The following is a 57671-nucleotide window of genomic DNA, read 5'->3' as shown; positions in this document are numbered from 1 at the left end:
CGGCATCAGCGCCGCCGCCGCGCGGGGCATCAGCCTGTTCGTGGAGATCGGGCCGCGTCCGGTTCTGTGCGCGCTGGGCCGCGAGACGCTGGATGGGGCGCCGGATGCCGACGGGCGGCAGTGGCTGGCGAGCCTGCGCCGGCCCGGCACCGACTGGCGCACCCTGCTCGACAGTCTCGGCCGGCTTTATGTGGCCGGCGTGGAGATCGACTGGGCCGGGTTCGACGCGGACTATGCGCGTCGCCGGGTGCGGCTGCCGGGCTATGCCTTCCAGCGCCGCAGCTTCTGGGCGGCGCCCCGCGCGGGCGCTCCCGGCGGCAAGGTGCGCGGCGTCGCCACCGGCACTGAGCATCCGCTGCTGGGCCAAAGGCTGCGGCAGGCCGGCACCCGCGAGGTGCGCTTCGAGGCGGCGCTGAACGCCACCGAGCCGGCCTTCCTCACCGACCACCGGGTGTTCGATGCGGTGGTGCTGCCGGCCACCGGCTATCTGGAGATGGCGCTGGCCGGCGGCGCCCACCTGTTCGCCACCGACGAACTGACGCTGGAGGACATTTCCTTCAAGCAGGTGATGACCCTGCCCGACGCGGGCGAGCGCATCGTTCAGGCGGTATTCGTGCCCGCCGCGCCGAAATCCTATGCCTTCGAGATCTTCAGCGGCGATGCGGCGGGGGACGAGTGGACGCTCCACTGCGCCGGCACCGTGAAGCCGGCAGAGGACGACAGCGACTTGCCCGCCGACGAAGAAAGCCTTGATGCCGAAAGCCTCGATGCTGCCCGCCGCCGGTGCGACGCGCCGGTGCCGGTGGCGTCGGTCTATGAGAATTACCTCAAGCGGGGGCTGGCTTACGGCCCGGCCTTCCGCGGCATCGCCGCGCTTTCCGCCGGGGAGGGGGAGACGCTGGCCCATATCGTCCTGCCCGATGCGGCGCGGGACGGGGCCGAGGCCTATCGCCTGCATCCGGCCCTGATGGATGCCTGCTTCCAGGCGCTGGGCGCCGCCTTCGGCGCCATGGATGACGCCGACACCTATTTGCCGGTGAGCCTCGACCGCCTCACCGTGCGCGGCTTCGTGCCGGGGGACATCTTCAGCCATTCCCGGCTGCATGGGGCCGAAGGGGCGGGGGCAGGGGAGGGCGCCGGGGCGGGCGTCGCCGGCGCGGTCTCCACCCTCCGCCTGTTCGATGGGCACGGGGTGGTGGCGGCGGAGGCGGTGGGCCTCGCATCCCGCCGCGTCACCCGCGACGTGGTGCTGCCGCAGGATGCCGGCGCCATCGACACCTGGCTCTATGACCTCGCCTGGGAGCCGGCCGAGATGCCGTCCGGCGTCGGGGCGCCGGGGGCGGGGCCTTTGGTTGCGGGGCCGTGGGTTACGGGGCCTTGGGTTCTCGTCGGCGGCGAGGGGCTGGCGGCCGCCATCGCCGCGCGGCTGGAGGCGCTGGGCGGGTCCGCGCTTCTCTTGCCGGCGAACGAGGTCGCCCGCCTGCCGGACCTCCTTGCCACCGACGCCCTCTCTGGCCTCGTGGACCTGCGGGCGCTGGATCTCTACGCACCGGACCTGCGCCCGCTGGCCGGCGATGCCGGCGTCCCCGATGCCGCTGAGCGCAGCGGCGCCGATTTCCTGGCCCTGGTGCAGACCATGATCGCCGCCGGCCGCACCCGGGATCTCCCGCTGGTCGTGCTCACGCGCGGCGCCCAGGGCGGCGTCGTGCCGGACGAGGCGCCAGCCGATGGGGGCGTTGTCGACGAGGGCCTGGCCGCCGCCCCGCTCTGGGGCATGGTGCGCACCGTGTGGCACGAATATCCCGACCTGCCCGCAACCGCCATCGACCTTGCTCCAGAGGGTGGAGCGAATGAAGCAGAGGCGATCGCGGCTGAGCTGACCGGCGCCAATGGCGAGCAGCAGGTGGCCTATCGTGCCGGCGCCCGCTTCGTGGCCCGGCTGAAGCGCCACGAAAGCACGGCGGCGCAGAACCGGCTGGACATCCCCGACACCCCCTATCGCATCGACCGGACGCCCGAGGGCGGTCTCGACCGGCTGCTGGTGGTGCCCCACGCCCGCCGCCGCCCGCAGGCCGGGGAGGTGGAGCTGGAAGTGCTGGGCATGGGCCTCAACTTCCGCGATGTGCTCAACGCCATGGGCCTTTATCCCGGCGATGCCGGCCCGTTCGGCGGGGAATGCTCCGGGCGGGTGCTGCGGGTGGGGCCGGGCGTCACCGGCCTTGCGGTGGGCGACGAGGTGGTCGCCCTGCATTTCGGCACCTTCGCGAGCCACGTCACCTTGCCGGCGGCGGTGGTCTTCAAGGTGCCGCAGGGCATGCCGGTGGTGGAGGCGGCGGGCCTGCCCATCGTCTATCTCACCACCTGGTATGGGCTGCATCACCTCGCCGGCATCAAGGCCGGCGACACGGTGCTGATCCATTCCGCCTCGGGGGGCGTGGGCATTGCCGCCATCCGCATCGCGCAGATGGTGGGCGCGGAAATCTTCGCCACCGCCAGCCCCCACAAGCACGACTTCCTGCGCTCGCTGGGCGTCGCCCACATCATGAATTCGCGCGACACCGCCTTCGCCGACGAGATCATGCGGCTGACCTTTGGGCGCGGCGTGGACATCGTGCTCAACAGCCTGGGCGGCGAGGCCATTCCCGCCAGCCTCTCGGTGGTGAGGCCGGGCGGGCATTTCGTGGAGATCGGCAAGCGCGACATCTGGAGCGTCGAGCAAGCCAGCGCGGCGCGGGGCGACATCTCCTACGCCATCGTCAATTTCGACATCACCGCCGTGGAGGAGCCCGAACTGGTCCGCGCGCTGCTCGCCGAGGCACTGGAGCTGATGTCGAGCGGCGCGCTGGGCCAGCCCGTCACCACAATCTATGGGGTGGAAGACGCGCTGGACGCCATGGCATCCATGCAGAAGGCGCGGCACACCGGCAAGCTGGTGCTGGCGACGCCCGCCGCCGGCGCGCGCCGGGGCGATTTTGCCGCCGACGCCACCTATCTCGTCACCGGCGCCTTCGGCGGCATCGGCCGGCTGGTGGCGGGCTGGATGGTGGAGCGCGGCGCCCGCACCCTCGCCCTCGTCGGTCGCCGCCCGCCGGACCGGGAGGCCGAGGCCGCCATCGCCATGCTGCGGGCCGCCGGCGCACGGGTGGAGGTGTTCGCCGCCGACGTGGGGGACGAGGCCGCGCTCACGCAAGTGCTCGCCGCTGTGGATGCCGGCATGCCGGCGCTGCGCGGCGTCATCCATGCCGCCGGCGTGCTGGATGACGGCGTTCTCACCGCGCTTGATCCGGCGCGGCTTGCCAGCGTGTTCGCCGCCAAGGTGCGCGGCGCCTTCGCCTTGCACCGGGCCACGGCGCACCGCCCGCTGGACCTGTTCGTGATGTTCTCCTCGCTGGGCTCGGTGCTCGGCGCGCCGGGGCAGGCCAATTATGCCGCCGCAAACGCCTTCCTCGACCGGCTGGCCCACGCCCGCCGCGCCATGGGGCTGCCCGCCCTCGCCATCAATTGGGGCGGCTGGCAGGACACCGGCATGACCGCGGGCGGGGCGGTGGCTGCAAGCCTTGCCTATGGCGGCAGCATTCCGCCGGCCAAGGGGCTCGCCATCCTCGGCCAGCTGATGCGGGAGAGCGCCGCCGAGGTGGGCGTCGCCCCGTTCGACTGGCGGCTTTATTTCGAGGGCCTGCCGCGCCGCCTTTCGGTGCTCGCCCATGTGGAGCGGGAGCTGGAGCAGGCGGCCGCCGCCGCCGAGACCTTCGCCGCCCTGCGCAAAGCCCTGCGTGCCGCCGATGCCGGCCGCCGCGACGGGCTGCTGCTGGATTATCTGCGCGGCGTCGTCGGCCGCCTGCTGCGGCTGGAGGGCGGGGAGGCGCTGTCGCAGACCCAGCCGCTGCAGGAGCTGGGGCTGGATTCCCTTGTCAGCATCCAGCTGCGCAACCGCATCCGCACCGAGCTGGAAATCGACCTGCCGGTGGCGGAGATGATGGAGGCGGGCAGCCTCGCCCAGCTGGTGGCCGTGGCCGCCGGCAAGATCGCGCCGACGACCGGGGAGGGCGCGGCACCACCGGCCGGCATCGTGCCCCTTCACCTTGCCGAGGCGCCGCTGTCGTTCGCGCAGCACCGCCTGTGGTTCCTGTCGCGGCTTGATCCGGGGTCGGCCTTCTACACCGTCACCTTCTCCCTGTTCCTGGAAGGCCCGTTCGATCCCGGCGCCTTCGCCCGCGCGGTGGCCCAGATCGTCCGCCGGCACGGCGCGCTGCGCACCTCTTTCCCGGAGGTGGATGGCGTGCCGGTGCAGCGCATTGCGACCGACATGCCGCTGCCGCTGGAGTGGGTGGACCTGTCCGGCCTGCCCGAGGCGGAGCGCGAGCGTGAGATGGCGCGGTGGGTGGATGGGGAAGCCCGCCGCACCTTCGATCTCGCCGAAGGCCCGCTGTTCAAGCTCACGGTGCTGAGGCTGGGCGCGCAGCTTCAGCGGGCCATCGTGGCCATCCATCACATCGTTACGGACGGGTGGTCGGCGGTGGTGTTCATCCAGGAGCTGGGGGCGCTCTACCGCGCCTTTTCCCGGGGCGAGGGCTCGCCCTTGCCCGATCTGCCGGTGCAATACACCGATTTTTCCGTGTGGCAGCGCGACTGGCTCAGCGGGCCGCGCCTTGCGGCGGACCTCGATTATTGGCGCGGGCACCTCGCGGCGCCCCTGCCGGTGCTGGACCTGCCCACCGACCGGCCGCGCACGAGCGCCGTCATGCACCGGGGTGGCGCCTTCACCGTGATGCTGCCGAAGGAGCTGGCCGATGGCCTGAAGGGGCTCGGCCGCAGCGCCGGGGCGGGCCTGTTCGCCACCCTTCTGGCCGGCTTCCGGATCCTGCTGCATCGCCTCACCGAGGCGCCCGATATGGTCATCGGCTCGCTGGTGGCCAATCGCGACCGGCCGGAGATCGAGGGCCTCATCGGCTTCTTCGCCAACATGGTGGTGTTCCGCGGCGACCTGTCGGGCGACCCCACTGTGCGCGCGGCCCTCGCCCGCGAGGTGGAGACGGTGCGCGGCGGCCTTGCCCATCAGGACGTGCCGTTCGAGAGGCTGGTGGAGGAGCTGAAGCCCGAGCGCCAGAGCGGCCGCAATCCCATCTGCGACGTGATCCTAGTGCTCCAGCGCGGCGTGCCCAAGCCCGACCTCGACGCGCGGGACCTGAAGATCGGCCCGGTCTGGGACCTCGACAACGGCACCGTGCGCTTCGACCTGGAGGTGCATGTCTGGGAGACCGACCAGGGCCTCTCCACCTCCTTCATCTACAACGCCGACCTGTTCGACGCCGGGAGCGTGGAGCAGCTGGAGCGCCAGTTCGCGGCGGTGCTCGCGGCCATGGTGGAGGCCCCCGACCTGCCGGTGTCGCGGCTGCCGCTGGCGTCGGCCGCGCCGGATGGGGGAGATGCGCTGGCGCGGACGCTCCAGCAGATCGAGACCCTCAGCGACGCGGAGGTGGATGCGCTCTTGCGCGAGATGATGGACGAGGGTGTCGACCACACCCCGTGAGACAGGCCCCATGAGACAGGCCCCATGAGACAGGCCCCATGAGACAGGCCCCGTGAGACACGCCGCATGAGACGAGCATAATGAGACGAGCGCCATGAGCATCGCCCGCGACGATGGCCCCGCCGGGGCCGGCGCCGGCCTTTCCGCCGCCCAGAAGCGCGCTTTGCTGGCGCGGCTGATGGCGGAGGGGAAAGGCCGTGCCGTCGCCCCGGCCGAGGGCTTCGTGGCGCTGTTCGAGCGGCAAGCCGGGCTGACGCCGAACGCCCCGGCGGTGTCCGATGGCCGGGACGGTCTGACCTACGGTGAGCTGAACGCCCGCGCGGCGGCATGGGCGCAGGCCCTGCGCGGCCGGGGGGCGCGGCGGGGGGATGGGGTGGGGCTCGCCCTGGCGCGTGGCCCGGCGCTGGCCGCCGGCCTCATCGGTATCCTGAAGGCCGGCGGCGCGGTATTGCCGCTGGAGCCGGAGGACGCGCCGGCGCGGCTTGCGCGGTTGCGGGCGTCGGCGCGGTTCGTGCTGACGGAGCAGGGTATCGCGGAGCAGGGCATCGCCGACCCTTGCACCACCGACCCCCGCGCCGCCCATCCATCCGCCTTTGCCCTGATCGCGCCGGAACGGGCGCTGCTCGCCGTGCCGGAGCGGGCGGTGGCGGAGCGGCTGGCGTGGCTGCGGCAGGCCTTTCCTCTCACCGCCGCCGATGTCAGCCTGTTCGCCGCATCGCTCCACGACATATCGGCCGTCACCAGCCTGTTCTGGCCGCTGACGGTGGGGGCCAAGGTGGCGCTGGCGCCGCTGGAGAGCGAGCCGGCCGCGCTGGCGGGGCAGGCGCGCGCCACGGGGGCGTCGGTTGCGTTGCTCCCGGCCGCCGCCCTGCCGCTGCTGGACGAAACCCCGCTGCGGCTGGTGTTCCTCGATGGCGATCCGCCCCCCGGCGCCGCCGGCCCGGCGGGGGTCCATGTCTTCACCCTGTGGCAGGTCGCGGAAGCCGGCGGGCCGGTGCTGGCCCAGCCGGTGGGGGAGGGTGCGCCGCTGATGGGCGCGCCCCTGCGCATCCTCGATCGCCATGGCCAGCCGGTGCCGCTGGGCGGTGTCGGCCGCCTCGTGGTCACGCCCGCCACAAGCATGCCGGCCGTGGCGCCGGGCGCACGGGCGCGGCAGCGCGCCGACGGGCGCTTCGAGCGCCGGCCCGATGGCGGGCGCCGCGTGGAGGCGGGCGGCCTGCGCTTCGGCCTCGCCGCCATCGAGGCGGAGTTGCGGGGGCATGCCGGTCTTGCCGAATGCCGGGTGCTGGCCCGCGCCGACGCCACCGGCGTACCCCGCCTCGTGGCCTATGGTGTGCCGCAGGGCCATGCGGAGCCCGAAGCCTGGGCGCTTCACGCGGCGAGCGTCCTGCCGTTCTGGCAGCGGCCGGCGGCCTTCGTCGCGGTGGCGGCCCTGCCGCTCACCGAGGCCGGGGCGGTGGACGACGACGCGCTGGCCCGCCTGCCGGTGCCCGATGCCTTCGCCGTTGCGCTCTGGCGCCAGCGGCTGGAGCGCATGGACACCGTCGCGGAAGCCGCCGTGGTGGAGCAGGCGCTGGCGCCGGAGGCGGCATCCGTCACGCTGCCGGTGGTGGCCCCGCTCCCGGCCCCCGCCCCGGCCGCGCCGGAGCCGCCGCCCATCCCCGAAGGCCCGTGGGCGCTGGCGGATGGCGGACCGCTGGACCTGCCGGACGATGCCCCCCGCACCCTGATCGACGCCCTGCTGCGCACGGCGGAGCGGGCCGGCGACAAGGGCATTCTGTTCGAAGGGGCGGGGCCGGCCCGGCGGCTCACCTATGCAACGCTGCTTGAGGAGGCGCGGCGCATCGCCGGCGGGCTCAGGGCGGCGGGCCTGATACCCGGCGACACCGCCATCCTGCAGGTGCCGGACCTGCGGGCGCATCTTCCCGCCTTCTGGGGGTGCGTGCTGGCCGGCGTGCAGCCGGTGACGGTGGCCGTGAGCGCCACCTTCGCGGAGCGCACCGCGCTGGTGGGCAAGCTTATCAATGCCTGGGAATTGCTGGGCCGCCCGGTGATGCTGGCCCCGGCCGCCCTCGCGGCCCCTCTCGCCGGGCTGGGGCGCTTCGCCGATGCCGCGCCCCATGTGCTGGCGCTGGAGCAGCTTTCACGTCACGCGCCCCTCGAAACGGTGCATGCGGCCGCGCCCGGGGACGTGCTGTTCCTCCAGCTCAGCTCCGGCAGCACCGGCACGCCGAAATGCATCCAGATCACCCATGGCGGGGTGGTGGCGCACATCCATGCGACGGTGCGCGTCAACGGCTACGGCGCGGACGACGTGGCGCTGAACTGGCTGCCCATGGACCATGTGGTGCCCATGCTCACCTGGCATCTGCGCGACGTGTATCTGGGGTGCAGCCAGATCCAGGTGGAGACGGCGGCGGTGCTGGCCGATCCGCTGCTCTGGCTCGATGTGATGGCGCGCCATGGCGTCACCCGCAGCTGGTCGCCCAACTTTGGCTTCAAGCTGGTGTCGGACGCGCTGCGGCAGGGGGGCGGGCGCCGCTTCGCCCTCGGCCACGTCCAGACCCTGATGAATGCGGGGGAGCAGGCGACGCTGCCCGTCATCGCCGAGTTTCTGGCGCTCACGGCGCCCTTCGGCATCCGGGCGGAGGCGATGCAGCCCGCCTTCGGCATGGCCGAGGCCTGCACCTGCATGACCTATGAGACCGGTTTCGATCCCGCCCGCTCGGTGCACTGGATCCATAAGGCCTCCCTCGGCGGCCGGCTGCGGCCGGTGGCGGCGGACGCGCCCGAGGCGGTGAGCTTCGTCAAGCTCGGCCCGCCGGTGCCGGGGGTGGCCATCCGCATCGTGGACGGCGCCGGCGCGCTGGTGCCGGAGGGCGTCATCGGGCGGTTCCAGATCAAGGGCGGCGTGATCACCCCCGGCTATCTGCGCAACGATGCGGCCAATGCCGAGGCCTTCGTGGGCGGCGGCTGGTTCAACAGCGGCGACCTCGGCTTCATCCGCGACGGCAATTTGACCCTGACCGGCCGCGAGAAAGAGCTGATCATCGTCAACGGCGCCAATTTCTACTGCTACGAGATCGAGGACCTCGTGAACGCGGTACCCGGCGTCCAGCCTACTTTTGCCGCGGCCTGCGCGGTGCCGGACGCGGCCACGGGCAGCGAGGCTTTGGCCCTGTTCTTCTCCCCCCGCCCGGAGGCGGATGCGCCGGCGGTGGCCGATGCCATCCGCGCGGCGGTGACGGCCCGGCTCGGCATCGCCCCGGCGCATGTGACCGCCATGGCCCAGCCGGATTTTCCCAAGACCACCAGCGGCAAGATCCAGCGCATGCAGCTGCGCGCCGGCCTGATGGCGCAGCTGGCGCAGGGCGCGGGCGCCCGCACGGTGCCGGCGTGGTTCCATGCGGAAACCTGGGTCCGGCGCGAACGCGATGCCGCCCCGCTCCCGCCGCGCGCCGTCGCGCTTCTGGGCGGCCCGACCGAGGTTGCCGCCGCGCTGGCGCAGGCGCTGGAACGGGAGGGGGTGCGGGTCGTTCCGGCGGCGGGTGTTGATGCGGGCGGGACCATCGAGGGCGCTCGCGCCGCGCCGGGTGCGCGGCCGGACGCGGTGGTGGATCTGCGCCTGCTGGCACCTGTGCCCATGGGCGAGACGCTGGAGGCGTTCCGGGACCGGGCGGGTTCCGAGCTTTCGGCCACCCTCGCCCTGCTCCAGCAGATGGGGCGCGGGGCGGAGGGGCGGCCTGCGGCGCTCACGCTAGTGACGCGCGGTGGTATCGGGAGCGGGGAGGAGATCGACCCCGCCCGCGCCGCTGTGCGCGGCCTGCTGCGCACCGCGGCGCAGGAAATGCCGGGCCTTGCCTGCCGGCAGATCGATGTCGGCGGACTGGACGCCGCCACCTCCGCCCCGGACCTCATGGCCCGGCTGGCCCGCGAGATCCGCGCGCCCGATGGCGAGGCCGAAGTGGCGCTGCGGCCTGCCGGACGCTTCGTGCCCCGGCTGGAGCCGGTGGACCCCGGCCGCTCGCCCCGTGACCCCGCGCTCCGGCTGAAGACGGGCGGCCGCTATCTCATCACCGGCGGCAACGGCGGCATCGGCCGCGCGCTGGTGAGGCATCTGGCGGCGCGCTGCCGGGCGAAGCTGCTCGTCGTCGGGCGCGGGCCTGGGGGCGACAGGCCCGATGGCCCCGACCTGCTCACCCGCGCCGTGGATGTCACCGACGCCCATGCGCTGGAAGCCGCCATCCGCGCGGCGGAAGAGCGTTTCGGCGGCCCCCTCGACGGCGCCTTCCATCTTGCCGGCATCGCCCCGGCCGGAGCGCTGGCGGACGAGACGGCGGAGGGGTTGGCGGCGGCCTTCGCGCCGAAGGCGGTGGGCGCGCGGGTGGTGATGGAGGCCATGGCGCGCCGGCCCGGCGGGTTCGTGGTGCTGTGGTCGTCGGTGAATGCCATCTTCGGCGGCGCCGAGGCGGGGGCCTATGCCGCCGCCAATGCCGCGCTCGCGGGAATGGAAGCGGAGGGCAGGGCGGCGGAGAGGACTCGCGTGCTGTGTCTCAACTGGAGCCGCTGGGCCGATCTGGGCATGAGCGCCCCGGCGGGCGGCGACACCGGGGCGGCGGAATTTGCCGCCGCGCGGGGCTTCCGCACCCTGCCGGTGGAGGATGCCCTCGCCTCCCTCGACGGGGCGCTGGCGCTGGGCGTCTCGCCCTTGTCCATCGGGCTCGATGGCGCCTCGCCTTTCGTCCGGGCGCGGGTGCGCCAGCCGGCCAGCCCGCTGCTGGGCCTCGCGGGCTTCGTGGTGCCGCGGCCCGGCGCCGCGCCGGCCGCGCCCGCGAACGACCATGTGCGCGACCGCTTCGGCACGCCGATCGTGTGCCCGCTGCGCGTCCTCGATGCCTTGCCCCGGTCGGCGGACGGCACCATCGATGCCGCCGCCCTGTCCCGCCACCATGGCGCGGCGCTGGCCGTCACCGGCGGGCAGGATGGGGTGGAGACGCAGCTGGCGGCCATCTGGAGCGTGCTGCTGAAGCGCCCGGCCATCGCTCCGGACGACAATTTCTTCACCTCCGGCGGCCATTCGCTGGTGGCGGCAAGCCTCGTCCACCGGGTGCGCGAGGCGTTCGGGGTGGATCTGCCCCTGCGCATCCTGTTCGAGGCTCCGACCCTGCGCGCCATGGCCCGCTGGATCAGCGCCCATGCCCCCGCGCAGGCGGATCGCCGGCCCCTGCCCGACTGCCTCGTGCCGGTGCAGCCGGAGGGATCGCGGCCGCCCCTGTTCTGCATCCATCCCGCCGGCGGTAGCCCGTGGTGCTATCTGCTCCTCGCCGATCATCTGGGCCGCGACCAGCCGCTCTACGGCTTCCAGGCGCCGGGGCTGGTCGACGATGCGCCGCCCATGTCCTCCGTGGAGGACATGGCGCGGCTTTATGTGGAGGCCATGCGGGCACGCCAGCCCGAGGGGCCCTACCACGTTGCCGCCTGGTCCTCCGGCGGGCCGGTGGCGTTCGAGATGGCGCGGCTGCTGGAGGAGCGCGGGGAGCGCGTGGCGACGCTGGCCTTCCTCGACTGCGCGGTGATGGAGGCTGAAAACTTCGTGCGCTCGCGCGATCCCCTGCGCCATGTGAAGGCGCTGTGGCGCATGGGCACCTTCGTGACACAGGTGCGCCTGCCGCGCTCCTATGGCGACCTCGCCGCCCTGGCGCGCCTGATCGGGCTCAGCCTGCCGGCGACCTTCCGCGACCTCAGGCTCGACCGCGCCTTCTGGGCGGGGGTCGGGCGCTCCCTGCGCATCTTCAACCTCAACACGACGATGGGATACCGCTATTGTCCCTCCCGCATCGCTGGAGGCGCGGTGCTGTTCCGCGCGGGTTCCTCGCACGGGGCGGATGACCCGCTGGAGGCGGAGTTGCGCAGCCATGTTTCCGGCGGTGTGGTGCGGGTGGATCTTGCGGGCAACCACATGTCGATCATTCTCGATCCCGAGGGGGCAGCATCTCTCGCCGCCCGCTTGAAGCCGTTTCTCGCGGGTGAGGCTGGTGCGTGCGCCGGCCAGCCCGCATCGCATGTCGACCGGGTCCTGCGTTCTTCATCTTGAAGTTTAAAGCCGGGCGATCTTCGTCCGGGTCCGGGAGGTTCACCCGATGCCTAGAACGAAAGGGAGAAGGGGAATGACGTATCGCATCCTGTCTTTGGACGGCGGCAATGGCGGCAAGGCCGGCGTGTTCCTCTCGACGCTGGAGCGCCGGGCCGACGTGCTGGGCTTCAGCGTCCTGCGCCCGATCGACCTGTTCGCCGGCACCTCGAACGGCGCCGTCAACGCCCTGCTGATGGCGTGGTTCGACGATCCCGTCCTCGCCTTCGAGGCGGTGCTGCGCTTCGACGATGAAGTGCGGGAGAGCCAGACGCTCTGGTCCATCGCCGGCACCGTGCTGGGCAACAATGCCGCCATGACCACGGGACGCATCAAGGCGTTCTGCGACGAGGTGTTCGGCCCCGGCGCCATCCTGGCCGACGTGAAGCGGCCGGTGCTGGTCAACACGGTGCAGCTCGACAATGCCCTTTCCGACGGGCAGCGCAGCTGGCTGCCGCGGACCTTCACCAACTTTCCCGGCGATCTCGGCCGGGTGGAGCTGATCGTCGACGTGGTGCTGCGCACCATGGCCATGCCGCTGCAATATCCCATCTACCAGAGCGACGCGCAGACCGGCCCGGCCTATGTGGACGGCGCCGTGGCCTCCAACAACCCGGCACTGACGGCGGTCACCGCGGCGCTGGGGCATCAGCAGAAGCTGGAGGACATCACCCTCCTGTCCATCGGCACGCCGCGCAATCTCGCCGGCCAGTCCCGCTATCTGGCGCCCGGCCTGTCCGAGGGCAGCGCCGACTGGGGCTATCGCCAGTGGCTGCTGGATCCGTTCAACCCGCTGGTGCTGGTGGACCTGTTCCTGCAAGCGGGCGCCGCGGCCACCAGCGCGCAGTGCGCCCAGCTTCTGGGGTCCCGCTTCCAGCGCGTCGATCCGCCGGTGTTCACCGGGCCGGCCTGGGATGCGCCGGAGACCAACGCGGTGCTGGACACCACCGTGGACTGGCTGACCGCCCACGGCTGGAACCATCCGGCCTCCGCCGCCGTGAAGGAGCCCGCCGGCTCCGTCGCGTGACGGGGCTTCACGGCGGCGCCGGAGCGGTTTCCGGCCCGCCGGCGGCCCCTGAGGGGGACCGGTTCAAGGGACGCCGCAATGGACGGCCGTGACGGCCGGAAGGGGGAGCATGGAACAGCCAGTAGAGGACCAGCCAGACGGGGAACAGGCAAAAGCGGCCCCGGCCCGCTTCTTCGCCTATCCGAGCGCGGACGGGGTCGCCCTGTTCGGGCGCGATTGGGGCGATCCCGCAGCGCCTTTGCCGGTGGTGCTGTTGTCCGGCCTCACCCGCAATTCGCGGGACTATGAGGCCCTTGCCGAAGCGCTGGTGGCCGATGCGGTCCATCCCACCCGCGTGGTGGCGTTCGACTATCGCGGGCGCGGCGGCTCGGGGCATGCGCCCTATCCCACCTACACCCCCATCCAGGAGGCACAGGATATCCTCGCCGGCCTCGCCATGCTGGGCATCTCCCGGGCGGTGGTGCTGGGCACCTCGCGCGGCGGCCTTGTCATGTTCGTGCTGGCGATCCTGCGGCCGCAGCTGTTCGCCGCCGCCATCTTCAACGACATCGGTCCGTTCGTGGACGTGGCCGGCATCCTGCGCATCGGCGGCTATGTGGGCGCGCCGCTGCGTGCGACCTGGCCGGAGGCGGTCGCTGACCTGAAGGCGACCCAGGGCTTCATGTTTCCGGCCCTGAGCGATGCGGAGTGGGAGCGCTTTGCCCGCCAGATCCATGGCGATGCCGGCGGCAGGCCTTGCCTCTCCTATGATCCGGCGTTGGGAGAGGCATTCAAGGCCGTCGATCCCGGCAAGCCCCTGCCGGACCTGTGGCCCGGCTTCGACGCGCTCGCTCATGTGCCGGCCATGGTGGTGCGCGGCGCACTGTCGGACGTGCTCTCGGCCAAGACGGTGGCGGACATGGCCGCCCGCCACCCGGGCCTCGTGATCCACGAGGTGGCGGACCAGGGTCATGCCCCCCTGCTGTGGGACGCGCCCGCGCAGCAGGCCATCACCGCCTTCATCCGGTCGGTGTCGTAAGGCGCTCAGCCGTTGTGTGGTGTTTGGCGCGCGGCAGGGGAGGTCGCCATGGAGCTTCAGGACGGCGCTTCAGGTCCCGGACCCGGTCCGGGCGAGGTGCTGATCCTCCACGGCTTCACCCATGTGCTGGCGCAGGAGGGCATGCGCACGCGCCTGATGGGATGCCTCAGCCCGGAGGAGGAGGCACGCCGCCGGGCCTTCGCCTTCCCGCGCGACCGGGATCTGTTTCTACTGGCGCACGCGGTGAAGCGGCTGGCGCTCGGCCGCGTCATGGGGGTTGATCCCCTGGGCCTCGCCTTCACCCGCGATGCTTTCGGCAAGCCTGTCCTCGCCGGCCCTTTCCAGGCGGGGCCGCTTGAAGGTGAGCTGGGGTTCAGCCTGTCCCATTCGGGGGAGGCCGTCGCCGTCGCCATCGCCCGCGCATCCATGGTCGGTATCGATGTGGAGGCCCATGCGCGCGAGGTTCCACTGGAGGCCATGGCCATGGTCATGGCCGATGCCGAGGTGGCGGATCTCGCGGCCTCGGGCGGGTTCGCCCGGCGCAAGGCATTCGCTTACTGGACCCTGCGCGAGGCCTTCGCCAAGGCGGTGGGCCTGGGCCTGTCGCTGCCGCGCAACGACGTGTCCTTCCGCCTCGCCGCGCAAGGGCCTACCGGGACGGGGCCGCCTGCCGTGGACCATCTGGCCGGGCATTGGGGGGCGGCGGGCGACTGGCAGCTTCTCCAATGCGACCTCGGCACGACGCACCTCCTGGCTGCCGCCGTCCGCGCGCCGTCGGTGGCCTGGCGGCTGGTGCCCATCGAGACCGTCCTCGCCTGCGGTACTTCCATACGCTTAAGCGTCAATACATAAATCATGTTAAGTTATTAATTGACGCAGGCGGGGTCAGCCGCATAAATCTCGCCGAGTTTCCCCGGCGCGTGCCGCCATACAGGCTTAAGGCACCCAGCCCCGGCCTGGCGGGCCTCACTGCAAGGCGAATTTCCGATGTCGAGTCGCGTCATTCCGGTGCAACCCTTCGTTCTCACGGTGTTCGGCGCCACCGGCGATCTGGCGCGGCGCAAGCTCCTGCCTGCGCTCTACCAGCGCGACCGGGCCGGCCAGCTGCCGGACCGCGCCGTCATCGTCGGCGCGTCGCGCCAGCAGATGACGCCGGAGGAGTTCGCCGCCTTCGCCCGCGCCGCCATCACCGAATATGTGCCGGCCGGCGACCTCGACGCCGAGGACGTGGCGCGCTTCCTCGCGCGCCTCACCTATGTGCCGGTGGAAGCCGAGGGCGAGGCCGGATGGCCGCAGCTCGCGACCCTCATCGCCACCCATGAGGACATGATCCGGGTGTTCTATCTGGCCACCGGGCCGGCCCTGTTCGGCCCCATCTGCACCCGCCTCGGCGCCCATGGCATCGCTGCGGAAGGCGCGCGGGTGGTGGTGGAGAAGCCGCTGGGCAAGAGTCTGGAGAGCGCTGTCGCGCTCAACAAGGCCATCGGTCAAGTGTTCGAGGAGCGCCACGTCTACCGTATCGATCATTATCTGGGCAAGGAGACGGTGCAGAACCTGATGGCGCTGCGCTTCGCCAATACCCTGTTCGAGCCGGTGTGGAACAATGCCCACGTCGACCACGTGCAGATCACCGTGGCGGAAGATATCGGCACCGCCGGGCGGGCCGGTTACTACGACACCGCCGGCGCCCTGCGCGACATGGTGCAGAACCACATCCTCCAATTGCTCTGCCTGGTCGCCATGGAGCCCCCCGTGTCGCTGGACGCGGATGCGGTGCGGGATGAAAAGCTGAAAGTGCTCAAGGCCCTTTTGCCCATCGACGAGAGCAATGCCAGCCAGTTCACCGTGCGCGGCCAGTATCGCGCCGGGGCCTCGGCGGGCGGGGCGGTGCCGGGCTATCTGGAAGAGCTGGGGTCCGGAGCGTCCGAGACCGAGACCTTCGTGGCGCTGAAGGCGGAGATCGGCAACTGGCGCTGGTCCGGCGTGCCGTTCTACCTGCGCACCGGCAAAAGGCTGGCCTCGCGGGTGTCGGAGATCGTCATCACCTTCCGGCCGGTTCCCCATTCGGTGTTCGACGAATCCGCCGGCACGCTCCGCGCCAACGTGCTGGTGCTGCGGCTCCAGCCGGAGGAGGGGGTGAAGCTCTGGCTGATGATCAAGGACCCCGGCCCCGGCGGCATGCGGCTTGAGCATGTTCCCCTCGACATGAGCTTCGCCAGCGTGTTCGGCGTGCGCAATCCCGATGCCTATGAGCGCCTGCTCATGGACGTGGTGCGCGGCAACCAGACCCTGTTCATGCGCCGCGACGAGGTGGAGGCGGCCTGGCGCTGGGTGGACCCGATCCTGGAGGCGTGGCGCGCCTCGCGCGAGCCGCCCAAGCCCTACACCGCCGGCACCTGGGGTCCCGCCGCCGCCATCGCCCTTATCGAGCGCGACGGCCGCACCTGGTCCGGCGACGACTGACGGCCGGCCTTGCGCCGGTGACCCTTCCGGCATCGCGCGGCAGGGTCTCTGGCGCTAAAAGAGGGCCGCGCCAAAAGATGGTCGCAAGAAACGCGTATAAGAGACGAATATAAGAGATCGATCGCCGGAAGACCCGCCGCAGGATCGGCGGCTGCCCCCGGGAGGAGACCGCCATGTCCGCTGATATCCCCTCTGCTTCAGTCCCGTCCGCTCCGCTCAATGCCCGCGTCGCGGAGGTGACGGAGCGGATCGCGCAGCGTAGCCGCGTCCAGAGACAGCGCTATCTCGACCGCATCGCCGCCGCTGCCGCCCACAAGCCCCGCCGGCAGGCGCTGGGCTGCGCCAACCAGGCCCATGGCTTCGCCGCCTGCGCCCCCGGCGACAAGGCGGTGCTGCGCGAGGGCCAGGGCGCGAGTCTGGGCATCGTCACCGCCTATAACGACATGCTCTCCGCCCACCAGCCCTATGAGCGCTATCCCGCGCTGCTGCGGGAGGCCGCCCGTGCCGCCGGTGGCGTGGCGCTGGTGGCCGGTGGCGTGCCCGCCATGTGCGACGGCGTCACCCAGGGCGAGGCCGGCATGGAACTCTCCCTGTTCTCCCGCGACGTGATCGCCCTTTCCACCGCCGTGGCCCTGTCCCACCAGACCTTCGATGCGGCGGTGTTCCTCGGCATCTGCGACAAGATCGTGCCCGGCCTCGTCATCGGGGCCTTGTCGTTCGGGCACCTGCCGGCGGTGTTCATCCCCTCGGGGCCCATGACCTCCGGCCTGTCCAACACCGAGAAGTCGAAGATCCGCCAGCTGTTCGCGGAAGGAAAGGTGGGCCGCGACGCGCTGCTGGAAGCGGAATCCAAGTCCTACCACGGCCCCGGCACCTGCACCTTCTACGGCACCGCCAACACCAACCAGATGCTCATGGAGATCATGGGCCTGCATCTGCCCGGCGCCTCCTTCGTGACCCCGGACACGCCGTTGCGCGATGCCCTCACCAAGGCGGCGGCGCAGCGGGCACTGGCCATCACCGCCCTGGGCAACGATTACATCCCTGCCGGCCGGATGCTGGACGAGAAGGCGTTCGTGAACGGCATTGTCGGGTTGCACGCCACCGGCGGCTCCACCAACCACACCCTGCACCTCGTCGCCATGGCGGCGGCCGGGGGCATCGCCTTGACCTGGCAGGACTTTTCCGACCTCGCCGAGGTGACGCCCCTGCTCACCCGGGTCTATCCCAACGGCACGGCGGACGTGAACCACTTCCACGCCGCGGGCGGCATGGCCTTGGTCATCCGCGAGCTGCTGGGCGCCGGCCTGCTGCATGGGGATGCCGAGACCATCCTCGGGCGCGGGCTGGAGGCTTACACGAAAGAGCCGGTGCTGGCCGAGGACGGCAGCCTCGCCTGGCGTGACGGCCCCGCCGCCAGCGGCGACGACGCCGTGCTGCGCACCGCCGCCGCCCCCTTCCAGGCCACCGGCGGGCTGAAAGTGCTGGAGGGCAACATCGGCCGCGCGGTGATCAAGACTTCGGCCGTGGCTTCCGAGCGCCACGTCATCGAGGCCCCGGCGCGGGTGTTCCACGCTCAGGAGGAGCTTCAGGCCGCGTTCAAGGCCGGCGAGCTGACCTGCGACATGGTGGCGGTGGTGCGGTTCCAGGGTCCCCGGGCCAATGGCATGCCGGAGCTGCACAAATTGATGCCGCCCTTGGGCGTGTTGCAGGATCGCGGGCTGAAGGTGGCCCTCGTCACCGACGGCCGGCTGTCCGGGGCCTCGGGCAAGGTGCCCTCGGCGATCCATGTGACGCCGGAAGCGGTGGACGGCGGCGCCATCGCCAAGGTGCGCGACGGCGACCTGGTGCGGGTGGACGCGGTGGCCGGCACGCTCGAAGTGTTGGTCCCGGCGGCCGAATGGGCGGCCCGCGCCCCGGTGACGGTGGACCTGTCCGCCTCCCACGTCGGCGTCGGCCGCGAACTCTTCGCCCCCTTCCGCGCCGCCGTCGGCCAGGCCGAAAAGGGCGCCAGCATTTTCCAGGAGGTTTTCGCGTGAACGATACGATCCAGTCCGGTCTCCATGCCATCCTGTCCCGCGCGCCGGTGGTGCCCGTGGTGGTCGTCGAGCGTGCGGCAGATGCCGTCCCGCTCGCCCGCGCCCTGGTGGCGGGGGGCCTGCCGGCCATCGAGATCACCCTGCGCACCGCCGAGGCCATGGAGGCCATCCGGGCCGTGGCCGCCGAAGTGGAAGGCGCCATTCCGGGCGTCGGCACGGTGCTCGATGCCGACCAGCTCGAAGAGGCCGAGAAGGCCGGCGCGCGCTTTGCGGTCTCGCCCGGCGCCACGTCGCGCCTGCTCGATGCCGCCGCCGGGTCCGGCATCCCGCTGCTGCCCGGCATCGCCACGGCGGGGGAGGCCATGCGGCTGATCGAGCACGGCTATCGCTATGCCAAGTTCTTCCCGGCCGAGCCGGCGGGCGGCAGCGCCTATCTCGCGTCCATCGCCTCGCCCCTGCCGCAGCTCACCTTCTGCCCCACCGGCGGCATCAGCCTCGCCACCGCGCCGGGCTATCTCGCCCTGCCCAACGTGATCTGCGTCGGCGGGTCCTGGATGCTGCCGCGGACCCTGGTGGCCGCCGGAGACTGGGCCGCCATCGAAACCCTCAGCCGCGCCGCCGCGACGCTGCGGGCTGGCGCCTGAGCGGCGCGGCTCAGAGGGTGGAGAAGCGGTAGAGGGAGACGTGGCGGTAGGTCTCGCCGGGATCGAGCCGGGCGGAGGGGAAATCCGGCCGGTTCGGCGCATCGGGCCAGGCCTGCGGCTCCAGGCAGAAGGCGTCGGACTGGCGGTGCAGGCGGCCATATTTGCCCTGCGCCGCCCCGTCGATGACGTTGCCGGAATAGAATTGCACGCCGGGCTGGTCGGTGATGAGCTCCATCACCCGGCCGGACTGCGCGGCCCGCACGCGGGCGGCGAGGCGTGGCGTGGCTGAGGGTTCAAGACAATAATTATGGTCGTAGCCGCGCCCGAAGCGCAGCTGCTCATGGTCGTCGCGGATGCGTGCGCCGATGAGCGCGCCGGCGCGGAAATCGAACGGCGTGCCGTCCACCGTGCGCGGCGGGCCGGGCAGGGGGATCGCCGCGGCGTCGGTGGCGAGGAAGGTCTCGGCGGCGATGGTCAGGTGATGGCCGAGGATGTCGCCGCCCGCCTCCACCCCATCCAGGTTGAAGAAGGCGTGGTTGGTGAGGTTGACCATGGTGGGCCGGTCGGTCACCGCCGCAAAGGCGATGGTCAATTCGCCCGGACCGGAGAGGCTGTAGGTGACACGGGCGTCCAGCGTGCCGGGAAAGCCGCCGGCCCCGTCCGGGCTGGTGTGGCGCAGGGTGACCGCGGGGACCGGGTCCTCGTCCACGGCCTCGATGGTCCACAGTGCCCGGTCGAAGCCGTGGAAGCCGCCGTGCAGCATGTTGGCGCCGTCATTGGCATCAACGGCGACGCGGGCGCCGTCCAGCTCGAAGGCGGCCCCGGCGATGCGGTTGGCGAAGCGGCCTACGGTGACGCCGTAGAAATCGCGCGTCCGCCCATAGCCGGCGGCGTCCTCATGGCCGAGCACCACGTCGGCGAGCACGCCATGGGCATCGGGCACGCGCAGCGCCTGGAGCGCCGCGCCATAGGTGATGACCGACGCCTCGAAGCCGCCGGCCCCGATGAGCCGCACCCGCTCCACCACCGGCCCATGGGGCAGCAGGCCGAAATTCTCGCGCAGGATGGCGGTCGTCATCGCTTTTTGCCCTCGAACGGCAGCGTTCTGGCATGGGTATACCATTGGCCCATGAGCTTGGCTCGTGGGCCAATGGTCAAGCCCGCGCGGCACTTGAGCGGCCCACTTGTCCTCGGTCGAAGACCGAGGACAATGGCAAATACGATGACGCCGGCGATCAGATGGCCCTGATCATTTCCCCCAGCGCAGCACCAGCGGATCGAGCCGGCGGGCGATCTCGATCAGGCCGGCGCGGGTGGCGGGGTGCATGGCCGGCAGGGGCGCGCGCACGGTCTCGTGGGCGATGACGCCGCCTTCCTGCATCAGCGCCTTGCAGGCGGCGAGGCCGCACTGGCGGTTCTCGTAATTGATGAGCGGCAGCCAGCGCTGGTAGGCCTCCATGGCGGCTTCACGGTCGCCGGCGAAATAGGGGTCGGTGATCTGGCGGATGCCGTCCGCATAGGCGCCCCCCGTCATGGCGCCGGTGGCCCCGGCGTCCAGGTCGGCCATCAGGGTGATGGCCTCTTCCCCGTCCCACGGCCCCTCGATGGCGTCGCCTCCCGCCTCGATGAGGGCGCGCAGCTTGGCGGCTGCCTGCGGCACCTCGATCTTGAAATAGGCGAGGTTGCCGATTTCCCTGGCCATGCGGGCGAGGAACGGCACCGACAAGGGCGTGCCCGCCACCGGGGCGTCCTGCACCATGATGGGGATGGAGATGGCGTCGGAGACGCCGCGGTAGAAGTCGTAGATGGAGGCTTCCGGCACCCGGAAGGTGGCGCCGTGATAGGGCGGCATGACCATGACCATGGCCGCGCCCAAATCCTGCGCCCGGCGCGAGCGCTCGGCGCAGACGGCGGTGGAGAAATGGGTGGTGGTGACAATCACCGGCACCCGGCCCGCCACATGCTCCAGCACCGTGACCATGACGCGGTCGCGCTCGTCGTCGGTGAGCACGAACTGCTCGGAGAAGTTGGCGAGGATGCAGATGCCGTGGGAGCCGGCATCGATCATGCAGTCGATGGCGCGCTTCTGGCCGTCCAGATCAAGCGCCCCCGAGGCGTCGAACACGGTGGGCGCCACCGGGAACACGCCCTTGAACGGGCGCGCGGCTAAGAACGTGGGCATGGGTCACCTTCAGTGATTGTCGCGCGGCACCGGCGATCCGGTCCGGCCGACGAGGAAATCGAAATCCGCGCCGCGATCGGCCTGCAGCACATGGTCGATATAGAGGCGGGCATAGCCGCGCTCGGCGTGGGGGGCGGGCGGCACAAAGGCGGCGCGGCGCTGCGCCAGCTCCTCCTCGCCCACATGCAGGTGCAGGGCGCGGGCCGGCACGTCGAGGGTGATGAGGTCGCCGTTCTTCACCAGCGCCAGCGGCCCGCCGGCGGTGGCCTCGGGCGCCACATGCAGCACCACCGTGCCGTAGGCAGTGCCGGACATGCGGGCATCCGAGATGCGGATCATGTCGCGCACGCCCTGGCGCAGCAGCTTGGCGGGCAGGGGCATGTTGCCCACCTCCGCCATGCCGGGATAGCCCTTCGGCCCGCAATGCTTCAGCACCATGATGCAGGAGGCGTCGATGTCGAGGGCCTCGTCGTTCACGCCGTGGTGCATCTCCTCCACGCTCTCGAACACCACCGCGCGGCCGGTGTGCTGCATCAGCTCCGGCGAGGCGGCGGACGGCTTGATGACGGCGCCGTCGGGGGCAAGATTCCCGGTGAGGATGGCGATGCCCGCGTCCGCCTTGAACGGCGCCTCGAACGGGGTGATGACCTGCGTGTTCCAGCACGGCGCCTCAACCACATTCTCCCAGATGGTGCGGCCGTTGACGGTGAGCGCCTCACGGTTGAGCAACCCGCGCTCGCCCAGCGTCCGCAGCACCGCCGGCAGGCCGCCGGCATAGTAGAAATCCTCCATCAGGAAGCGGCCGGAGGGCATGAGGTCCACCAGGCAGTGCACGTCGCGCCCCAGCCGGTCGAAATCCTCCAGGGTCAGCTCCACGCCCACCCGGCCGGCGATGGCGAGCAGGTGCACCACCGCATTGGTGGAGCCGCCGACGGCAGCCAGCGCCCGGATGGCATTCTCGAAGGCGGCGCGGGTGAGGATATCCGAGGGCTTCAGGTCCTCTTTCGCCATCTCCACGATGCGCCGTCCGGCCATGCGGGCGAGTAGGTTGCGCCGGGCGTCGGCGGCGGGGATGGCGGCATTCTCCGGCAGGCCGAGGCCAAGGGCCTCGACCATGGAGGCCATGGTGGAGGCCGTGCCCATGGTCATGCAGCTGCCGGCGGAGCGGTTCATGGCCGCCTCCGCTTCGTGGAAGTCGGCGAGCGTGATCTCGCCGGCGCGCAATTGCTCGCTCATGGAGATGATGTTGGTGCCGGAGCCGATGATCTCGCCGCGATAGACGCCGCGCAGCTGCGGCCCGCCGGAGACGCCGATGGCCGGCAGGTCGGCGGAGGCCGCGCCCATGAGCAAAGCCGGGGTGGTCTTGTCGCAGCCCATCAGCAGCACCACGCCGTCCAGCGGATGGGCGCGGATCGCCTCCTCCACATCCATGGAGGCGAGGTTGCGGAACAGCATGGCGGTGGGCCGCATGGTCACCTCGCCCAGCGAGGAGACCGGGAATTCCAGCGGGAAGCCGCCGGCATCCAGCACGCCATAACGCACATGCTCCGCGATGGTGCGGAAATGGGCGTTGCAGGGGGTCAGTTCCGACCAGGTGTTGCAGATGCCAATCACCGGGCGGCCGTCGAACTGGTCTTGCGGAAAGCCGCTGTTCTTCAGGAAGGAGCGGTAATAGAAGCCCATCTTGTCCTGCCGGCCGAACCAGGCCTGGCTGCGCAGGGTCTTGGTGGCGGGCTTGCCTTTGGTCTCGTCGCTCATGCTGCGGGTCCCGTCATGCCGTCGCGGCGCGGCCGCCGCCGTTGGTCGGGGTGGCTGCGGGTCGTGTCTCGGTTCGGAATGGAGCACCGTCGCCACTCCCTCTCCCGCTTGCGGGGGAGGGTTGGGGTGGGGGCAGGCTGGTGCCGAGAAACACTGGCGGTTCCGGTAAAAGACGGCGGCGCCCCCTCCCTGCCCTCCCCCGCAAGCGGGAGAGGGGGCTCACGGAGCGCCCAGTCGGAGCACCGGACTTTCAAACTGAGACACAATTGGCGTGCGGCGGGGCCGTCCGTGCGATCCGGGCTGTGGCCCGGAGCACCGGCGCGAGGCTGGTCATTCCATGACACGGCGGCTGTCCTCCCGAGCCTGAACGCGGCTTTGGCCGCATTTTCTAAAACGATTTATGGCACGGCGAGGCACGGCTGAACAGTCGGTCTTGATCCGGCTTTCCACACCTCGCGCGGGTCATGAAAAAGCGGCCGGAGCGTTCGCCCCGGCCGCCGTGCGGATCGCAAATAGGGAAAGCCGCGTAAGGGCTTGAAGCAGGCCGGGTCGGTAAACCCTACCGGCTCCCACCATCAGCCGTGCAGCTTGATGGCGGTCTCGGCGATCCTCTTGCCCTGGTAGCGGGCGCCGTCCAGTTCGATGGCGGACGGCTGGCGGGCGCTGTCGCCGCCGGTGATGGTGGTGGCGCCATAGGGGCTGCCGCCGGTGATCTCGTCGAGGGTCATCTGGGCGCCGTAGCCATAGTCCAGGCCCACGATCACCATGCCGAAATGCATCAGGTTGGTGATGATGGAAAACAGCGTCACTTCCTGGCCGCCGTGCTGGGTGGCGGTGGCGGTGAAGGCGCCGCCCACCTTGCCGTGCAGCGCGCCACGTGCCCACAGGCCGCCGGCCTGATCGAGGAAATTGGCCATCTGCGAGGCCATGCGGCCGAAGCGGGTGCCCACGCCCACGATGATGGCGTCGTACTCGGCCAGTTCCGCCACGGTGGCGATGGGGGCCTTCTGGTCCAGCTTGAAGTGGGCCGCCTTGGCCACCTCTTCCGGCACCAGGTCCGGCACGCGCTTGATGTCGACGGTGGCACCGGCCTCACGGGCGCCGGCAGCGACGGCTTCCGCCATCTGCTCGATGTGGCCGTAGGCGGAATAATACAGGACGAGGACTTTGGCCATGGTGGGCTCCTTCAGAAACGGGGGGAACGGGGAGGGGAGAAGGGGAGGGGGTAGAGAAGGCGTCAGGCCGCTTCCACCAGCACCAGCTCGCTGTCTTCCAGCGCGGTGATGGAGAGGGCGGGCTCGCCGGAGATGGCGGCGCCGTCACGGGTGTCGAGGCGCAGGCCGTTCACCTCCACCGCCCCGGTGGCGGGCACCAGATAGGTGTTGAGGCCGCTCAAAGGGGCATAATCGATGGTCTCGCCCGCCTTCAGGGTGGCGCCGAGCACGCGGGCCCGGGCGCGGATGGGCAGGGCGTCCCCATCCCCCTCGATCCCGCTCGCCAGGGCCACGAAGCGGCCCGAGCGGTCGGTCTTGGGGAAGGGGCGGGTGCCCCAGGTGGGCGCGCCGCCGACCTGGTCGGGCTCGATCCAGATCTGGAAGATGCGCGTGGGCGCGCTTTCCAGATTGTATTCGGAGTGGCGGATGCCGCGCCCCGCGCTCATCACCTGGATGTCGCCGGCCACGGTGCGGCCGCGGTTGCCCAGGCTGTCCTCGTGGGTGATGGCGCCCTCGCGGACATAGGTGATGATTTCCATATTGGCGTGCGGGTGGGGCGGAAAGCCCGATCCCGGCGCGATCTCGTCGTCGTTCCAGACGCGCAGCTTGCCGTGGCTCTGGCGGGCGGGATCGAAATAATTGGCGAAGGAGAAGTGGTGCCGGGCGTTGAGCCAGCCGTGGTTGGCCTTGCCGAGGCTGTCGAAGGGGCGATGCTCGATCATGTGCGTGTTCCGTGGCCGACCGTGCGGCCTCTAAGGAGCGTCTTTCAGGCGAAGGGGATGATGTCGCCGGAAGGAAACGCTCCAGGTGTCGGGGTGGATATTAGGTTGGCGCCGGGCAAAGCAAAGTGGGTCGATGCGACAGTTGGATTTGCAAAAATGCAAACATGCCAAACCCCGCCGGATGCCCCGAAACGCGAACGGGCTCCGACGGGGCCGTTTCGACCCGGTCGGAGCCCGCTCAGCGAGGCTCGGTGTAGGCGTGGCAGGCTGGACGGCTATTTCGACATCAGCCCCAGCGCGTCGGCGAAGAAGTCGATGCCGCCGAAATTGCCGGACTTGAGCGCCATGAGGAGGTCGCCATGCCCGCCGCCGATGGTGCGCAGCACCGGCACGCCGGCCGCGATCTCCGGCCCCAGCGCAAAGGCGGGGATGCGCAGGCGGTCCACCACCGCGCCGGAGGTTTCCCCACCCGCCACCACCAGCCGGCGGACGCCGCGTGCGACAAGGCCTTCGGCGATGGTCGCCAGCGCCTGCTCGATGGCGTGGCCGGCAGCCTCGCGGCCGTGGAGGGCCTGAAGGCGCGCCACCTCGGCTGGCGACGCGCTGGAAGCGATGAGGACGGGGCCGCTCTCGATACGGCTTGCTGCCCACCCCAGGGCGTGCGCGGCCTCGGCGGGGCTGGAGACCAGCGCTTCGGCTTCCAGGTGCAGCACCGGCATGGCGCCTTCCGCCCGCGCGATCTGCTCCAGCGTGGCCTTGGAACAGCTGCCGGCGAGGCACGCGGCCAGCCCGCCCACCCCGGCCATGACGGATGTCGTCGTATCGACCCGCAGCACCCGGCCGGTGGCGACGAGGCCACGGGCCAGGCCGAGGCCGAGGCCGGAAGCGCCCACGGAGACCGGTGTTTCGACCGCCGCGGCGCCGAGGGCGACCAGGTCCCCCTCGTTCACCGCATCCGCGATCACGCCGCCGATGCCGTCGGCCGCAAGTTCCGCCAGCCGGGCGCGGATGGCATCGGCGCCGCGCGCCACCAGAGCCTGAGGGACAAGGCCCACCCGCGCGATGCTCTGCCGCCCCAGCACGCGCACCAGATTGGCGTCGTGCATGGGGTTGAGCGGATGGTCCTTGAGCGGGCTTTCGTTCAGCGGCACGGCGCCGACGAAGAGATGGCCCTGATAGACGGTGCGGCCCGTCTCCGGAAAGGCAGGGGTGACGAGCACCGCCGTTGCGCCGGCATCGGCGCTCAGCGCGTCGAGCACCGGGCCGATATTGCCTTCGTCGGTGGAATCGAAGGTGGAGCAGATCTTGTACATGACATGGCCGGCGCCGCGCGCCCTGAGCCAGCGGTCGGCGGCGCGGGCCTTCTCCACCGCCTCGGCGGGCGGCACGGAGCGGATCTTCAGCGAGACCACCACCGCGTCCACGTCGCCCAGCGGCAGGTCGTCGGCCGGGATACCCACGGTCTGGACCGTGCGCAGGCCGTTCTTGGCCAAGGTGTTGGCGAGGTCGGAGGCGCCGGTATAGTCGTCGGCGATGGCACCGAGGGCGAGGGTCATCCGTTCGCTCCCGCCTTGCGGGCCGGGGCTGAGGCGGCATAGGGCGCGAACCAGCCGAGCCCTTCCAGCGTGCCGGCGCGCGGGTTGTACTCGCAGCCGACGAAGCCGTCATAGCCGAGGCGATCCAGCTCCGCGAACAGGAACGGATAGTTCAGCTCCTCGCCATCCGGCTCGTTGCGGGAGGGCACGCTGGCGATCTGCACATGGCCGGTGATGGGCATGAGCCGGCGCAGCCGCATGGTCACGTCGCCGTGGATGATCTGGCAGTGATAGATGTCGAACTGGAGCTTCAGGTTGGGCAGGCCCAGCTCGGCGATGAGCGCTTCGGCGAAGGCGAAATCGTTGAGGAAATAGCCCGGCATGTTGCGGCCGTTGATGGGCTCCAGCACCAGGTCGAGGCCCTTGTCCGTCAGTGCGCCGGCGGCATAGGCCACCGCTTCGCCATAGGCGGCGCGGGCCTTGGGATCGCTGCGGTCGGCAAGGCCGGACATGAGATGCAGGCGCTTCACCCCGGTGGCGGCGGCATAGGTGAGGCCGGTCTCGACGCTCGCCTTCAGCTCGTCGAAGCGCTCGGGGAAGGCGGCGATGCCGCGCTCACCCGCCGCCCAATCGCCGGGGGGCAGGTTGAACAGGGCCTGGGTCAGGCCGTTGCGGGCGAGGCGCTCGCCCACCGCCTCCGGCGCATGCTCGTAGGGGAACAGGAATTCCACCGCGCTGAAGCCGGCATCGGCGGCGGCGGCGAAGCGGTCGAGGAACGACCACTCGGTGAACATCATGGTGAGGTTGGCGGCGAAGCGCGGCATGGGGATCTTCCGAGAGGGTCGGGGCGCGGCGGTCGGGGCGGCTCGAAGAACGCACCAATCCGCGCGCGGGCGCAAGCGGGGGCCGGGTAGGGAGCCGGGCCGGCTCAGGCCGGATCGCCCGGCAGCTTCGTGCCGGTGATGCGGGCATAGAGGCGGGCGACGGAGGCGTCATCATTGCGCCCCATGCCGGCGGCGGAAGTGGCCAGGAACATCTGCAGCGCGGCGGCGGACACCGGCACCGGGAATTTGGCGCTGCGCGCCATGTCCTGGATGATGCCGAGGTCCTTCACGAAGATGTCCACCGCGCTTCTGGGGCTGTAGTCGCCGGAGAGCACGTGGGGCATGCGGTTCTCGAACATCCAGCTGTTGCCGGCCGAGGCGGTGATGACCTCATAGACCTTGGCGATGTCGAGCCCCTGCCGCGCGGCAAAGGCGATGGCCTCGCTCGCCGCCGCGATGTGCACGCCGGCCAAAAGCTGGTTGATCATCTTGAAGGCTGCGCCCTCGCCGGGTGCCTCGCCCAGCTCATAGAGCTTGGCCGCCATGGCATCGAGCGCCGGCCGCGCCTTGGCGAAGGCCGCCGCGCTGCCGGAGGCGAGGATGGTGAGCGCGCCTTCCGCCGCGCGCTGGGCACCGCCGGAGATGGGGGCATCCAGATAGAGCCGGCCGGTGGCCTCCAGCCGGGCGGCGAGGGTGCGCGCGATCTCCGGGTCCATGGTGGCGGAGGAGATGAAGACGGCGCCCTCCGCCAGGGTCTGCGCCACGCCGTCGGGACCGAACAGGATGGCCTCGGTCTGGGCGGCGTTGACCACCACGCTCACCACCAATTCGGCGTCGCGGGCGGCCTCGGACGGGCTCGCCGCGCCGCGCCCGCCCTCGGCGGCGAAGCGGTCCACGGCGGCCGTGTTCACGTCGAAGCCGGCCACGTCGAAGCCGGCGCGCTTGAGGGACTGGGCCATGCCGTAGCCCATGGAGCCGAGCCCGATGACCGCCGCGCGCCCCGCTTTGGCCGCACCCGACCTGACCACCTCGGGCGAAAACTGTTCTGTCATGACCTGATCCTCGATCAATGAGGTTCAAGGCCGACGCCGGGGCGACGGCCTTGCATGGATTGCCGGGGCCTCCCGCGGATTGCGCCGCGGGAGGCCTTGGGTTCACTTGTTGACGAGCTTGGGCGAGGTGGTCAGCACCGCCGCCGCGCCCGCCACCAGGATCGCCGCGAGGGCATACATGCCCACCTGGGTGGAGCCGGTGAGGTCCTTCAGGAAGCCGATGAGGTAGGGGCTGACGAAGCCGGCGAGGTTGCCCACCGAATTGATCAGCGCGATGCCCGCGGCGGCACCCGTGCCGGCCAGGAAGGCGGTGGGCAGCGACCAGAACAGGGGCGCGCAGGAGATGGCGCCGGCGGCGGCGATGGACAGGAACAGGATGGCGACCGTGGTGCTGGTGGAGGTGGCGGCCACCGTGAAGCCCACCGCGCCCATCAGCGCCGGGATGACCAGATGCCAGCGCCGCTCGCGGTGGCGATCGGAACTGCGGCCGATCAGGTTCATGGCGATGACGGCGCAGATGAAGGGAATGGCGCTGACGAGGCCGATATGGAAGTTGCCGACCACGCCGGTCGCCTTCACCAGGGTGGGCATCCAGAAGGTGAGGGCATATTGGCCCATGACAAAGCAGAAGTAGATGAAGCTCATGAGCCAGATCCGCTTGTCGGCGAACACGGCAGCAATGGAATGGTGGCCTTCCTTGGTCTTCTCTTCCTGGGCGATTTCGCATTCCAGCACGGCCTTGTGCTCGGCGCTCAGCCATTTGGCGTCGCGAATGCCGTTGTCGAGATAGAAATAGATGGCGATGCCGATGGCGACGGCCGGAACGGCCTCGATGAGGAACATCCACTGCCAGCCGGCCAACCCCGAGGCGCCGTGGAAGCTGTCCATGATCCAGCCCGACAGGGGATTGCCGAAGATGCCGGAAATCGGGATCGCCGACATGAAGATGGCGATGATCTTGGCGCGCCGATGCGAGGGATACCAATAGGTCAGGTACAGGATGATGCCGGGATAGAAGCCGGCTTCCGCCACCCCGAGCAGGAAGCGCAGGGCGTAGAACATGGGCGCGCTGGAGACGAACATGAAGGCGGCCGAGATGAGGCCCCAGGTCACCATGATGCGGGCGATCCAGATGCGCGCGCCCACCTTGTGCAGGATGACGTTGCTGGGCACCTCGAACAGGAAATAGCCGAGGAAGAAGATGCCAGCGCCGAGGCCGTAGACAGTCTCGCTGAAGTTGAGGTCCTGCGACATCTGGAGCTTGGCGAAGCCCACGTTCACGCGGTCTAGGTAGGCGACCACGTAGCACAGCATCAGGAACGGGACGATGCGCCAGAAGACCTTGGCGTAGGCGGCCTTCTGCGTGTCCGGTTCCACGGCGACGTGCGCCGCGAGGGGCGCGGTTTGGGTGCTCATCGGGTCCTCCCTGGAGGGGTGTCGTGTTGGCTTTGCGGCTGGGGCCGCGTGGACAGCATGGCAGCGCTGCCATCAGCACATAGCAAAGAGTGGCAGCGCTGCCAAACAAAATATGGCAGCGCTGCCAAAATCCCGCCTTGATGCCTCCCCAGGAGCGTGACACAACAAGCCCAAACACTGAATCCGGGGTGCGGCTGCCGCTCATCCGGGTGCGCCCGTCTCCGGGCGGGGGGAGGGCGGGCGTGGCCGACAAAGACGCCGCTGCGATGCATGACGACGCGCTGGCCGGGCGCCGCGCGAGCGCCGGCGCGCTCGCCGGCTCGGGCTCTTCCATGGGTTCGAGCGCGGGCGTGACCCTCACCGACGTGGCGCGGGAGGCCGGGGTGGGCGAAAGCACGGCCTCGCGGGTCCTGCGCAGCCACGGATCGTTTTCCTCCAAGACCCGCGCCAGCGTGCTGGAGGCGGCCGCCCGGCTGGGCTACGTGCCCAACCGGATCGCGGGGTCCCTCGCCTCCACCGGCTCGAAGCTGGTGGGGATCATCGTGCCCTCGCTCGCCAACATCGTGTTTCCCGACCTGCTGCGGGGCGCCAATTCGGTGCTCGGCAAGGCCGGGTTCCAGTCGGTCATCGGCGTCACCGACTATGATCTTGTGGGCGAGGAAGCGCTGATCTCCTCGCTGCTGAGCTGGCGGCCCGCCGGGCTGCTGGTGGCCGGGCTGGAGCACACCGCGCGGGCCGACGCCATGCTGCGGGGCGCGGGCATCCGCATCATCGAGATGCTCGACACCGACGGAGCCGGCATCGACATGGTGGTGGGCTTCTCCAACCGGGAGGCGGGCCGCGCCGCCGCACGCCATCTCATCACGCGCGGCTATCGCCGGATCGGCTATGTGGGCCACGATCTGGCCCTCGACCTGCGCGCCGCCAAACGGTTCGAGGGGTTCCGCTCCGCGCTCGCCGAGGCCGGGCTTCAGGTGGCCGGCCAGGTGATCGCGTCGGTGCCCTCATCCATCGAGGCGGGGCGGGACGGGCTGGCCCGACTGCTTGACGAGACCCCCGATCTCGACGCGGTCTACTTCTCCAACGACGACATGGCCATCGGCGGCTATTTCCTCTGCCTGTCCAGGAGCATCGGCATTCCGGGCGAGCTCGCCCTGTTCGGCCACAACGGCCTTGAGGTCGCCCGCTGCGCGCCGCAGCCCTTGTCCACCATCCGCACCCCCCGCGTGGAGGTGGGCGAGGCCAGCGCGCGGCTCATCTCGTCGGACGGGCCGCCGGCGGTCGTGACGCTTGATTTCGAGCTGATCGAGGGCGCGACCACTTAAGTTTCACCGCTTCGGACCCGGCATTGCTGTTCCGGCCGGGCCGATCTCTTCCGTTCCCGCTTTGGAGCCTGCGTCTCATCCTGGAGGCCGGGCCGAGGACATGCCATGTCGGAAACAAAACTGCGCGAAAGCATCTGCATGTTCGGCCGCTCGCTGTTCGAGCGCGGCCTCACCCCCGGCTCGTCGGGCAATATCAGCCTGCGCCTCGACGATGGCGGCTGGCTGGTGACGCCCACCAATGCCTCGCTGGGCTTCCTTGATCCGGCGCGCATCTCGCGCCTCGACGCCACCGGCCGCATCGTCTCCGGCGACGCGCCCACCAAGGAGATCCCGCTCCACCAGGCGCTCTACGACACGCGCTCCGGCGCGCGGGCCATCGTGCACCTGCATTCCACCCATTCGGTGGCGCTCACCATGCTGCCGGAAATCAACCCCAAGGCGGTGCTGCCGCCCATGACGCCCTATTATCTCATGCGCTGCGGCCAGACCGCGCTGGTGCCCTATTATCGGCCCGGCGACCCGGCGGTGTCGGACGCCATCCGGGGGCTGGCCGGGCGCTATTCCTCGGTGCTGCTGGCCAATCACGGCCCGGTGGTGGCCGGCGACACGCTGGAAGCCGCCGTCTTCGCCACCGAGGAACTGGAGGAAACCGCCCGCCTCTATCTGCTGCTGCGCGGCCTGAACCCGCGCTACCTCTCGCCGGAGCAGGTGGCCGACCTGGTGAAGGTCTTCGGCGTCTCCCTGCCGGCGGACGAGCATGAGGGGCATGGGGGGCATGGGCATTAGGGGGCGGGGGCTTGCCGATCCAAAGCCCCACCACGGGCTCCCTCTGCCGGCGCCCGTCCGTCTCGCTGCTGGAGCGGATCAAGGTGGAGGCGAGCACGAGGGACGTGTCGTATCAGTCGCGGATCAAGATGTGGCTGAAGGAGGCGGTGGGGTGAGGGTACGCGCGTTCGGTGTAGGTCTGATACTCCGATAATCGCTACGGTTGCCCCCCTTCGCCAATAGGACGAAATTGATGTCAAGCGTACCAGACTCAGACCTCGTCATGGAGCCGCTGGCTCTTCGTCTGCAAACCAGCCCGGATATTTTTTACGCATCCGCTCTTCTACGGCTTTGTAGTGGTTCGGTGCGTCCAATGACGAGCGCGGGTCCGGCATTGCCCAGGCCAAACCTTCCAACTGGTGCCGGTCCTCCTCCACTCGCCACAGAGCCTCATTTTGCAGAGCATACTCAAAGAAAACGCTTCCATCATGCTCTGCAAAATTAGCCCAGTTCGGAAATTTGGCTGGATCAAATCTTGAATAGAACGATGCCCTGAGGGCCATGTCAGAAGAATGCAAAATGTCAGAAGTTGGTTTGAGGAGGCGAGCAATAATTCCACGCAAGTACCAAGACGGCGAGTGGTTAAACCATTCGGTGCTGTCCTCGGGTTTATCGTCAATGCGCCAACGTTCCAGCGCTGCGCTGACATCCAGACTGGGAGACCAAGCTACCGCATTTTGAAGAAGGCTCTCCAACACGCTTGCCCATTCCTGACTCATCGGCACATGCATCGTCAGAAGCCAAGCCTCATCGAAAACTCTATGGTAACTATACTGGTCCCATCCATCCATAAACAGTGACTTATACGGCGTTGAAATGCGCGGATTGGCTCCAGATGAGGCTAGTACCTTCTGGAATTGCTCCTCATTTAACAAACTAAACACATTTTCACGCTTGAATAAATAATCAAAATTCTGGTCACCAATATTAGGGTTTGTTACCCAGCACGTTAGCTCCGCCATGGTATCTGGGGATATCGCACTTAACAAGTCGAACGGCTCTGAAGGACCGCCACCTGCGATGTGGCATGCTCTCATAGTACAGCGATCAGCATGGCCGATTCGGGTATAGAGCTTACTGGCAACATCACAAGCCCATCCATACCGTGCGAGCCCATGGTCAATTAATGCGTCGTTTCGCTCGAACAGCACCCACTCAAGGTCACTGTGATCATCGGTCAATGAAAACCTGTTCCGGTATACAGAACGCGGGGGTTCCTGCTTGGACAACCAGTCGAAAGCCATTTGCGAATTGCAGACCTCCAAATAACGAAGATCGATAAGCTTTCTAATGTGCTCTCGCATAATCACACTCCCAAGCAGAAACCCCTACTTGCAAGCCGAGTAATAACCAATACTCGGCATCATGTATACTGTGATATACTTATCGCCCTCCCCGCCTACCTCGAAAACTTCTTGTACTGAATCCGCTTCGGGATCACCGAATCCAGCCCCAGGCGGCGCTTCTTGTCTTCCTCATAATCCGCGAAGTTGCCCTCGAACCATTCCACATGGCTGTCGCCCTCGAAGGCCAGCATGTGGGTGGCGATGCGGTCCAGGAAGAAGCGGTCATGGGAGATGATGACCGCGCAGCCGGCATAATCCTCCAGCGCCTCTTCCAACGCGCGCAGGGTTTCCACGTCGAGGTCGTTGGTGGGCTCGTCGAGCAGCAGCACGTTGCCGCCGCGCTGCAGCACCTTGGCGAGATGCACGCGGTTGCGCTCGCCGCCCGAGAGCATGCCCACCTTCTTCTGCTGGTCGCCGCCCTTGAAGTTGAAGGCCGCGCAATAGGCGCGCGAGGGGATCTCCTTCTTGCCGACGTAGATCACCTCGTTGCCGTCGGAGATTTCCTCCCACACGGTCTTCTTGTCATCCAGCGCGTCGCGGCTCTGGTCCACATAGCCGAGCTTCACGCTCTCGCCGATCTCGATGGTGCCGCCGTCCGGCGTCTCCTGCCCGGTGATCATGCGGAACAAGGTGGTCTTGCCCGCGCCGTTCGGCCCGATGACGCCCACGATGCCGCCCGGCGGCAGCTTGAACGACAGATCGTCGATCAGCATCTTGTCGGCGAACGATTTGCTGAGATGGTCGAAGGCGATGACATTCTGCCCCAGCCGCTCGGCCACGGGGATGACGATCTGCGTGGCGGAGGGCTGCCGCTCGGACGCCTTCTGCACCAGATCGTCATAGCGCTGGATGCGGGCCTTGTTCTTGGCCTGACGGGCCTTGGGGCTGGCGCCGATCCATTCCTGCTCGCGGGCTAGCGCCCGCTGGCGGGCCTCGTCCTCGCGGCCCTCCTGCTGCAGGCGCTTCTGCTTCTGGCCCAGCCAGGAGGAATAATTGCCCTCGTAGGGAATGCCGCGGCCGCGGTCCAGCTCCAGGATCCAGCCGGTGACATTGTCGAGGAAGTAGCGATCGTGGGTGACGATGAGGATGGCACCCGGATAGGTGCGCAGGTGGCCTTCCAGCCAGTTCACCGTCTCGGCGTCCAGATGGTTGGTGGGCTCGTCGAGCAGCAGCAGCTCGGGCTGTTCCAGCAGCAGCCGGCACAGGGCCACGCGGCGCCGCTCGCCGCCGGACAGGCGGGTCACGTCCCAGTCGTCCGGCGGGCAGCCCAGGGCGTTCATGGCCTGCTCCACCTTGCTGTCGAGATCCCACAGGCCCTGGGCCTCGATCTCGTCCTGCAGCTGGGTCATCTCGTCGGCGGTCTCGTCCGAGTAGTTCATGGCGAGCTCGTTGTAGCGCTCCATGATGGCCTTCTGCTTGGCCACGCCGTCCTCGACATTCTGGCGCACGGTCTTGGTCGGATCCAGCGGCGGTTCCTGCGGCAGGTAGCCCACGCGCACGCCCTCGGCGGGGCGCGCCTCGCCCGAGAAATCCTTGTCCATGCCGGCCATGATGCGCAGCAGGGTGGACTTGCCGGAGCCGTTGGCGCCGAGCACGCCGATCTTGGCATCCGGGTAGAAAGACAGGTGCACGTTGTCGAGCACCTTCTTGCCGCCCGGATAGGCCTTGGTCATGCCGTGCATGTGGTAGGCATACTGATAGGGCGCCATGAGCCGCCGTCTCCTGAAATGGGATGCGTTGAGTTGGCGCCGTTCTAGCCCTCGCGCGGCGGCGCGGCAAGGCAATCGGCCCCGCGGGCGGGGCCGGGTAACGGGAATCGGCCCCGCGGGCGGGGCCTTGGCGACAGGGAGGACGGGATGGGTACGGATCATTCCCACGACGACGGACACGGCACGGTGGACTGGCGCACGCACGGGGTGAAGGTGATCCCCGGCGACAGCCTCGATCCCAACACCGCCCAGACCCCAGGCATGAACCGCGCCGCCGCCATCAACCGGGCGCGGGCGGGGGCGGAGAAGATCTGGGCCGGCACGGTGCATATCCATCCGGACGCCAAGACCGGCGCGCACCACCATGGCGATCTGGAGAGCATCATCTATGTGGTGAAGGGCCGCGCGCGCATGCGCTGGGGCGCACAGCTGGAATATGTGGCCGAGGCCGGACCCGGCGACTTCATCTTCGTGCCGCCCTACGTGCCCCACCAGGAGATCAACGCGTCCCCGGATGAGGTGCTGGAATGCGTCCTGGTGCGCTCCGGGCAGGATCCGGTGGTGGTGAATCTCGATATCGAGCCGGTGGAGAAGCCCGAGGCGGTGAAGTGGATCGATCCCATCCATCGCGAATGATGGCGCTAGCGGATTGAACTATCGCGACTTTCTGCGGCTCCAGGTGCCGTGGGTCCGAAGCCTGTGGACAAGTTGGTGTGATGCCTGTTGCATTCTGCGTGGGGTTTTGGCATACGAACGCACCGCCGCGACGCACTGCGACGCCGGCAAAATGGATGCGGGTGTAGCTCAGGGGTAGAGCACAACCTTGCCAAGGTTGGGGTCGTGGGTTCGAATCCCATCGCCCGCTCCAAAATTCAATAAGTAAATCAAGAAGATACAAGATGGCCGCCTTGAGCGGCCTTTTTGTTTTTGGGCTGTGGTGTCCACATGGTGTCCACCGAATGCTACGTGAGCACCGTGCACACTCAACGCCACCCTTCGGATCACAACTGGGGCCTGGTTCGAATTTGAGACTGGAAGCGGTCGAAAGCGTGGGCCATCGGCTGGTATCCACTCGACATCGGGGTTTGCCTAGCTGACGTCGGCGTCATCCTCTCGCGTGCCTCCAACGAGCGAAATCAGAGCGCCTGCGACCCGCGATAGCGTGCGAACACGTGCTGACTACCCGGCCCGAAGAGCACGACCTGATAGACCTCGGGCGGCGTACCCGAAACCTCCATCCCTGGCGAGCCGGCGGGCATGCCGGCAACGGCCAGGCCCGTCGCCTGCGGTTGCTCGAGGAGAAGCCGCTTGATCGCGCTGGCCGGAACATGCCCCTCGACGACATAGCTGCCAACTTCCGCCGTATGGCAGGAGATCAGGGCATCGGGCACGCCGAGCCTGGCCTTGAGGGGCGCGAGGTCGGGTGCCTCGATCACTTCGACCGGAAATCCGGCTGCCTTCACATGGGCAACCCAACCGCCACAACAGCCACAGTTCGGATCGCGGGTCACGGTCATCTTGGGCAGTATCTCAGCCGCCCATGAGGATCGCGACAGCACGAGCATAGCGGTTGCCTGTATGGCCCCGATCATCAGCTCCCGCCGTGTTGCGAATAGCTTGGTTATCATGGCGCTTCTCCTTTCGTTGGCTGTTTCCTCGCCTCCGACTTCCAATCGAAGTTGCGCATGACCCACCTCACCGGAAGAAGACGTACTTCACGAGTGCGGCGATCACCAGCACCAGGACGACCAGACCGACCAGGCCGGTGAGGCCCATGCCCCACCCCATGCCCCACCCCATGGCTCCCATCATGTCGTGCATCATCTGAACCTCCTCATTCGGCAGCGGCCTTGAGGTCTGCCGGTTCGGGCTCGTGCTCAGTCTCGGCGCCCGCCGCGCTCCGCGGCAATCGCCAACCCTTGATCAGGCCGTAGACTGCCGGGATCACGGCCAGCGTCAGTATGGTCGAGGACAGCATGCCGCCGATCATCGGCACGGCGATGCGCTGCATCACCTCCGAGCCGGTGCCGGTGCTCCACAGGATCGGGACGAGCCCGGCCGTGATGGCGATGACGGTCATCATTTTCGGCCGCACCCGCTCGACGGCGCCGAGCATGATCGCCTGGTAGAGATCCTCTCGGGTGAAAGACCGTCCTTCCGCCTCCCGTCCGGCCTTCAGTTCCGCCATCGCCTGCTCGAGGTAGATCAGCATGATGACGCCGGTCTCGGCGGCAACGCCGGCGAGCGCGATGAAGCCGACCGCCACGGCGACCGACATGTTGAAGCCGAGCCACCACATCAGCCAGATGCCGCCAACCAGTGCGAAGGGCAGCGACAGCATGACGATGAGCGTCTCGGTGAGCGCCCTGAAGTTGAGATAGAGCAGCAGGAAGATGACCAGCAGCGTCACCGGGATGACGATCTTCAGCCGGGCTTCGGCACGCTGCAGATATTCGAACTGGCCGCTCCACGCGACATAGGTGCCCGGCGGCAGCTTCACCTCGTTCGCCACCGCCGCTTGGGCCTCCGCGACATAGCCGCCGAGATCGCGGTCGGCGATGTCGACGAAGACATAGACCGCCAACTGGCCGTTCTCTGTGCGGATCGAGGTCGCGCCGCGGGTCAGCTCGACCTTGGCGACTTCGCCGAGCGGCACCGTGCCGCCGCCCGGCAGCGGCACCTGGACGTCGCGGGCGATCGATTGCGGGTCGCTGCGGAAGTCGCGAGGGTAGCGGATCGTGACTGCGTAGCGCTCACGACCCTCGACTGTGGTCGTCACCGTCTCGGCCCCGAGCGCGCTTGCGATCACGCCCTGGACATCGCCAATGGCCAGGCCATAGCGACCTAGCGCGTCACGATCCGGCACGATGTCAAGGTAGTAGCCACCGATCACCCGCTCGGCATAGGCGCTCGATGTTCCCGGTACGGACCGCAGCACCCGCTCGATCTCGCGCGCGGTCTGTTCCATCTGGCCGAGATCCGTCCCGAACACCTTGACTCCGACCGGGGTGCGGATGCCGGTCGCCAGCATGTCGATGCGGGCTCGGATCGGCATGGTCCAGGCGTTGGAGACGCCGGGGAATTGCAGCGCCTGATCCATCTCGGCCTTCAGGCTGTCAATGGAGACGCCCGGCCGCCATTCGCTTTTGGGCTTAAGGTTGATGATGGTCTCGAACATCTCGGTCGGCGCCGGGTCGGTCGCGGTGAGAGCGCGCCCGGCCTTGCCGTAGACCGAAGCCACTTCCGGGAAGCTTTTGATGATCCGGTCTTGCACCTGCAGCAACTCAGCGGCCTTGGTGACGGAGATCCCCGGCAAGGTGGTCGGCATGTACATGAGCGTGCCTTCGTCGAGGTTCGGCATGAACTCAGAACCGAGCTGGCGTGCCGGCCAAATCGTGACGCCGAGCACGACGAGCGCGACGATGATGGTGAGCGTCTTCGCCTTCAGCACGCCGCGGATGACCGGGCGATAGAGGAAGATCAGCAGGCGGTTGATCGGGTTCCGGTGCTCCGGAATGATCCGGCCGCGCACGAAGACCACCATGAGCGCCGGCACCAGCGTCACCGACAGCAGCGCTGCGGCGGCCATCGAGAAGGTCTTGGTGAAGGCGAGCGGACCGAACATCCGGCCTTCTTGCGATTCCAGCGTGAAGATCGGCAGGAAAGAGACGGTGATGACGAGCAGGCTGAAGAACAGCGCCGGTCCGACCTGGCTCGCCGCCTCAATCAGGATCTCAACGCGCGGCTTGTCCGGCGGGGCGCGCTCCAGATGCTTGTGGGCGTTCTCGATCATCACGATGGCGGCGTCGATCATGGCGCCGACGGCGATGGCGATTCCTCCCAGGCTCATGATGTTGGAGCCGAGCCCGATCGCCTTCATTGCCGCGAACGCCATCAGGATGCCGACCGGCAGCATCAATATAGCGACGAGGGCGCTGCGCAGATGCAGCAGGAACACCACGCACACCAGCGCGACGATGATGCTCTCCTCGATCAGCGTGCCCTTCAGCGTCTCGATCGCCCGGCCGATCAGTTCGGAACGATCATAGACCGGCACGATCTCGGCACCCTTGGGCAGACTCAACGCGATCTCGGCGAGCCGCGCCTTGACGTTCTCGATCACGGTCAGTGCGTTGGCACCGAAGCGCTGCAGCACGATGCCACTCGCCACCTCGCCTTCGCCATTGAGCTCGGTGATACCGCGCCGCTCGTCCGGTCCAATCTCGACGCGGGCCACGTCCTTCACCCGCAGCGGCACGCCGCGCTCGGTCTTCAGCACCACGTTCTCGATGTCGGCGACGTTCCTGATATAGCCGCGCCCGCGCACCATGAACTCGAACTCGGAGAGTTCGACGGTGCGACCGCCGACATCGGCATTGCTCGCCTTGACAGCCTCACGCACCCGATCGAGCGGGATGCCAAGCGCCCGCAGCCGGTTCGGATCGACCACGATCGCATATTGCTTCACGAAGCCGCCGACACTGGCGACCTCGGCGACGCCCTCCGCCTTTGACGCGCCGAAGCGGATCACCCAGTCCTGCAGCGAGCGCAGTTCGGCGAGCGTCATTTCCTTGGCGACGACGGCGTATTGGTAGACCCAGCCGACGCCGGTGGCGTCCGGCCCGAGGGTTGGTGTCACGCCCGCCGGCAATCGCTGCGCAGCGGCGTTGAGATATTCGAGCACGCGCGAGCGCGCCCAATAGGGATCAGTGCCGTCCTCGAAGATGACGTAGACGAAGGAGACGCCGAAAAATGAGAACCCGCGAACCACCTTGGATTTCGGCACCGTCAGCATGGAGGTGGTGAGCGGATAGGTGACCTGGTCTTCGACCACCTGCGGCGCCTGGCCCGGATAGTCGGTATAGACGATCACCTGGACGTCGGAGAGGTCGGGGATGGCGTCGAGCGGCAGCGTCTTCAGCGCATAAAGCCCGGCCGCTACGGCGAACACCGTACCGACGAAGACCAGCACCAGGTTGCGGGCGGACCATCCGATGAGGCGTGCGATCATGGCTGCGCCTCCGGAGGTGTCAGGCCGCGCAGGGCGGCTTTCAGATTGCTCTCGGCGTCGATCAGGAAATTGGCCGCGACCACGACGCGGTCGCCCTCGGCAATCCCCTCGCGGATTTCGGTGAAGCCCTCGCCGCGCAGGCCGATCTTCACCTCGCGCGGCTCGAACCGGCCCTCGCCCCGGTCGAGGATCACCACCTGTCGCGTGCCGGTATCGATGACGGCGTCGTCCGGCACGGCAACGACCGGAGCGGCGTCGCCGGTGCCGATCTCCACCTCGGCATACATGTTGGGCAGCAGGGCGCCGTCCGGGTTCGCGATCTCGATCCGTACCCTTGTGGCCCGCGTGGCTTCGCCGACCTGCGGATAGATCAGCGACACCCGACCATTGAGGCCGCGTCCCGGAAGGCTCCGCACCCGGATTGTCACCGGCGCCCCGAGCCGAACGGCGCCGAGGTCGAACTCCGGCACATCCGCCAGCACCCAGATGGTCGAGATGTCGGCCAGGCGGAACAGCACCTCGCCGGGCGCTACCTTCATGCCGTCGACCACCGTGCGTTCGAGCACGATGCCATCGCGCGGCGCGCGCCACGCCACCGACAGCGGTACCTTGCGGGTGCGCTCGATCTCGGCGATCGCCTCGGTCGGCAGGCCGATATTTTCCAGGCGCTGGCGGGCGCCACCGAGAGCGCTGTCGCGCCCACCGCCATTGAGGTCCGTGAGAAATTGGGCACCGGCGGCGGCGATGTCCGGTGAATAAAGCCGCAGCAGAACCTGGCCCTTCGTGACCCGATCCCCTGTCGTGATGTTGGCCACCTCGTTGACGAAGGCCTCGCTCCGGGTCGCGACCACGGAGATGCGCCGCTCGTCGAGCTGGACGGTTCCCGGCACGCGCACCAGCCTGCCGACCACGCGCCGCTCGACCAGCTTCGATCGCACGCCGGTTCGCTGCAGCCTGCCGAGCGACACCTTCACGACCGGGCCGTCGTCATCCTCGCCCTCATGGACGGGGATGTAGTCCATCCCCATGGAGTCCTTCTTCGGCACCGGCGAGGTGTCCGGCAGGCCCATCGGATTGCGGTAATAAAGGATCCGTCCTGGGCCGGCCGGGCTGGCGGCCACGACTGCCGGCGGCTTGTCCTCGAAGCTCACATCCTCGCTGGCGCGGACAGCCCGGAACGCCCGACCGTCCCCGGTCTGGCGCGGGCTCGCCGAATAGGCGGGCTTGCCGCCGGGATCCTGATGATAGATCACCGCTCCCGTGCCGACCGGCTCAGCCGCTGCAAGGGTTGCCTCGACACCGAACCATTGGCGCAGGCCGGGCGCGGGAAGACCCCCGACACCCGCCCAATAGCCTCCGACCCCCGCCGCCAGAACGGCGGCGAGGGCGAGACCCGTAAGGGCGATCCGTTTCATGGCAGGGCCTTGAGGACCAGCTTGTTCTCGAGCGTGCCGGTCTCACCCTGGATCTTGGAGCCAAGCGAAAGCCGCCAACCGCCGGCCATCATCAGGTTGGTCTTGAAGCGATAGACACCCGGCTCGGTCGACGGCAGCGCCTCGATCGGTGCCGCCATCGTCTCCATGCCGTCGGGAGCCATATCGATTCGGGTCGCGAAGATGACGGCGTCCGGAACCGCCTTGCCGGATCGCTTGTCGACGAGCCGGACGGCGACGATGGCGCCGTTGCCCTGCTTGACGTTCGTCTGAACGAGCTGGAACTCGTAATCGGTGATGTCGGCGCGCGCCGTCGAGAGGGCCGCCATGGAAAGCACGGCCGCGAGCGCCGCCGCACCGGCGCGCTTTATAGAAAACGTCGTCATGATTTGAAAATCCCTGATTCATCGAAGCACCGTGCGCATGGCCCGGCGTTGCGCGGCCATGGCCGCGCGTTCTCGGCCGCCCGAGCCTCGCTGGGGCGGCACGAGCCGGCGCAGAAACGCCGGCGATGTTCTAGGTTCGCGGAGGTCGAGCTGGGGGTTCTATCGCGAGCGCGTCGCCCAAGACGTCGCTGGCGGGGCGCATGGCATCGCTCCGATCCCAGAAAACGAAGGACAGGCTCGAAAGCGTCGGTGCCACCGAGAACCACTTGGCCATGCACAATGCCATTAATGGGCAGGTCTTCTGGCAGTTGGGAACCGCTGGTGTCTCATCCGGACAGCACGGCATGTCACCCGCCATTTCGGGCATGGACATAGCAGAGGCCGCCGCCATCGCGGCGCCGCTCACCGGTGCGGTGAACGGTCCGGCGATGAGCCCCACGATCGCAAGGATCGCGAGCAGCCTTTGGAGCCAAGCGGCGATGTTCATGCAGTGCAACATGTCATAGGTGAGGCATTCTGGGAATGCGAGCAGCGGTACGAAGCTGTCACAGGTTCGTGGCAGGCGGATGCCACTGCCATACTCAGGATGAGGGCGTGCGTCGCGGACACGCGCGGCCGGCGAAGCGAAGGCATCGCGCTCTCGCGCCGACATCGCGTGAGGCTCCGGAAGCTGGCGGCATCAGCGCTGATCGGCGCCGCGTCGTCCCGGAAGAAGAACTCCCGCGGGAATCCCAGAGCGCGCACCAAGCCGTCAACCGTGTCTTCATCCGGAACCTGCTGCCCGTTGATGACACGCGACAAGGTGACCGGCGATATGCCGGCCCGCTGGGCAAGAGCCTTGGCGGTCAACCGCTGCCGCTTCCGCGCGCGCTCCATTCTGCCGATGTTGAACATGGCCTGGCGACGCAAAACAGCAGGCTCGAACTCGAGAATACTCACCTCACCCGCTGAAAGTAGCCCCGCGACCAGTGAGTTTCCTCTCATCAGACTCCCATTCGATCATCAGATTCCATTTGAAAAAGCCACGGTTTGATATACCATAAATGCAAATCATTCTCATTTGCAGAAATATCGAAATGGCTGATATTGGCGGCTGGATCCGAGGAAAAATCAGCAGGCGCGGCCTGATCGGCGGTGGTTTGGTCGCCGCAGGCGGAACGGCCGTTTGTGCTGGCGCGGGGGCACTGGGACAAATAAACCATACGACGCACGAGCTTCCCCAAGCAAAGCTTGAGACCGTTCCCGCCCATCGGGGCGCCCACGGGGCGATGATCACGGTCGGGGATGTGGACGACGCCCGTAACGGCTTCGACCCACTGAAGATCCTCGGCGATTGGGACACCGGAACGATTTCGACGCTGCCCACTGGCCAGACGCTGCGCACCTTCGAGGTCGTAGCCGAGGACAAGGAAATCGAGATTGCGCCGGGCATCATGTTTCCGGCGTGGACTTATAACGGCCGGGTTCCGGGGCCGTCCCTGCGCGCGACCGAAGGAGACCGTTTGAGGATCGTCTTTAAGAACTACGGGTCACATCCCCATTCCATGCATTTTCACGGCATTCATGCCGCACGCATGGACGGGGTCCCCGGCGCGGGATTGATCAACCCCGGCGGCGAGTTCGTCTATGAATTCGATGCCCGCCCGTTCGGCTGCCACCTCTACCATTGCCATGCCCTGCCCCTGAAGCGGCACATCCACAAGGGCATGTATGGAGCGTTCATCGTCGATCCGGATCCTTCCCGCCATCCCGACCAGGCCGATATTGCGCGCTCCCGCCTCCTGGGGACGCCGGAGAATGCGCGGTGGCAGGAATTCGTGATGGTGATGAATGCCTTCGACACCAATTTCGACAACGAGAACGAGGTCTATGCGGTCAATACCGTGGCGCACGCTTATGCGAAGCGCCCGATCAGGATCATCCGCGACAGGCCGGTCCGGATCTACCTCATTAACGTTGTCGAGTTCGATCCGATCAATTCCTTCCATCTGCACGCGAATTTCTTCAACTATTTCGATCAGGGGACAACGCTGACGCCGACGCTGAAGACGGTCGACCTGATCATCCAATGCCAAGCCCAGCGCGGCATCCTCGAGTTTACGTTCAAGGACCATGAGCCGGGCCTCTACATGTTCCACCCGCACCAGTCAGAGTTCACCGAACTCGGCTGGGTCGGCATGTTCGATGTGGCGGAGGCGCTGTCATGAGCGATGTCGTCGAAACGCAAGGCATTGTCGATCCGCCGGCTGTTCCCGCGGGCCTCGCCGATCGGACGCGGCTACTGTGGGTCCTGCTGCCCCTTCTTGCCTTCGGTCTGGCGGCCCTTTGGCTCGTCTCCACCGATCCCCTCAGGAGCTTCAACAACGGCGCGCCGCCTGTTGAGAAGCTCACATTTGAACGGACGATCCTCGGGCCGGGCGGCATTCACGTGTTGGTGCGGGCCGGCGGCTCCGAGCCGATGACCATCGCCCAGGTGCAGGTGGATGACGCCTACTGGGAGTTCACCCAGGAGCCGCCCGGAAGCATCGCCCGAGCCGCGACAGCATGGATTCACTTGCCGTTTCCTTGGGTCCTCGGTGAAGCCCATGCCATCAAGATCGTCACCAACACCGGTGCAACGTTCGATCACCAGATTGCAGTCGCGGTGCCGACGCCGACCCGGGATTCGACGGGCCTCGTTTCACAGGCTTTGCTCGGCGCCTTTGTCGGCCTGTTCCCGGTGGCTGTCGGCCTGATGTTCTACCCAGCGCTGCGCGGCGTTGGGCGAAGCGGCATGAACTTCCTGCTGGCACTCACGGTCGGTCTGCTCGCCTTTCTCTTCGTCGACGCCCTGGGTGACGCTTTCGAGCTCGCCGGGGAAGCCGCGGCCATCTTCCAGGGGCCGGTGATGGTCGTCCTCGCGGCGGTCGCGAGCTTCCTGTTGCTGATGGCAGTCGGCCGCCGAGAAGGCACGCCGACCGGCCTGGCGCTGGCGACCTTCATTGCGCTCGGCATCGGTCTCCACAATCTCGGCGAAGGGCTGGCCATCGGCGGCGCCTTTGCCGCCGGCGCCGCCGGCCTCGGCACCTTTCTGGTGCTCGGCTTCACCCTGCACAACATCACGGAAGGCATCGGCATCGCCGCACCTATCCTCAAGGTACGCCCTCCGCTTTGGGCATTTGCCGGCCTGACGCTGCTGGCGGGCGGGCCTGCCATCCTCGGCTTGTGGATCGGAAGCCTCGCTTATGCTCCGCAATGGTCCGCGCTGGCGCTTGCCATCGGCGCCGGCGCCATCCTCCAGGTGATCATCGAGGTCGGCTCGTATCTGATGCGTTCGGATGGGCAAGGCTTGAGGGCCCTCGTGATCCCGAGCACGATGACGGGCCTCGCAGCCGGGGTCGGCTTCATGTTCGCAACCGCCATGCTCGTGAAGATCTGAAGCAAGAAGCGCGCGAAGCGCATGGCGTCATCAAAGCCTGGAATGAAGTGCCGGGCTTCGCTGCGAAAAATCGCCTGACCCGTCACGCACGCCCCCAGGAGAGGAGCCTGAGGGCGTTGAGGGTCACCAGCACGGTGGCGCCTGTATCGGCGAGGATCGCGGGCCACAGGCCGGTGATGCCGGCAATGGTGGTGACGAGGAACACCGCCTTCAGCCCAAGGGAAATGCCGATGTTCTGGTGGATGTTGCCCATGGTGCGCCGGGACAGGGCGATCATGGAGGAAATGTCCTTCACCCGGCCATGGAGCGCCGCCGCATCCGCCGTTTCCAGCGCCACGTCGGTGCCGCCGCCCATGGCGATGCCGATGTCGGCGGCGGCCAGCGCCGGGGCGTCGTTGATGCCGTCGCCCACCTTGGCCACCACCGCGCCTTCTTGCTGGAGCTCGCCGACGATGCGTAGCTTGTCCTGCGGCAGCAGCTGGGCGCGCACCTCGATGTCGAGCTGCCGGCCGATGGCCTCCGCTGTGCGCCTGTTGTCGCCGGTGAGCATCACCGTGCGGATGCCCTCCCGCTTCAGCGCGGCAAGGCCCTCGGCGGCATCGGGCCGAGGCTCGTCGCGCATGGCGATGGCCCCGGCGATGGCGCCGTCGGCCACCAGCAGGGACACGGTCTTGCCGGCGTCGTTCAGCGCCGCGATCCGGTCGGCCTGCGCCTGTGTCAAAGGCGCGCGCCCGGCGGCGGCCTGGGGCGAGCCGAGGAATACCTCGCGCCCCTCCACCTGCGCCGACACGCCCTTGCCGCCCAGCGCCTGCGCGGCCTCGGCCACGGGAATGGCGATGGCGTCCGCCGCCGCCCGGTCGAGGATGGCCTTGGCGAGGGGATGGCTCGATCCGGTCTCCAGCGCTGCCGCGAGGCGCAGCACCTCGGCTTCCGGCCGGGCGAAGGCGATCACGTCCGTCACCTGTGGGCGGCCCTGCGTGAGGGTGCCGGTCTTGTCGAAGCAGACGGTGGTGACCTTGCCCGCCGTTTCCAGCACGGCGCCGCCCTTCAGCAGCAGCCCGCGCCGGGCGCCGGCGGAGAGGCCGGCGGCGATGGCGGCCGGGGTCGAGATCACCAGCGCGCAGGGGCAGCCGATGAGGAGGATGGCGAGGCCCTTGTAGATCCAGGCATCCCACGCTCCGCCGAACAGCAGAGGCGGTATGACCGCCACCAGCGCCGCCGCTACCACCACGCCGGGGGTGTAATAGCGCGAGAAGCGATCGATGAGCCGCTCGGTGGGCGCGCGCTTTTCCTGCGCTTCCTCCACCAGCTTCACCACCCGGGCGATGGTGTTGTCCTCGGCGGTGGCGGTGACGCGCACGCGCAGCGCCGCCTCCCCGTTCACCGTGCCGGCGAAGACGGTGGCCTCAGGCCCCTTGCGCACCGGCACGCTCTCGCCGGTCACCGGGCTCTCGTCGACGCCGCTCTCGCCCGCGACGATGAGGCCGTCCGCCGAGATCCGGTCGCCGGGCCGCACCAGGATCACCTCGCCCACGATGAGGCTGGCGGCGGGCACCTCGATGGTGGTGCCGTCGCGCTCCACCAGCGCGGTCTTGGGCACCAGCGCGGTGAGCGCGCGGATGCTGGCGCGCGCCCGGCCGGCGGCGACGCCTTCCAGCAATTCGCCCACCAGGAACAGGAACACCACCGCCGCCGCCTCCTCGGCCGCGCCGATGATGACGGCGCCGGCCGCCGCGATGGTCATCAGCATCTCGATGGTGAAGGGCATGCCGTTCGCCGCCGCCGCGATGGCGCGGCGGGCGATGGGCACGAGGCCCACCAGCATGGCGGCAAGATAGAGCCAGGATTGCACCGCCGGGACAAAGGTGCCGATGCCGAAGGCCACCGCCAAAGCGAGGCCGCTCAGGAGGGTGAGGCGCGCCTTGCCGGTGGACCACCAGCTGCCTTCGGCGGCGGGGGCCGCACCGTGGTCGTGCCCGCCGGCTTCGGCGTGATCGTGCTTTGCGTGGTCGTGGTCGCTGTGGTCATGCCCCGCATGATCGTGTCCCGCGCAGCTCTCTCCATGGCCGTGTGCCTTGCCATGCCCGCCGGACGCGAGGGGGGCGAGGGCATAGCCCATCGGCGACAGGCGGCCGGCGAGGGGGCCAAGGTCGGCGTCGGCCGCGTGGCGGATCACCAGCGTGCCGGCCGCCACCGAGACCTCCGCTTCCGCCACGCCGGCGATGCGCAGCGTCGTGCCCTCGATCTTCGCGGCGCAGGAGGCGCAGTCCATCCCGGTCACCCGGAACCGGCTTTGAACGAGGGGAGCGGTCATGATGCGGCCTTTCTTTGCGTCACGCTGCGGACCCTAGATGCTCTAGTCACTAGAGGAGCAAGCCCCATGTCGCGCCTTTTGTCCGATTCTCTTCCGGACCCCATTCCCGATCTCCTGCCCATCGGTGCGGCGGCGCGCGCCAGCGGGGTGAAGGTGCCCACCATCCGCTTCTATGAAGAGATCGGCCTGATACCGGCGCTGCCGCGCACCGAGGGCAACCGCCGGCTCTACAGCGCCACCCACCTGCGGCGCCTCGCCTTCATCCGCCATGCGCGCGAACTGGGCTTCGACATCGAGGCCATCCGCACCCTGCTGACGCTGCAGGACCGGCCCGAGCAGTCGTGCGCGGCGGCGGACGAGATCGCCAGCGCGCGGCTGATCGAGGTGCGCAGCCGCATCGCTGCGCTCAGGGCATTGGAAGCCGAACTTCAGCGCATGGTGGACGGCTGCGCCCACGGCCACGTGGCACAGTGCAGGGTCATCGAGACGCTTTCCGATCACGGACAATGTCAATTTCATCACGGTCAGGGCGGAAATCTTGAGATCAGCTGAATTTCAAGTTTTCTCCCAAGCTTTTCGGGCACGATGACGCAGCGCTTCTGAAAGACTTGACACGTCGCGGCTCTTGGGGTCTCTCATGGCTCATGCTTCGCTTCCTGGCAAAAGCCCTCCTGTCGATCACCGGTCCGGCGTTCCGCCGCGCCGTGGCGGTCGTCGTGATGGCGTGCCTTGTGGCCGGGCCGTTCGCAAGCGCACTGGCGGCGCATCACGTCTTCGATGTGGATGGCGCCCTGGAAGAGCTGGCTGGGACCTCAGTCGCGCTGACGAGTATCGACGTGTCGAGCATCGACCTGTCGCCCGTCGAGGCATCCATTGCGGATCCCTGCCTCGCTGCTGCGGACGCCAAGGTGTTCGGTGCCGCGCACGATCCAGCCCAGCCCCAGCCCTCCGCCGATCATGACTGCCATGGCTGCTCCATGGTAGTGCTGCCGCACGCCCCGGCCGCAAGCGTGGCCCTGCGCCTTCGCGCCGTGCCGGAGGTGCCGCCCGCGCACCTGAGTACCGGCCGGTCCGTTCCCACCGACATCCGCCCCCCACGCGCCTGATCTGAACCTTCTGCTCGCGCGCTGACGCCCCGCGTCGGCGATCCGCCATCAGACTTTGGATCAGATCATGTCGCCTCGTGCCCTCGCGCTTGCGCTTGGGGCAGCGCTCGCGCTGCTTCACGCGTCGCAGACGCGCGCCGAAACCGCCCGTCCGCTGACCCTGACCAGCGCCCTCGCCAGCGCCCTTGCCGCCAATCCGCGCCTCACCGCGGCGGAGCGCGACATCGGCATGGCGAGCGGCCGCAACACCCAGGCCGGCGCCCTGCCCAACCCCAACCTCTCCCTTGAGGTGGATAATGCGGCGGGCTCGGGCTCCTACCAGGGGCTCGACCTTGCCGAACAGACCATCCAGATCAGCCAACTGGTGGAGCTGGGCGGCAAGCGCGAGGCGCGGCTGGCGGCCGCCGGCGCCGGGGTCGGCGTGGCGCGCTGGGAGCGGGAGGCGATCCGCCTCCAGGTGCTGGCGGAGACTGCGGCCGCCTTCGCCGCCGTGCTCGGGGCGCAGCAGCGCGCCCATATCCTTGAGACCCAGGTTGCGGCGATCCAGCGGCTCGCGCCGCTGCTGCAGAACCGCGTCCAGGCCGGTGCTTCCTCCCCGGCCGAGATTTCCCGCGCCCGCGTCGCCGCCGATTTCGCCCGGGTGGAGCTGGACCGCGCCCGCGCCGCGCTCGGCACCGCGCGACGGGAACTCGCGCTGCTCATGGGCCTTCAGGAGGCAAGGTTCGGGCGGGCGACCGGCAACCTGCTGAAGGTCAGCACCCCGCCTCCCCTGCCGGGACTCGTCAAGCAGGCGCTGGGCAATCCGCAGCTCACCCGCTTCACCGCCCTGCGCGCCCAGCGCCAGGCGGACCTGCGCTCGGCGCAGGCCAAGTCGGTGCCGGACGTGACCCTGGGGGTCGGCTACCGGCATTACAACGAGACCGCCGACAGCGGCATGCGCCTCACCCTGTCCATGCCGATTCCGCTGTTCGACCGCAACGACGGCGGCATCAGCGAGGCGAACGAGCAGTTGCTGCGGGCCGAGGCGGAAGAGGCCATCGCCCGCAACGCGCTCATCTCCCAACTCGGCCGTGCCCATGACGGGATGAAGGCCGCCTTCGACGAAATCACGCTGCTGCGCACCAGCACCATTCCGGGGGCGCGCACCGCCTTCGAGGGGGTGGAGACCGGCTATTCCGAAGGCCGCTACACCCTTCTGGAGCTGCTCGACGCCCAGTCCACCCTCACCGACGCCGCCCTGCGCGAGCTGGACGCGCTGGTCTCGTTCCACACCGCCCTCGCCACCCTCGAAGGGCTGACGGGCCGGCCGGTGACCCTCACCAAAGGAAAAGCCAAATGAGCCGCACGGCGCGACGCGACGTGGCGATGCTCCTCGTCGGCCTCCTGGCCGGCGCGGGAGCGCTGTACACGTTCCAGGACCGCAACGCCCCCGTTTCGGGCAGCCTTGCCGCCGAGCGCGGACATGGCGCGGAGGGTGGGCATGGAGAAGAGGGAGGCGGACATGCCGAGGGCGGGGTGGAACTGGACGACACCAAGCTCGCCGCGGCCGGTATCGGCCTGGAGACGGCCGGCCCCGGCACGCTGCGCCAGAAGCTGCGCCTCAATGGCCTGATCCAGCCCAATCAGGAGAATGTCGTCCAGGTGACTCCGCGCTTTCCCGGCATCGTCCGGGCGATCCGCAAGCGGATCGGCGACAAGGTGGCCAAGGGGGACGTGCTCGCGGTGGTCGAGAGCAACCAGAGCCTGACCACCTACGACATGAAGGCCCCCATCTCCGGCACCGTGGTGGACCGGCAGGTCGGCCTCGGGGAATACGCGTCCGAGCAGAAGCCTGCATTTGTGGTCGCCGATTTGTCGACCCTATGGGTGGACCTCTCCGTTTATCGCCGCGATTTTCCGCGGGTGCGGGCAAGCGACAAGGTCGCCATCGATCCCGAGGACGGCGGCCAGGTCATCGATGGCCAGGTCGCCTATGTCTCGCCCATCGGGTCGGCGGACACGCAGACCGCGCTGGCGCGGGCGGTCATTCCGAACGACGGCATGCGGCTGCGGCCCGGCCTGTTCGCGGTGGGCACCATCACGCTGACGGAGAAGCCGGTGGACCTCGCGGTCCGCACCAGCGCGCTCCAGACCCTTGATAACCGCACCGTGGTGTTCGTGCGCGACGGCGACGCCTTCGCACCCCGTGACGTGGAGATCGGCGATCGCGATGCGGAATGGGCCGAGGTGCTGTTCGGCCTCATGCCCGGCGACGTCTACGCCGCGAAGAACAGCTTCGTGGTCAAGGCGGAACTGGCCAAGGGGAGCGCCAGCCATGAGCACTGAACAAACTGGCACTGAACAGACTGGAGCCGGCGCCCTAAAGCTGGTCACCGCCTTGATCCATCCCCACCTTGAGGCACGCGTGATCAAGGCGCTCCACGAGCTGCCGGAATTTCCCGGCTTCTCGCTCACGGAGGTGCGGGGCCAGGGTCGCGGGCGCGGAGCGGGCGGCACCTATGTGGCCACCGAATACGACCTCGTCTACCAGCGCCACCTGCGCATGGAGATCGTCTGCCGCGCCGATGCGGTGGAGACGATCACCGAGGTGATCGCCCGCGCCGGCTGGACCGGCCGCAGGGGCGACGGGGTGATGTTCGTCACCGCCGTGGAGCGCCTGATGCGCATCCGCGAGGCCGGCGCCCCCGCGCGTGAAGGGGAGGGCACGCGATGATCGACGCCATCCTCGCCTTCTCCATCCGCCAGCGCTGGCTGGTGGTGATGGCCTGCCTCGCTGTTGGCGCCTTCGGGGCGTGGAACTTCACCCGCCTGCCCATCGACGCGGTGCCCGACATCACCAACGTGCAGGTGCAGATCAACACCTCGGCGCCCGGCTTCTCGCCGCTGGAGACCGAGCAGCGCATCACCTTTCCCATCGAGACCGCCATGGGCGGCTTGCCGGGCCTGCAATACACCCGCTCGCTGTCCCGCTACGGCCTCTCGCAGGTCACCGTGGTGTTCCGCGACGGCACCGACATCTACTTCGCGCGCCAGCTGGTGAACGAGCGCATCCAGCAGGCCAAGGACCAGCTTCCGCCCGGGGTGGAGACCGCCATGGGGCCGGTCTCCACCGGCCTCGGCGAGATCTACATGTACACGGTGGAGGCGAAGGACGGGGCGAGGAAGCCCGACGGCCAGCCCTTCAGCCCCACCGATCTGCGCACCATCCAGGACTGGATCATCAAGCCGCAGCTCCGCACCGTGCCGGGGGTGGTGGAGGTGAACACCATCGGCGGCTTCGAGCGGCAGGTCCATGTGCTGCCCGATCCGGCGCGCCTCATGGCCAACCGCATCTCGTTCCGCGACGTGATGACGGCGCTGGCCGCCAACAACGCCAACGTGGGCGCCGGCTATATCGAACGCAACGGCGAGCAGTATCTGGTGCGCACGCCGGGCCAAGTGGCGGACGCGGCCGACATCCGCGAGATCGTCATCGGCAGCCGGGGTGGAACGCCGCTGCGCATCGGCGACATCGCCGACGTGCGCGAGGGGCGCGATCTGCGCACCGGCGCGGCGACCCTGAACGGGGAAGAGGTGGTGCTGGGCACCACCATGCTGCTCATCGGCGAGAACAGCCGCACGGTGGCCCAGCGCGTCGCCAAGCGCCTCGAGGAGATTTCCCGCTCGCTGCCCGAGGGCGTCATCGCCCGCGCGGTCTACGACCGTTCGCACCTGGTGGAAGCCACCATCGCCACGGTGGAGAAGAACCTGCTGGAAGGCGCGCTGCTGGTGGTGGTGGTGCTGTTTGTGCTGCTCGGCAATTTCCGCGCGGCGCTGGTGACCGCTTTCGTCATCCCGCTGTCCATGCTCTTCACCATCACCGGCATGGTGGAGAACCGCGTCAGCGCCAACCTCATGAGCCTTGGCGCCATCGACTTCGGCATCATCATCGACGGCGCGGTCATCATCGTTGAGAACTGCCTGCGCCTTCTGGCGGAAGAACAGCACCGGCGTGGTCGACTCTTGAGCCGCGCCGAGCGGTTCGAGACCATCCTCGCCGGCTCGAAGGAGGTGATCCGACCGAGCCTGTTCGGGACCATGATCATCGCCGTGGTCTACCTGCCGGTGCTCACCCTCACGGGGGTGGAAGGCAAGATGTTCACGCCCATGGCCATCACCGTCCTGATGGCGCTGGCCGGCGCGGCTCTGTTCTCCATGACCTTCATCCCGGCGGCCATCGCGCTGCTGGTGACGGGCAAGGTCTCCGAGCACGAGAACTTCATCATGCGCGGGGCGCGGCGAATCTACACGCCGCTGCTCGACGCGGCCATCAACTACCGCGCCGTGGTGGCGGTGGCGGCGGCCGGCCTCGTGGTGGCGAGCGGCCTTGCCGCCTCCCGCATGGGCGGCGAGTTCATCCCCAGCCTCGACGAGGGCGATGCGGCCATCCAGGCGCTCAGGGTGCCGGGCACCAGCCTCACCCAGTCGCTGGAGATGCAGCAGGCGCTGGAGAAGAGCCTGCTGAAGGTGCCGGAAGTGAAGGAGGTGTTCGCCCGCACCGGCACGGCGGAGGTCGCCACCGACCCCATGCCGCCCTCCATCTCCGACGGCTACGTGATGCTGAAGCCGCGCGCCGAGTGGCCGGACCCCAGCAAGTCCAAGAGCGCGCTGATGACCGACATCGAGAAGGCCGCGGAAGGGGTGGCGGGGAGCAATTACGAACTCTCCCAGCCGATCCAGCTGCGCTTCAACGAGCTGATCTCGGGCATCCGGTCCGACGTGGGCGTCAAGATCTTCGGCGACGACCTCGATGTGCTGCTGCAGGTGGCGGGGCAGGTGCAGACCGTGCTCCAGGCCGTGCCCGGCGCCGCCGACGTGAAGACCGAGCAGGTCTCCGGCCTGCCCATGCTCACCGTCGCCCTCAACCGGCCGGCCATGGCCCGCTATGGGGTGAGCGTCGCCGACGTGCAGGAGCTGGTGGAGATCGCGGTGGGCGGCCGGGAGGCCGGCGCCCTGTTCGAGGGCGACCGCCGCTTCGACATCGTGGTGCGGCTGCCGGAAGAACTGCGCACCGACATCGAGGCCCTGCGCGCGCTGCCGGTGCCGCTGCCCCCCGCCGCCAGCGACGAGGCAAGGCCGGTGCGTGCCGCCTGGGGGCCGGGGGCGGGCGGGCAGATCCGCTACGTGCCGCTCTCCGCCATCGCCAGCCTCACGGTCTCTCCCGGCCCCAACCAGATCAGCCGGGAGGACGGCAAGCGGCGCATCGTGGTGAGCGCGAACGTGCGCGACCGCGACCTCGGCTCCTTCGTCTCCGATGCCCAGCGCCAGGTGGCGCAGAAGGTGAAGTTGCCGGAGGGCTACTGGATCGGCTGGGGCGGTCAGTTCGAGCAACTGGTCTCGGCCACCCAGCGCCTCGCCATCGTGGTGCCCATCGCGCTGGCGCTCATCTTCCTGCTGCTGTTCATGAGCTTCGGCTCGGTGGCGGATGCGCTGCTGGTGTTCTCCGGGGTGCCGCTGGCGCTCACCGGAGGCATCGCGGCGCTGATACTGCGCGACCTGCCGCTCTCCATCAGCGCCGGCATCGGCTTCATCGCGCTCTCGGGCGTGGCGGTGCTGAATGGCCTCGTCATCATCGCCTTCATCCAGCGCCTTAGGGCCGAGGGGCGGGACGTGGTGGCGGCGGTGCGCGGCGGCGCCCTCACCCGCCTGCGCCCGGTGCTGATGACGGCGCTGGTCGCCTCTCTCGGCTTTGTGCCCATGGCCATCGCCACCGGCCCGGGCGCGGAGGTGCAGCGGCCGCTCGCCACCGTGGTCATCGGCGGCATCATCTCCTCCACCATCCTCACCTTGCTCGTGCTGCCGGCGCTCTACGTGCTGTTCCGGCGCGAGACGAAGCCCGCCGCGGCGCCCATCGAAGCGGCGGAAAGCCCCACTTCCTAGAGCACCCGCCAATCGGCTTGCACCGCAAGCCGATTGAACAACGCGTCCTATTTTCGAGAGTTTAGAGCCAAGGAGAAGAACCCGTGCTGAAAAGTCTCATCGTCGCCGCAAGCCTTGTCGTCGCCGGCCCCGCCATCGCGCAGCATGCCCACGGCGTCCAGAAGGGCCCCAACGGAGGTCCCATGGAAGACCTCGCCGGCGTCCATGCCGAACTCGTCGTCTCTGGCGAGAAGCTCAATGTCCATGTCTTCGACGAAGCTGGAAAGCCCGTGGACACGGCCGGATTCACAGGCTCGGCCATGCTGGTGTCCGGCAGTGAAAAAAAGACCATCCAACTCGCCCCTGCGGGCCAGACGCTGGCCGGGCAGGCCCCCGCGGCCATCGCGAAGGGTACGGCCGTCACGCTCCTGATCAAGACGGCAACTGGAAAGTCGGGCCAGGCGAAGTTCACCACGCCCTGAGAGCCAGTTTGAAAATTCGCTTGGATGGCTGGTCGCAGCCCCATCCTGAGCTTCAGTGCCGTCATGTCCTTTTTGAATTTCCAAACGATCTCTGAGGAGGCACTCATGCGCAAGATCGCTATGCGCCAAAGTAATGTTTATGCGCTGGCATTCGCCATTGCGATGACCGCCTCGCCTGTGGCAGCCTTGGACCCGGTACCGAAGGGATATCGCGAGAAGCAGCGGCACGACTTTCGGGACGTCCAACTGGGCCTCTCCCATCCCTCGCGCTCCGACCGTGGCATGCCGAAGACCGGCGCCAGACCGCAGACCGGCGCCAGACCGCCCTCTGCATCCGTTGGCGAAGCGCACGAGGCGGATGTCTCGTGGAAGCGGACCCCACAATGACGCAACCACCGCGTCGCCATGAGCCGGAGGCACTCCGCAGGCGCATCGGACTCCTGTTCGTCATGTTGGGCCTGCTGCTCGCGGCGGTGACGCTGCTGGCGTCAAACGGGGCGAAACAGCAGCTCGGCCCGATGGCGGCGGTCGCCACAACGCATTCCGATGTCGAGCACTCGCCACATCAAGAGCCCCCCGGCTCCCTCGATCCCTGCACGGTGCTGCGTGGCGAATGCCACGGGTGCGCGCATGCGACCTGGACCTCGCCCTCGGACTGGGCGGCGCGGGCATTTCAGTCCGAGCGTTGGGGCTGGTGGCATGCCGTGGGCTCAGGCACCGGGCCCGACGTGGAAGCCCCCCCGCCCCGCATCTCGATTGTTGAATGGATCAAAACATCTCAGTCGACATTCAACATTCGAGGTCAAATCGATGAAGCATTACGTGCTGACACTGGCCATGATCCTGGCCCCCCTCACTGCCACAGCGGAGCCCTATCCTTCCACCCTGAGCGTCGAGGAGCAGGAGCGACATGAGTTCTTCGACGTGCAAAAGGAAAACTATCCAAGTGGTCCTACTGGCCGCTTCGACCGCCCTCTGATTCAACAGGGTGACGACGATAGGCCACTGAATCAACAGGTAGTTCGCCCCTCTGCCGCCAGTCAGTAAACCGGATACGGGTGGGAGCGACGAAGTCGCTCCCACCCTCGCCGTATCTCAATTTATACGAGAACAGGCCATGAAGAATTTTTTGATCGCAGTATGCCTGTGCATCGTCATGAATGGCGCCAACGCCGAAATTGCTCTTGCGGCTGGCAATCAGTCGAACGCTCCCGCACCCGCGGACTTGCGCGCGCAAGCCGCCAGCCATCTGAAGTTTTTATATGGAATGTATTTTGCGATCCGCGCATGCACAGAGGCGCATCAGGAGCAATCCGAACTTGGATTCAAGCCGACAGTCAGCCTTTCCGAGGCGCAGAGCGTTCTGCGTGCCGCGGACGCATCTGCGCGCTCCGTGGGCGTCGATGTGGATCGAGCATGGCTGGAGATGAGCTCTATCGGCCAAGCGGCGGGAGAAGCTCTCAAACTCAAGAGCGATGATAATTTTAAGAAATGCCAACAAAGTGGAATGTTTTTTCGAACAATCACATCCCGCCTTCAGATGACAATTGATAAATTGGACGGAATTATTCCTTTGATAAAGAAGGATTTCTAATACATAATTACATTTCTATTTTATTATATTTAATATTGTAATTTACAATTACAAATGTCAGATGTGGTTCCTATCAATTTTGATGTCAACGGGAGCAGGAATGGAGCTTCGCCATCTTCGGCATTTCGTGGCGGTCGCAGAGGAGCTCCATTTTACACGTGGCGCGCAACGCGCCGGCATCGAACAATCGCCATTGTCCCGGTCGATCAAGACTCTCGAACGGCGCCTTGGCGTAGTATTACTCGAGCGCACACGGCGATCCACGAAGCTAACGCCGGCCGGTGAACGTCTTCTCGCCCATGCGCGTGCGCTCCTCGCATCCGCCGACGAAGCACGCATAGACGTTCGCACGGCAGCAGCGACGGGAGACATAATCAGCCATTTGCACATCGGCATTTGCGACGGTGTACCATTTGCACGCTTCGCACGACTGATCTCAGAAATAAAACAGGAAAGTCCGCAAGTCGTCGTGCATGTCCATGAAGCGTCGGTGACGCAGAATTTCGAGGGCTTGCGAAGTGGCTTCCTTGATGCGGCGCTCACGCCAGAGAGCGGATACGGCAAGGGGATTTTGTCCGAAGCAGTCTGGCGAGATCCGCCGATCGCTCTGATGCCGAGCGGTCATTCCCTGGCTGGAAAGAAGCGGATTAAACTGTCTGAGATTGTCAAAGAGCCTCTCGTTCTAAGTCGACCCGATACGGGTCTTAGCCAGCAATCCCAGATAGAACAGCTTGTTAGAACCGCAAGTTCGATCCCGAATATTGTTAGTCGCACCACGACACTTCCGGTATTGGTTACGCTGGTTCTTGCGGGCTATGGCATCGGAATAGCGACCGCCGCTCAACTCGAGGCGGTCGAGGTGAATGGCATTGCCCTCCGGCCCCTGAGCGACGCGCCCACCGATCTGAAAACTTGGCTGATGGTGCGTGAGGGGACACTCAACGAGCCACTATCTCGTTTCGTCGAGCTAGTTCGTACGATTACTTAAAGAGCCTGTACGGCCAGGCCGCTCGGCACGGAATCCCTTGTCACGAGCGATGAAGGTTTCGAGCATGAGCGGCGCCAACGTCGCCGCATCGACAACCGTGCCATGAAGCTCGGAATGAAGAGCGGCATATCGGTCGAGGTCAGCCCGAAGTTGCACCGTTATGGTGACGGTGAGCTTGACGGTTTCGGCTTTCGGCACCGGTCCGAGGCTAAGCTTTCTGGTCAATCATCCCTCCTGATGTCAGCCGTCATCGGGGCGGCGCGATAGGGTCGCAAGACGAGA

General features: G+C 68.2%; 46 protein-coding genes and 1 tRNA gene (1 of these 47 running past the window's edge). 27 read left to right on the top strand and 20 right to left on the bottom strand.

Annotated features, from left to right (window positions below; all coding sequences use genetic code 11):
- The 8 genes from V5F48_RS09720 to eda form a co-directional block, all read left to right on the top strand.
- Positions 1-5530, top strand: the 3' portion of a protein-coding gene (locus tag V5F48_RS09720) for an SDR family NAD(P)-dependent oxidoreductase (protein WP_394258514.1). 2378 nt of this gene lie to the left of the window's left edge; 5530 of the gene's 7908 nt are visible here — the last part of the coding sequence; its start codon lies beyond the left edge, outside the window; the stop codon is at positions 5528-5530.
- Between the two features lie 94 nt (positions 5531-5624).
- Positions 5625-11624: an SDR family NAD(P)-dependent oxidoreductase gene (locus V5F48_RS09715; RefSeq protein ID WP_394258513.1), complete on the top strand. Its 6000-nt coding sequence runs from the start codon at positions 5625-5627 to the stop codon at positions 11622-11624.
- Positions 11625-11697: 73 nt separating this feature from the next.
- Positions 11698-12687, top strand: coding sequence for a patatin-like phospholipase family protein (locus V5F48_RS09710; protein WP_394258512.1), 990 nt, complete (start codon positions 11698-11700; stop codon positions 12685-12687).
- A gap of 109 nt (positions 12688-12796) precedes the next feature.
- Positions 12797-13705 (top strand): alpha/beta fold hydrolase, encoded by a 909-nt coding sequence (locus V5F48_RS09705; RefSeq protein WP_394258511.1) that lies wholly within the window; start codon positions 12797-12799, stop codon positions 13703-13705.
- Positions 13706-13753: 48 nt separating this feature from the next.
- Entirely contained in the window at positions 13754-14557 is an 804-nt protein-coding gene (locus V5F48_RS09700) for a 4'-phosphopantetheinyl transferase family protein (RefSeq protein ID WP_394258510.1), read from the top strand.
- Positions 14558-14692: 135 nt separating this feature from the next.
- Entirely contained in the window at positions 14693-16168 is a 1476-nt protein-coding gene (gene zwf / locus V5F48_RS09695) for a glucose-6-phosphate dehydrogenase (RefSeq protein WP_394258509.1), read from the top strand.
- A gap of 173 nt (positions 16169-16341) precedes the next feature.
- On the top strand, positions 16342-18207 hold the full coding sequence (edd, locus tag V5F48_RS09690) for a phosphogluconate dehydratase (protein ID WP_394258508.1): 1866 nt from the start codon (positions 16342-16344) through the stop codon (positions 18205-18207).
- Positions 18204-18851, top strand: coding sequence for a bifunctional 4-hydroxy-2-oxoglutarate aldolase/2-dehydro-3-deoxy-phosphogluconate aldolase (eda, locus tag V5F48_RS09685; protein WP_394108453.1), 648 nt, complete (start codon positions 18204-18206; stop codon positions 18849-18851). The genes edd and eda overlap by 4 nt, the downstream gene beginning before the upstream one ends.
- A 10-nt stretch (positions 18852-18861) precedes the next feature.
- Here the strand turns inward: eda and V5F48_RS09680 are convergent, their stop codons facing one another.
- From V5F48_RS09680 to V5F48_RS09640, 9 genes are all read right to left on the bottom strand, one after another.
- Complete coding sequence (locus tag V5F48_RS09680) at positions 18862-19929, bottom strand: aldose epimerase family protein (RefSeq protein WP_394258507.1); 1068 nt, start codon at positions 19927-19929, stop codon at positions 18862-18864.
- Between the two features lie 171 nt (positions 19930-20100).
- Positions 20101-21033 carry a dihydrodipicolinate synthase family protein gene (locus V5F48_RS09675; protein ID WP_394258506.1) on the bottom strand — a complete coding sequence of 311 codons (933 nt, stop codon included), beginning with the start codon at positions 21031-21033 and terminating at the stop codon, positions 20101-20103.
- Positions 21034-21042: 9 nt separating this feature from the next.
- Positions 21043-22791 carry an IlvD/Edd family dehydratase gene (locus V5F48_RS09670; protein ID WP_394258505.1) on the bottom strand — a complete coding sequence of 583 codons (1749 nt, stop codon included), beginning with the start codon at positions 22789-22791 and terminating at the stop codon, positions 21043-21045.
- 575 nt (positions 22792-23366) lie between these two features.
- Positions 23367-23966, bottom strand: coding sequence for an NAD(P)H:quinone oxidoreductase (gene wrbA, locus V5F48_RS09665; RefSeq protein ID WP_394258504.1), 600 nt, complete (start codon positions 23964-23966; stop codon positions 23367-23369).
- Positions 23967-24028: 62 nt separating this feature from the next.
- The gene (locus V5F48_RS09660; protein ID WP_394258503.1) at positions 24029-24727 is read right to left on the bottom strand and encodes a pirin family protein; all 699 of its coding nucleotides are present in this window, start codon (positions 24725-24727) and stop codon (positions 24029-24031) included.
- A 275-nt stretch (positions 24728-25002) separates the two neighbouring features.
- Positions 25003-26283: a 3-oxo-tetronate kinase gene (gene otnK, locus V5F48_RS09655; protein ID WP_394258502.1), complete on the bottom strand. Its 1281-nt coding sequence runs from the start codon at positions 26281-26283 to the stop codon at positions 25003-25005.
- Positions 26280-27086 (bottom strand): 2-oxo-tetronate isomerase, encoded by an 807-nt coding sequence (gene otnI / locus V5F48_RS09650; RefSeq protein WP_394258501.1) that lies wholly within the window; start codon positions 27084-27086, stop codon positions 26280-26282. The genes otnK and otnI overlap by 4 nt, the downstream gene beginning before the upstream one ends.
- Positions 27087-27190: 104 nt before the next feature.
- Positions 27191-28138 carry an L-threonate dehydrogenase gene (gene ltnD / locus V5F48_RS09645; RefSeq protein ID WP_394258500.1) on the bottom strand — a complete coding sequence of 316 codons (948 nt, stop codon included), beginning with the start codon at positions 28136-28138 and terminating at the stop codon, positions 27191-27193.
- 102 nt (positions 28139-28240) lie between these two features.
- Positions 28241-29554, bottom strand: a complete 1314-nt coding sequence (locus V5F48_RS09640) for an MFS transporter (protein ID WP_394258499.1) — start codon at positions 29552-29554, stop codon at positions 28241-28243.
- Positions 29555-29886: 332 nt separating this feature from the next.
- Here V5F48_RS09640 and V5F48_RS09635 point away from each other — a divergent pair, with 332 nt between their 5' ends.
- The 3 genes from V5F48_RS09635 (at position 29887) to V5F48_RS09625 (ending at position 31820) form a co-directional block, all read left to right on the top strand.
- Positions 29887-30879, top strand: coding sequence for a LacI family DNA-binding transcriptional regulator (locus V5F48_RS09635; protein WP_394258634.1), 993 nt, complete (start codon positions 29887-29889; stop codon positions 30877-30879).
- Positions 30880-30984: 105 nt separating this feature from the next.
- The gene (gene otnC / locus V5F48_RS09630) at positions 30985-31665 is read left to right on the top strand and encodes a 3-oxo-tetronate 4-phosphate decarboxylase (protein WP_394258498.1); all 681 of its coding nucleotides are present in this window, start codon (positions 30985-30987) and stop codon (positions 31663-31665) included.
- 11 nt (positions 31666-31676) lie between these two features.
- Positions 31677-31820 (top strand): CopG family antitoxin, encoded by a 144-nt coding sequence (locus V5F48_RS09625; protein WP_394258497.1) that lies wholly within the window; start codon positions 31677-31679, stop codon positions 31818-31820.
- A 105-nt stretch (positions 31821-31925) separates the two neighbouring features.
- On the opposite strand, the gene V5F48_RS09620 is transcribed toward V5F48_RS09625, so the two are convergent.
- Positions 31926-33008, bottom strand: coding sequence for a hypothetical protein (locus V5F48_RS09620; protein ID WP_394258496.1), 1083 nt, complete (start codon positions 33006-33008; stop codon positions 31926-31928).
- A gap of 95 nt (positions 33009-33103) precedes the next feature.
- On the bottom strand, positions 33104-34759 hold the full coding sequence (gene ettA / locus V5F48_RS09615; RefSeq protein WP_394108465.1) for an energy-dependent translational throttle protein EttA: 1656 nt from the start codon (positions 34757-34759) through the stop codon (positions 33104-33106).
- A gap of 147 nt (positions 34760-34906) precedes the next feature.
- Between ettA and V5F48_RS09610 the strand changes: the two genes are divergently transcribed.
- Together V5F48_RS09610 and V5F48_RS09605 are read left to right on the top strand one after the other, a co-directional pair.
- On the top strand, positions 34907-35395 hold the full coding sequence (locus V5F48_RS09610) for a cupin domain-containing protein (protein ID WP_394258495.1): 489 nt from the start codon (positions 34907-34909) through the stop codon (positions 35393-35395).
- Positions 35396-35552: 157 nt separating this feature from the next.
- A tRNA-Gly gene (locus V5F48_RS09605) sits at positions 35553-35627 on the top strand.
- Between the two features lie 268 nt (positions 35628-35895).
- Here V5F48_RS09605 and V5F48_RS09600 read toward each other — a convergent pair.
- The 7 genes from V5F48_RS09600 to V5F48_RS09570 all read right to left on the bottom strand — a co-directional run bounded on the left by V5F48_RS09600 (position 35896) and on the right by V5F48_RS09570 (position 42465).
- A complete protein-coding gene (locus V5F48_RS09600; RefSeq protein ID WP_394040339.1) occupies positions 35896-36387 on the bottom strand; it encodes a DUF411 domain-containing protein in 492 nt (163 codons plus the stop codon).
- 67 nt (positions 36388-36454) lie between these two features.
- The gene (locus tag V5F48_RS09595; protein WP_394040341.1) at positions 36455-36583 is read right to left on the bottom strand and encodes a hypothetical protein; all 129 of its coding nucleotides are present in this window, start codon (positions 36581-36583) and stop codon (positions 36455-36457) included.
- 10 nt (positions 36584-36593) lie between these two features.
- Complete coding sequence (locus V5F48_RS09590; protein ID WP_394040343.1) at positions 36594-39770, bottom strand: efflux RND transporter permease subunit; 3177 nt, start codon at positions 39768-39770, stop codon at positions 36594-36596.
- Positions 39767-41185, bottom strand: a complete 1419-nt coding sequence (locus V5F48_RS09585; RefSeq protein WP_394040345.1) for an efflux RND transporter periplasmic adaptor subunit — start codon at positions 41183-41185, stop codon at positions 39767-39769. Before V5F48_RS09585 ends, V5F48_RS09590 begins: the two co-directional genes overlap by 4 nt.
- Positions 41182-41589, bottom strand: coding sequence for a FixH family protein (locus V5F48_RS09580; protein ID WP_394040347.1), 408 nt, complete (start codon positions 41587-41589; stop codon positions 41182-41184). The genes V5F48_RS09585 and V5F48_RS09580 overlap by 4 nt, the downstream gene beginning before the upstream one ends.
- A gap of 130 nt (positions 41590-41719) precedes the next feature.
- Complete coding sequence (locus V5F48_RS09575) at positions 41720-42076, bottom strand: hypothetical protein (RefSeq protein WP_394108467.1); 357 nt, start codon at positions 42074-42076, stop codon at positions 41720-41722.
- On the bottom strand, positions 42073-42465 hold the full coding sequence (locus V5F48_RS09570; protein WP_394258633.1) for a helix-turn-helix domain-containing protein: 393 nt from the start codon (positions 42463-42465) through the stop codon (positions 42073-42075). The genes V5F48_RS09575 and V5F48_RS09570 overlap by 4 nt, the downstream gene beginning before the upstream one ends.
- On the opposite strand from V5F48_RS09570, the gene V5F48_RS09565 reads away from it, so the two are divergent.
- Genes V5F48_RS09565 through V5F48_RS09555 form a run of 3 tightly spaced genes read left to right on the top strand, consistent with a single transcriptional unit; the run spans position 42377 to position 45007 of the window.
- Entirely contained in the window at positions 42377-42622 is a 246-nt protein-coding gene (locus V5F48_RS09565) for a hypothetical protein (RefSeq protein ID WP_394040520.1), read from the top strand. The two genes, V5F48_RS09570 and V5F48_RS09565, sit on opposite strands and share 89 nt — an antisense overlap.
- 43 nt (positions 42623-42665) lie before the next feature.
- Positions 42666-43796, top strand: a complete 1131-nt coding sequence (locus V5F48_RS09560; RefSeq protein ID WP_394040510.1) for a multicopper oxidase domain-containing protein — start codon at positions 42666-42668, stop codon at positions 43794-43796.
- On the top strand, positions 43793-45007 hold the full coding sequence (locus V5F48_RS09555) for a ZIP family metal transporter (RefSeq protein ID WP_394040351.1): 1215 nt from the start codon (positions 43793-43795) through the stop codon (positions 45005-45007). The genes V5F48_RS09560 and V5F48_RS09555 overlap by 4 nt, the downstream gene beginning before the upstream one ends.
- Positions 45008-45089: 82 nt before the next feature.
- On the opposite strand, the gene V5F48_RS09550 is transcribed toward V5F48_RS09555, so the two are convergent.
- Positions 45090-47321: a heavy metal translocating P-type ATPase gene (locus tag V5F48_RS09550; RefSeq protein ID WP_394040353.1), complete on the bottom strand. Its 2232-nt coding sequence runs from the start codon at positions 47319-47321 to the stop codon at positions 45090-45092.
- 66 nt (positions 47322-47387) lie between these two features.
- On the opposite strand from V5F48_RS09550, the gene V5F48_RS09545 reads away from it, so the two are divergent.
- The 11 genes from V5F48_RS09545 to V5F48_RS09495 all read left to right on the top strand — a co-directional run bounded on the left by V5F48_RS09545 (position 47388) and on the right by V5F48_RS09495 (position 57389).
- Positions 47388-47873 carry a MerR family transcriptional regulator gene (locus tag V5F48_RS09545; RefSeq protein ID WP_394040355.1) on the top strand — a complete coding sequence of 162 codons (486 nt, stop codon included), beginning with the start codon at positions 47388-47390 and terminating at the stop codon, positions 47871-47873.
- 92 nt (positions 47874-47965) lie between these two features.
- Positions 47966-48427: a hypothetical protein gene (locus tag V5F48_RS09540; RefSeq protein WP_394040357.1), complete on the top strand. Its 462-nt coding sequence runs from the start codon at positions 47966-47968 to the stop codon at positions 48425-48427.
- 67 nt (positions 48428-48494) lie between these two features.
- Positions 48495-49766: a TolC family protein gene (locus tag V5F48_RS09535; RefSeq protein ID WP_394040359.1), complete on the top strand. Its 1272-nt coding sequence runs from the start codon at positions 48495-48497 to the stop codon at positions 49764-49766.
- Complete coding sequence (gene ihpB, locus V5F48_RS09530) at positions 49763-50752, top strand: divalent metal ion exporter adaptor subunit IhpB (protein WP_394040361.1); 990 nt, start codon at positions 49763-49765, stop codon at positions 50750-50752. The genes V5F48_RS09535 and ihpB overlap by 4 nt, the downstream gene beginning before the upstream one ends.
- Entirely contained in the window at positions 50742-51140 is a 399-nt protein-coding gene (locus tag V5F48_RS09525; protein ID WP_394040363.1) for a P-II family nitrogen regulator, read from the top strand. Before ihpB ends, V5F48_RS09525 begins: the two co-directional genes overlap by 11 nt.
- The gene (locus V5F48_RS09520) at positions 51137-54346 is read left to right on the top strand and encodes an efflux RND transporter permease subunit (protein ID WP_394040365.1); all 3210 of its coding nucleotides are present in this window, start codon (positions 51137-51139) and stop codon (positions 54344-54346) included. The genes V5F48_RS09525 and V5F48_RS09520 overlap by 4 nt, the downstream gene beginning before the upstream one ends.
- Before the next feature lie 83 nt (positions 54347-54429).
- Positions 54430-54807 carry a hypothetical protein gene (locus V5F48_RS09515; protein ID WP_394040367.1) on the top strand — a complete coding sequence of 126 codons (378 nt, stop codon included), beginning with the start codon at positions 54430-54432 and terminating at the stop codon, positions 54805-54807.
- Between the two features lie 105 nt (positions 54808-54912).
- The gene (locus V5F48_RS09510; RefSeq protein WP_394040369.1) at positions 54913-55194 is read left to right on the top strand and encodes a hypothetical protein; all 282 of its coding nucleotides are present in this window, start codon (positions 54913-54915) and stop codon (positions 55192-55194) included.
- A gap of 423 nt (positions 55195-55617) precedes the next feature.
- Positions 55618-55854, top strand: a complete 237-nt coding sequence (locus tag V5F48_RS09505) for a hypothetical protein (protein ID WP_394040371.1) — start codon at positions 55618-55620, stop codon at positions 55852-55854.
- Positions 55855-55924: 70 nt separating this feature from the next.
- Positions 55925-56401: a hypothetical protein gene (locus tag V5F48_RS09500; protein WP_394040373.1), complete on the top strand. Its 477-nt coding sequence runs from the start codon at positions 55925-55927 to the stop codon at positions 56399-56401.
- A gap of 100 nt (positions 56402-56501) precedes the next feature.
- Complete coding sequence (locus V5F48_RS09495) at positions 56502-57389, top strand: LysR family transcriptional regulator (protein ID WP_394040375.1); 888 nt, start codon at positions 56502-56504, stop codon at positions 57387-57389.
- On the opposite strand, the gene V5F48_RS09490 is transcribed toward V5F48_RS09495, so the two are convergent.
- Positions 57369-57614 (bottom strand): DUF2274 domain-containing protein, encoded by a 246-nt coding sequence (locus tag V5F48_RS09490; protein ID WP_394040377.1) that lies wholly within the window; start codon positions 57612-57614, stop codon positions 57369-57371. The genes V5F48_RS09495 and V5F48_RS09490 overlap by 21 nt on opposite strands.
- Positions 57615-57671: the final 57 nt, after the last annotated feature.

The sequence above is a fragment of the Xanthobacter autotrophicus ATCC 700552 genome (genome assembly GCF_043194565.1).
Lineage (GTDB): Bacteria > Pseudomonadota > Alphaproteobacteria > Rhizobiales > Xanthobacteraceae > Xanthobacter > Xanthobacter autotrophicus_F.
Note: the sequence above shows the minus strand (reverse complement) of the source record. Positions and strands in the feature narration are given on the sequence as shown.

Coding starts and splice junctions, on each gene's coding strand:
- V5F48_RS09715 (WP_394258513.1), top strand. CDS start 5,625: ATGAGCATCGCCCGCGACGATGGCCCCGCCGGGGCCGGCGCCGGCCTT.
- V5F48_RS09710 (WP_394258512.1), top strand. CDS start 11,698: ATGACGTATCGCATCCTGTCTTTGGACGGCGGCAATGGCGGCAAGGCC.
- V5F48_RS09705 (WP_394258511.1), top strand. CDS start 12,797: ATGGAACAGCCAGTAGAGGACCAGCCAGACGGGGAACAGGCAAAAGCG.
- V5F48_RS09700 (WP_394258510.1), top strand. CDS start 13,754: ATGGAGCTTCAGGACGGCGCTTCAGGTCCCGGACCCGGTCCGGGCGAG.
- zwf (WP_394258509.1), top strand. CDS start 14,693: ATGTCGAGTCGCGTCATTCCGGTGCAACCCTTCGTTCTCACGGTGTTC.
- edd (WP_394258508.1), top strand. CDS start 16,342: ATGTCCGCTGATATCCCCTCTGCTTCAGTCCCGTCCGCTCCGCTCAAT.
- V5F48_RS09680 (WP_394258507.1), bottom strand. CDS start 19,929: ATGACGACCGCCATCCTGCGCGAGAATTTCGGCCTGCTGCCCCATGGG.
- V5F48_RS09675 (WP_394258506.1), bottom strand. CDS start 21,033: ATGCCCACGTTCTTAGCCGCGCGCCCGTTCAAGGGCGTGTTCCCGGTG.
- V5F48_RS09670 (WP_394258505.1), bottom strand. CDS start 22,791: ATGAGCGACGAGACCAAAGGCAAGCCCGCCACCAAGACCCTGCGCAGC.
- wrbA (WP_394258504.1), bottom strand. CDS start 23,966: ATGGCCAAAGTCCTCGTCCTGTATTATTCCGCCTACGGCCACATCGAG.
- V5F48_RS09660 (WP_394258503.1), bottom strand. CDS start 24,727: ATGATCGAGCATCGCCCCTTCGACAGCCTCGGCAAGGCCAACCACGGC.
- otnK (WP_394258502.1), bottom strand. CDS start 26,283: ATGACCCTCGCCCTCGGTGCCATCGCCGACGACTATACCGGCGCCTCC.
- otnI (WP_394258501.1), bottom strand. CDS start 27,086: ATGCCGCGCTTCGCCGCCAACCTCACCATGATGTTCACCGAGTGGTCG.
- ltnD (WP_394258500.1), bottom strand. CDS start 28,138: ATGACAGAACAGTTTTCGCCCGAGGTGGTCAGGTCGGGTGCGGCCAAA.
- V5F48_RS09640 (WP_394258499.1), bottom strand. CDS start 29,554: ATGAGCACCCAAACCGCGCCCCTCGCGGCGCACGTCGCCGTGGAACCG.
- V5F48_RS09635 (WP_394258634.1), top strand. CDS start 29,887: ATGGGTTCGAGCGCGGGCGTGACCCTCACCGACGTGGCGCGGGAGGCC.
- otnC (WP_394258498.1), top strand. CDS start 30,985: ATGTCGGAAACAAAACTGCGCGAAAGCATCTGCATGTTCGGCCGCTCG.
- V5F48_RS09620 (WP_394258496.1), bottom strand. CDS start 33,008: ATGCGAGAGCACATTAGAAAGCTTATCGATCTTCGTTATTTGGAGGTC.
- ettA (WP_394108465.1), bottom strand. CDS start 34,759: ATGGCGCCCTATCAGTATGCCTACCACATGCACGGCATGACCAAGGCC.
- V5F48_RS09610 (WP_394258495.1), top strand. CDS start 34,907: ATGGGTACGGATCATTCCCACGACGACGGACACGGCACGGTGGACTGG.
- V5F48_RS09600 (WP_394040339.1), bottom strand. CDS start 36,387: ATGATAACCAAGCTATTCGCAACACGGCGGGAGCTGATGATCGGGGCC.
- V5F48_RS09595 (WP_394040341.1), bottom strand. CDS start 36,583: ATGATGCACGACATGATGGGAGCCATGGGGTGGGGCATGGGGTGGGGC.
- V5F48_RS09590 (WP_394040343.1), bottom strand. CDS start 39,770: ATGATCGCACGCCTCATCGGATGGTCCGCCCGCAACCTGGTGCTGGTC.
- V5F48_RS09585 (WP_394040345.1), bottom strand. CDS start 41,185: ATGAAACGGATCGCCCTTACGGGTCTCGCCCTCGCCGCCGTTCTGGCG.
- V5F48_RS09580 (WP_394040347.1), bottom strand. CDS start 41,589: ATGACGACGTTTTCTATAAAGCGCGCCGGTGCGGCGGCGCTCGCGGCC.
- V5F48_RS09575 (WP_394108467.1), bottom strand. CDS start 42,076: ATGAACATCGCCGCTTGGCTCCAAAGGCTGCTCGCGATCCTTGCGATC.
- V5F48_RS09565 (WP_394040520.1), top strand. CDS start 42,377: ATGACACGCGACAAGGTGACCGGCGATATGCCGGCCCGCTGGGCAAGA.
- V5F48_RS09570 (WP_394258633.1), bottom strand. CDS start 42,465: ATGGAGCGCGCGCGGAAGCGGCAGCGGTTGACCGCCAAGGCTCTTGCC.
- V5F48_RS09560 (WP_394040510.1), top strand. CDS start 42,666: ATGGCTGATATTGGCGGCTGGATCCGAGGAAAAATCAGCAGGCGCGGC.
- V5F48_RS09555 (WP_394040351.1), top strand. CDS start 43,793: ATGAGCGATGTCGTCGAAACGCAAGGCATTGTCGATCCGCCGGCTGTT.
- V5F48_RS09550 (WP_394040353.1), bottom strand. CDS start 47,321: ATGACCGCTCCCCTCGTTCAAAGCCGGTTCCGGGTGACCGGGATGGAC.
- V5F48_RS09545 (WP_394040355.1), top strand. CDS start 47,388: ATGTCGCGCCTTTTGTCCGATTCTCTTCCGGACCCCATTCCCGATCTC.
- V5F48_RS09540 (WP_394040357.1), top strand. CDS start 47,966: ATGCTTCGCTTCCTGGCAAAAGCCCTCCTGTCGATCACCGGTCCGGCG.
- V5F48_RS09535 (WP_394040359.1), top strand. CDS start 48,495: ATGTCGCCTCGTGCCCTCGCGCTTGCGCTTGGGGCAGCGCTCGCGCTG.
- ihpB (WP_394040361.1), top strand. CDS start 49,763: ATGAGCCGCACGGCGCGACGCGACGTGGCGATGCTCCTCGTCGGCCTC.
- V5F48_RS09525 (WP_394040363.1), top strand. CDS start 50,742: ATGAGCACTGAACAAACTGGCACTGAACAGACTGGAGCCGGCGCCCTA.
- V5F48_RS09520 (WP_394040365.1), top strand. CDS start 51,137: ATGATCGACGCCATCCTCGCCTTCTCCATCCGCCAGCGCTGGCTGGTG.
- V5F48_RS09510 (WP_394040369.1), top strand. CDS start 54,913: ATGCGCAAGATCGCTATGCGCCAAAGTAATGTTTATGCGCTGGCATTC.
- V5F48_RS09505 (WP_394040371.1), top strand. CDS start 55,618: ATGAAGCATTACGTGCTGACACTGGCCATGATCCTGGCCCCCCTCACT.
- V5F48_RS09500 (WP_394040373.1), top strand. CDS start 55,925: ATGAAGAATTTTTTGATCGCAGTATGCCTGTGCATCGTCATGAATGGC.
- V5F48_RS09495 (WP_394040375.1), top strand. CDS start 56,502: ATGGAGCTTCGCCATCTTCGGCATTTCGTGGCGGTCGCAGAGGAGCTC.